Origin of the sequence: Synechococcus sp. CBW1004, from assembly GCF_015840715.1 — a bacterium.
GTDB lineage: Bacteria > Cyanobacteriota > Cyanobacteriia > PCC-6307 > Cyanobiaceae > Cyanobium.
Window position 1 is genome coordinate 225,392 of sequence record NZ_CP060397.1, and the last position, 55,509, is coordinate 280,900.

The 55,509-nt window shown below is 68.2% G+C and carries 55 protein-coding genes and 2 riboswitches (2 of these 57 only partly in view); of the genes, 33 read left to right on the top strand and 22 right to left on the bottom strand.

Annotation, left to right across the window (positions count from 1 at the left end; translation table 11 throughout):
* A protein-coding gene (locus H8F25_RS01015; RefSeq protein WP_197211669.1) for an NAD-dependent epimerase/dehydratase family protein crosses the window boundary here: on the bottom strand, window positions 1–213 show its 5' portion. It extends 705 nt beyond the left edge of the window; 213 of the gene's 918 nt are visible here — the first part of the coding sequence; its start codon is at window positions 211–213; the stop codon falls past the left edge of the window.
* 385 nt (window positions 214–598) lie between these two features.
* On the opposite strand from H8F25_RS01015, the gene H8F25_RS01020 reads away from it, so the two are divergent.
* From H8F25_RS01020 to fumC, 6 genes are all read left to right on the top strand, one after another.
* A complete protein-coding gene (locus H8F25_RS01020) occupies window positions 599–2,716 on the top strand; it encodes a PilZ domain-containing protein (protein ID WP_197211670.1) in 2,118 nt (705 codons plus the stop codon).
* A gap of 68 nt (window positions 2,717–2,784) precedes the next feature.
* Entirely contained in the window at window positions 2,785–3,552 is a 768-nt protein-coding gene (gene hisA / locus H8F25_RS01025; RefSeq protein ID WP_197211671.1) for a 1-(5-phosphoribosyl)-5-[(5-phosphoribosylamino)methylideneamino]imidazole-4-carboxamide isomerase, read from the top strand.
* A 342-nt stretch (window positions 3,553–3,894) separates the two neighbouring features.
* Window positions 3,895–4,260 (top strand): Fur family transcriptional regulator, encoded by a 366-nt coding sequence (locus tag H8F25_RS01030; RefSeq protein WP_197213301.1) that lies wholly within the window; start codon window positions 3,895–3,897, stop codon window positions 4,258–4,260.
* Window positions 4,261–4,366: 106 nt separating this feature from the next.
* Entirely contained in the window at window positions 4,367–6,088 is a 1,722-nt protein-coding gene (locus tag H8F25_RS01035) for a DUF3685 domain-containing protein (RefSeq protein ID WP_231596974.1), read from the top strand.
* 134 nt (window positions 6,089–6,222) lie between these two features.
* Window positions 6,223–6,870: a thylakoid membrane photosystem I accumulation factor gene (locus H8F25_RS01040; RefSeq protein ID WP_197211673.1), complete on the top strand. Its 648-nt coding sequence runs from the start codon at window positions 6,223–6,225 to the stop codon at window positions 6,868–6,870.
* The gene (gene fumC / locus H8F25_RS01045) at window positions 6,867–8,252 is read left to right on the top strand and encodes a class II fumarate hydratase (protein ID WP_197211674.1); all 1,386 of its coding nucleotides are present in this window, start codon (window positions 6,867–6,869) and stop codon (window positions 8,250–8,252) included. The genes H8F25_RS01040 and fumC overlap by 4 nt, the downstream gene beginning before the upstream one ends.
* On the opposite strand, the gene H8F25_RS01050 is transcribed toward fumC, so the two are convergent.
* Together H8F25_RS01050 and H8F25_RS01055 are read right to left on the bottom strand one after the other, a co-directional pair.
* Entirely contained in the window at window positions 8,230–9,873 is a 1,644-nt protein-coding gene (locus tag H8F25_RS01050) for a DUF2079 domain-containing protein (protein WP_197211675.1), read from the bottom strand. The genes fumC and H8F25_RS01050 overlap by 23 nt on opposite strands.
* 391 nt (window positions 9,874–10,264) lie before the next feature.
* Window positions 10,265–11,683 carry a PhoH family protein gene (locus H8F25_RS01055; protein WP_197211676.1) on the bottom strand — a complete coding sequence of 473 codons (1,419 nt, stop codon included), beginning with the start codon at window positions 11,681–11,683 and terminating at the stop codon, window positions 10,265–10,267.
* An 89-nt stretch (window positions 11,684–11,772) separates the two neighbouring features.
* On the opposite strand from H8F25_RS01055, the gene H8F25_RS01060 reads away from it, so the two are divergent.
* The 15 genes from H8F25_RS01060 to fba all read left to right on the top strand — a co-directional run bounded on the left by H8F25_RS01060 (window position 11,773) and on the right by fba (window position 27,047).
* On the top strand, window positions 11,773–12,951 hold the full coding sequence (locus H8F25_RS01060; protein WP_197211677.1) for a F420-0:Gamma-glutamyl ligase: 1,179 nt from the start codon (window positions 11,773–11,775) through the stop codon (window positions 12,949–12,951).
* 53 nt (window positions 12,952–13,004) lie between these two features.
* Entirely contained in the window at window positions 13,005–14,162 is a 1,158-nt protein-coding gene (locus H8F25_RS01065; RefSeq protein ID WP_231596975.1) for a hypothetical protein, read from the top strand.
* Window positions 14,163–14,717, top strand: a complete 555-nt coding sequence (gene ruvX / locus H8F25_RS01070) for a Holliday junction resolvase RuvX (RefSeq protein WP_197211678.1) — start codon at window positions 14,163–14,165, stop codon at window positions 14,715–14,717.
* 21 nt (window positions 14,718–14,738) lie between these two features.
* Window positions 14,739–15,338, top strand: a complete 600-nt coding sequence (locus H8F25_RS01075; RefSeq protein WP_197211679.1) for a DUF3727 domain-containing protein — start codon at window positions 14,739–14,741, stop codon at window positions 15,336–15,338.
* A complete protein-coding gene (locus H8F25_RS01080) occupies window positions 15,338–15,895 on the top strand; it encodes a YqeG family HAD IIIA-type phosphatase (RefSeq protein WP_197211680.1) in 558 nt (185 codons plus the stop codon). Before H8F25_RS01075 ends, H8F25_RS01080 begins: the two co-directional genes overlap by 1 nt.
* Window positions 15,895–17,019, top strand: a complete 1,125-nt coding sequence (gene proB / locus H8F25_RS01085; RefSeq protein ID WP_197211681.1) for a glutamate 5-kinase — start codon at window positions 15,895–15,897, stop codon at window positions 17,017–17,019. The genes H8F25_RS01080 and proB overlap by 1 nt, the downstream gene beginning before the upstream one ends.
* Window positions 17,020–17,054: 35 nt before the next feature.
* Window positions 17,055–18,107: a UDP-3-O-(3-hydroxymyristoyl)glucosamine N-acyltransferase gene (gene lpxD / locus H8F25_RS01090; protein ID WP_197211682.1), complete on the top strand. Its 1,053-nt coding sequence runs from the start codon at window positions 17,055–17,057 to the stop codon at window positions 18,105–18,107.
* 443 nt (window positions 18,108–18,550) lie between these two features.
* Window positions 18,551–19,633 (top strand): 3-isopropylmalate dehydrogenase, encoded by a 1,083-nt coding sequence (gene leuB / locus H8F25_RS01095; protein WP_197211683.1) that lies wholly within the window; start codon window positions 18,551–18,553, stop codon window positions 19,631–19,633.
* Between the two features lie 215 nt (window positions 19,634–19,848).
* The gene (locus tag H8F25_RS01100) at window positions 19,849–20,751 is read left to right on the top strand and encodes a phosphoribulokinase (protein ID WP_197211684.1); all 903 of its coding nucleotides are present in this window, start codon (window positions 19,849–19,851) and stop codon (window positions 20,749–20,751) included.
* Between the two features lie 151 nt (window positions 20,752–20,902).
* A complete protein-coding gene (locus H8F25_RS01105) occupies window positions 20,903–21,190 on the top strand; it encodes a hypothetical protein (RefSeq protein WP_370525781.1) in 288 nt (95 codons plus the stop codon).
* A gap of 330 nt (window positions 21,191–21,520) precedes the next feature.
* Window positions 21,521–22,390 carry an A24 family peptidase gene (locus tag H8F25_RS01110; RefSeq protein ID WP_197211685.1) on the top strand — a complete coding sequence of 290 codons (870 nt, stop codon included), beginning with the start codon at window positions 21,521–21,523 and terminating at the stop codon, window positions 22,388–22,390.
* Window positions 22,391–22,459: 69 nt separating this feature from the next.
* Window positions 22,460–23,350: an acetyl-CoA carboxylase, carboxyltransferase subunit beta gene (gene accD / locus H8F25_RS01115; RefSeq protein ID WP_197213304.1), complete on the top strand. Its 891-nt coding sequence runs from the start codon at window positions 22,460–22,462 to the stop codon at window positions 23,348–23,350.
* A complete protein-coding gene (locus H8F25_RS01120) occupies window positions 23,347–23,826 on the top strand; it encodes a hypothetical protein (protein ID WP_197211686.1) in 480 nt (159 codons plus the stop codon). The genes accD and H8F25_RS01120 overlap by 4 nt, the downstream gene beginning before the upstream one ends.
* A complete protein-coding gene (locus H8F25_RS01125; RefSeq protein ID WP_197211687.1) occupies window positions 23,823–24,899 on the top strand; it encodes a Gfo/Idh/MocA family protein in 1,077 nt (358 codons plus the stop codon). Before H8F25_RS01120 ends, H8F25_RS01125 begins: the two co-directional genes overlap by 4 nt.
* A 475-nt stretch (window positions 24,900–25,374) precedes the next feature.
* Window positions 25,375–25,449, top strand: a riboswitch (Glutamine riboswitch).
* Window positions 25,450–25,973: 524 nt separating this feature from the next.
* Entirely contained in the window at window positions 25,974–27,047 is a 1,074-nt protein-coding gene (gene fba / locus H8F25_RS01130; protein WP_197211688.1) for a class II fructose-bisphosphate aldolase, read from the top strand.
* Between the two features lie 266 nt (window positions 27,048–27,313).
* Here the strand turns inward: fba and H8F25_RS01135 are convergent, their stop codons facing one another.
* Complete coding sequence (locus H8F25_RS01135; protein WP_231596976.1) at window positions 27,314–30,202, bottom strand: UPF0182 family protein; 2,889 nt, start codon at window positions 30,200–30,202, stop codon at window positions 27,314–27,316.
* 152 nt (window positions 30,203–30,354) lie between these two features.
* On the opposite strand from H8F25_RS01135, the gene thrC reads away from it, so the two are divergent.
* The 6 genes from thrC to H8F25_RS01165 all read left to right on the top strand — a co-directional run bounded on the left by thrC (window position 30,355) and on the right by H8F25_RS01165 (window position 34,688).
* Window positions 30,355–31,638 carry a threonine synthase gene (gene thrC / locus H8F25_RS01140; RefSeq protein ID WP_197211690.1) on the top strand — a complete coding sequence of 428 codons (1,284 nt, stop codon included), beginning with the start codon at window positions 30,355–30,357 and terminating at the stop codon, window positions 31,636–31,638.
* Between the two features lie 80 nt (window positions 31,639–31,718).
* Window positions 31,719–31,994 (top strand): MoaD/ThiS family protein, encoded by a 276-nt coding sequence (locus H8F25_RS01145; RefSeq protein ID WP_197211691.1) that lies wholly within the window; start codon window positions 31,719–31,721, stop codon window positions 31,992–31,994.
* A complete protein-coding gene (locus tag H8F25_RS01150; protein WP_197211692.1) occupies window positions 31,987–32,139 on the top strand; it encodes a hypothetical protein in 153 nt (50 codons plus the stop codon). The genes H8F25_RS01145 and H8F25_RS01150 overlap by 8 nt, the downstream gene beginning before the upstream one ends.
* 96 nt (window positions 32,140–32,235) lie before the next feature.
* A complete protein-coding gene (locus tag H8F25_RS01155; RefSeq protein WP_197211693.1) occupies window positions 32,236–33,234 on the top strand; it encodes a cupin domain-containing protein in 999 nt (332 codons plus the stop codon).
* Between the two features lie 45 nt (window positions 33,235–33,279).
* Window positions 33,280–34,023, top strand: coding sequence for a dienelactone hydrolase family protein (locus tag H8F25_RS01160; RefSeq protein ID WP_197211694.1), 744 nt, complete (start codon window positions 33,280–33,282; stop codon window positions 34,021–34,023).
* A complete protein-coding gene (locus H8F25_RS01165; protein ID WP_197211695.1) occupies window positions 34,023–34,688 on the top strand; it encodes a phosphoribosyltransferase in 666 nt (221 codons plus the stop codon). The genes H8F25_RS01160 and H8F25_RS01165 overlap by 1 nt, the downstream gene beginning before the upstream one ends.
* Window positions 34,689–34,703: 15 nt before the next feature.
* Here the strand turns inward: H8F25_RS01165 and H8F25_RS01170 are convergent, their stop codons facing one another.
* The 4 genes from H8F25_RS01170 to H8F25_RS01185 all read right to left on the bottom strand — a co-directional run bounded on the left by H8F25_RS01170 (window position 34,704) and on the right by H8F25_RS01185 (window position 37,685).
* Window positions 34,704–35,429: a potassium channel family protein gene (locus H8F25_RS01170; protein WP_197211696.1), complete on the bottom strand. Its 726-nt coding sequence runs from the start codon at window positions 35,427–35,429 to the stop codon at window positions 34,704–34,706.
* 106 nt (window positions 35,430–35,535) lie between these two features.
* Window positions 35,536–36,456: a CHAD domain-containing protein gene (locus tag H8F25_RS01175; protein ID WP_197211697.1), complete on the bottom strand. Its 921-nt coding sequence runs from the start codon at window positions 36,454–36,456 to the stop codon at window positions 35,536–35,538.
* A gap of 88 nt (window positions 36,457–36,544) precedes the next feature.
* The gene (locus H8F25_RS01180; RefSeq protein WP_197211698.1) at window positions 36,545–37,240 is read right to left on the bottom strand and encodes a Mo-dependent nitrogenase C-terminal domain-containing protein; all 696 of its coding nucleotides are present in this window, start codon (window positions 37,238–37,240) and stop codon (window positions 36,545–36,547) included.
* A gap of 73 nt (window positions 37,241–37,313) precedes the next feature.
* A complete protein-coding gene (locus tag H8F25_RS01185) occupies window positions 37,314–37,685 on the bottom strand; it encodes a hypothetical protein (protein ID WP_197211699.1) in 372 nt (123 codons plus the stop codon).
* 199 nt (window positions 37,686–37,884) lie between these two features.
* Between H8F25_RS01185 and H8F25_RS01190 the strand changes: the two genes are divergently transcribed.
* Complete coding sequence (locus tag H8F25_RS01190; protein WP_197211700.1) at window positions 37,885–38,475, top strand: peroxiredoxin; 591 nt, start codon at window positions 37,885–37,887, stop codon at window positions 38,473–38,475.
* Between the two features lie 246 nt (window positions 38,476–38,721).
* Here H8F25_RS01190 and purQ read toward each other — a convergent pair whose 3' ends face one another.
* Together purQ and purS are read right to left on the bottom strand one after the other, a co-directional pair.
* The gene (gene purQ, locus H8F25_RS01195; RefSeq protein WP_197211701.1) at window positions 38,722–39,375 is read right to left on the bottom strand and encodes a phosphoribosylformylglycinamidine synthase subunit PurQ; all 654 of its coding nucleotides are present in this window, start codon (window positions 39,373–39,375) and stop codon (window positions 38,722–38,724) included.
* Between the two features lie 11 nt (window positions 39,376–39,386).
* On the bottom strand, window positions 39,387–39,644 hold the full coding sequence (gene purS, locus H8F25_RS01200) for a phosphoribosylformylglycinamidine synthase subunit PurS (protein ID WP_197213309.1): 258 nt from the start codon (window positions 39,642–39,644) through the stop codon (window positions 39,387–39,389).
* 264 nt (window positions 39,645–39,908) lie between these two features.
* On the opposite strand from purS, the gene H8F25_RS01205 reads away from it, so the two are divergent.
* Window positions 39,909–40,241 carry a hypothetical protein gene (locus H8F25_RS01205; protein WP_197211702.1) on the top strand — a complete coding sequence of 111 codons (333 nt, stop codon included), beginning with the start codon at window positions 39,909–39,911 and terminating at the stop codon, window positions 40,239–40,241.
* A gap of 225 nt (window positions 40,242–40,466) precedes the next feature.
* Here H8F25_RS01205 and H8F25_RS01210 read toward each other — a convergent pair whose 3' ends face one another.
* From H8F25_RS01210 to H8F25_RS01220, 3 genes are all read right to left on the bottom strand, one after another.
* Entirely contained in the window at window positions 40,467–41,660 is a 1,194-nt protein-coding gene (locus tag H8F25_RS01210) for a GTP-binding protein (protein WP_197211703.1), read from the bottom strand.
* Between the two features lie 3 nt (window positions 41,661–41,663).
* Entirely contained in the window at window positions 41,664–42,314 is a 651-nt protein-coding gene (locus tag H8F25_RS01215; RefSeq protein ID WP_197211704.1) for a HupE/UreJ family protein, read from the bottom strand.
* A gap of 22 nt (window positions 42,315–42,336) precedes the next feature.
* A riboswitch (cobalamin riboswitch) is annotated at window positions 42,337–42,496 on the bottom strand.
* Between the two features lie 24 nt (window positions 42,497–42,520).
* Entirely contained in the window at window positions 42,521–43,057 is a 537-nt protein-coding gene (locus tag H8F25_RS01220; protein WP_197211705.1) for a pentapeptide repeat-containing protein, read from the bottom strand.
* Window positions 43,058–43,094: 37 nt separating this feature from the next.
* On the opposite strand from H8F25_RS01220, the gene upp reads away from it, so the two are divergent.
* The 3 genes from upp to ilvD all read left to right on the top strand — a co-directional run bounded on the left by upp (window position 43,095) and on the right by ilvD (window position 45,941).
* A complete protein-coding gene (upp, locus tag H8F25_RS01225; RefSeq protein ID WP_197211706.1) occupies window positions 43,095–43,760 on the top strand; it encodes a uracil phosphoribosyltransferase in 666 nt (221 codons plus the stop codon).
* A gap of 30 nt (window positions 43,761–43,790) precedes the next feature.
* Window positions 43,791–44,090: a hypothetical protein gene (locus H8F25_RS01230; protein ID WP_197211707.1), complete on the top strand. Its 300-nt coding sequence runs from the start codon at window positions 43,791–43,793 to the stop codon at window positions 44,088–44,090.
* Window positions 44,091–44,267: 177 nt separating this feature from the next.
* The gene (gene ilvD, locus H8F25_RS01235; RefSeq protein ID WP_197211708.1) at window positions 44,268–45,941 is read left to right on the top strand and encodes a dihydroxy-acid dehydratase; all 1,674 of its coding nucleotides are present in this window, start codon (window positions 44,268–44,270) and stop codon (window positions 45,939–45,941) included.
* Between the two features lie 10 nt (window positions 45,942–45,951).
* Here the strand turns inward: ilvD and H8F25_RS01240 are convergent, their stop codons facing one another.
* From H8F25_RS01240 to glpX, 7 genes are all read right to left on the bottom strand, one after another.
* Window positions 45,952–46,416: a hypothetical protein gene (locus H8F25_RS01240; protein WP_370525783.1), complete on the bottom strand. Its 465-nt coding sequence runs from the start codon at window positions 46,414–46,416 to the stop codon at window positions 45,952–45,954.
* Entirely contained in the window at window positions 46,403–46,957 is a 555-nt protein-coding gene (locus H8F25_RS01245) for a CIA30 family protein (RefSeq protein WP_197211709.1), read from the bottom strand. Before H8F25_RS01245 ends, H8F25_RS01240 begins: the two co-directional genes overlap by 14 nt.
* 133 nt (window positions 46,958–47,090) lie before the next feature.
* Window positions 47,091–47,825 carry a 6-phosphogluconolactonase gene (gene pgl, locus H8F25_RS01250; protein WP_197211710.1) on the bottom strand — a complete coding sequence of 245 codons (735 nt, stop codon included), beginning with the start codon at window positions 47,823–47,825 and terminating at the stop codon, window positions 47,091–47,093.
* Window positions 47,825–49,255: an NADP-dependent phosphogluconate dehydrogenase gene (gene gndA, locus H8F25_RS01255; RefSeq protein ID WP_197211711.1), complete on the bottom strand. Its 1,431-nt coding sequence runs from the start codon at window positions 49,253–49,255 to the stop codon at window positions 47,825–47,827. Before gndA ends, pgl begins: the two co-directional genes overlap by 1 nt.
* A 642-nt stretch (window positions 49,256–49,897) precedes the next feature.
* On the bottom strand, window positions 49,898–51,193 hold the full coding sequence (locus tag H8F25_RS01260) for a glucose-1-phosphate adenylyltransferase (protein WP_197211712.1): 1,296 nt from the start codon (window positions 51,191–51,193) through the stop codon (window positions 49,898–49,900).
* 101 nt (window positions 51,194–51,294) lie between these two features.
* Window positions 51,295–52,605, bottom strand: coding sequence for a glutamyl-tRNA reductase (locus H8F25_RS01265; RefSeq protein ID WP_197211713.1), 1,311 nt, complete (start codon window positions 52,603–52,605; stop codon window positions 51,295–51,297).
* A gap of 37 nt (window positions 52,606–52,642) precedes the next feature.
* Window positions 52,643–53,647 (bottom strand): class II fructose-bisphosphatase, encoded by a 1,005-nt coding sequence (gene glpX, locus H8F25_RS01270; RefSeq protein ID WP_197211714.1) that lies wholly within the window; start codon window positions 53,645–53,647, stop codon window positions 52,643–52,645.
* Window positions 53,648–53,833: 186 nt separating this feature from the next.
* Between glpX and rpe the strand changes: the two genes are divergently transcribed.
* A complete protein-coding gene (gene rpe, locus H8F25_RS01275; protein ID WP_197211715.1) occupies window positions 53,834–54,517 on the top strand; it encodes a ribulose-phosphate 3-epimerase in 684 nt (227 codons plus the stop codon).
* A 290-nt stretch (window positions 54,518–54,807) separates the two neighbouring features.
* On the opposite strand, the gene H8F25_RS01280 is transcribed toward rpe, so the two are convergent.
* On the bottom strand, window positions 54,808–55,314 hold the full coding sequence (locus H8F25_RS01280; protein WP_197211716.1) for a cupin domain-containing protein: 507 nt from the start codon (window positions 55,312–55,314) through the stop codon (window positions 54,808–54,810).
* Between the two features lie 161 nt (window positions 55,315–55,475).
* Window positions 55,476–55,509, bottom strand: the final stretch of a protein-coding gene (gene ccsB, locus H8F25_RS01285; protein ID WP_197211717.1) for a c-type cytochrome biogenesis protein CcsB. It continues 878 nt past the right edge of the window; 34 of the gene's 912 nt are visible here — the last part of the coding sequence; its start codon lies beyond the right edge, outside the window; the stop codon is at window positions 55,476–55,478.

Here is a 55,509-nt window from a genome sequence, read left to right on the forward strand (position 1 = left end):
GCGGCCTGAGCTGTCGATGATCACGTCGAAGCGGCGGCCCTGCAGGGTTGCCAGACCCTCATCGGTGGATCGGTCGCCGGCGAGATGCTCCGCTCCCTCGGGCAGGGGCTGACGGCCGCGGGTGAAGAGGGTGAGCCGATGGCCCGCCGCCAGCAGGTGCTCCACCAGCGGCCTGCCCACGAAGCGGGTGCCGCCCATCATCAACACGTCCATCGGCTGGCTCTGCGATCGAGGCCCATTCAAGCCCTGCCCCCAGGCAGCAGGGGCAAGCGCCATGCCCTGTCGCCCCTCGCCGCCGGCCGGCAGGAGGGCTGTGGCCAGGGCAGCAGGAGGCAGACGCCTGCCTTTGTCACCGCGTGGGAAGCCTGATGCGGGCAGCACCCCATCTCCCCGCCGTGCCTCTCCGGGCCCTGCAGGGGGGGCCTGGCCCCGGCAGGGGCCACGGAACCTGGAAGGTGCCGTGAACCTCTGAAGGGGGCCTCTCGAGATGGTGACTACCCTGCAACCAAACCGCGGGGCCCTGATGACTGCCTCCAGTGCGAATCGGACTCCGACCCCGAGGCCACCTCATCGCGCTTCTCACTGGCAGAAGCCGGCAGTGCTTGTTCTGGTTCTGCTGGTGGTCGCAGCGATCGGCGTTCGCCTGGGATCGCCCCGGGCCCTGGCCGATCTGGGCGCAACGCTGATCGGCGATCCCACTCCTGCATCAGCTGACTTCGCCGCCGCGCTGCTGCCGGCCGGTGTCGCGCTGCTGTTCGGGTGGCTGCTGCAGCGGCTGCCGCGCCGCAGCTGGAGCGGGGCCCTGGCGTTGCTGGTGCTGGTGCTGGTCTGCCTGCGCTATCTGCACTGGCGCCTTCACACCCTCGATCAGGGCACGTCTCTGGCCCTGGCAACCGGGGCCCTGATGCTGTTGATCGAGGCCGCCTACCTGCTGCAGCAGGGGTTGTGGCTTCTGCCGGCCCCTCTGTTCGATCCGGCGCGTCGCCGGCGCCAGGCCGATCAGCTGCAGAGCGAGCCGCTGGATCCCACTCCCAGCGTCGAGTTCTGGGTGCGGACGGAAGACCAGGAGGAGCGTCTGGTGCGGCGCGCCCTGATCGCCTGCCGGCATGTCGACCATCCCGACGTGCGGGTCGCGGTGCTCGATACCGCCGCTCGTCCGGAGGTGGAGGAGATCGCCCGCTCCCTGGGGATGCGCTACGTGGCGCTTCCTGCGGAGTGTCGACACGGCCAGGCCTTCGCTCCCCTGCTTGCGGCGGCACTGCCGGATTGTGAGGCCGAGCTAGTGGCGCTGTTCGACTGCCGTTTCATGCCCTTCGCCACCTTCCTGAAGCGAACCCTGGGCTTCTTCGGGGATGAGCGGGTGGTGATGGTGCAGACCCCGCTGACCCACTTCCGCAGTGAGTTCTACAACCGCAATCTCGGCGCCGATCAGGTGATGCCCGGCGAGCGGGATCTGTTTTTCCACTACGGCCAGGTCGTTCTCGATCGCTTCAACAGCGTCCAGGCCTGCGGCGGCAGTTCCGTCGTGCGGCGCTGCACCCTCGCGGCGATGCTCGCCGATCCCGCCGGCGCTGCGCGCGAGAGCACGGCCGTCGCCTCCCTGCAACGCCGCGGTGACAGGGTCGTGTATCTCGACGAGATCCTCAGCATCGGCGAGGCGCCGCACAGTTTCGCGGCCTTCCTGGATCAGCAGCTCGATCAGCGCCGCGATCAGCTGGCGATCATCCGAGCCGGCGGCACCCTGCCCAAGGGCCACCCCTTCTCACCCTGGCCCCTGCTGCATCAGCTGGGCCGCACCCTGGCCCAGCTGGTTCCGTTGCTGCGCATCGCCTTTCTGCTCCTGCCTCTGTTCGCGCTGCTGATGGGCTTCCCGCTGATCCGCGCGAGCTTCCGTGACTACCTGATCTTCGGCGCGCCGATGCTGGTGCTGCTGCACATCATCCCGAGCTGGCTCACGGACCACCACCACTCGCGCTTCTGGGGCGAGGTGCTCGAGGCGCTCACCGCCGTCCCAAGCCTCGGGGTGCTGCTCGGCAGCCATCGGCGTCTGCAGGATCGCCCCAGAGGAGTGCCGGCAGGCCAGGAGTCGACGGTGATGCTGCAGTCGATCAACCTCAACATGGCCTGGCCGTTTCTCCTCATCCTGGTGGAGCTGATCACGGTTCTGTTCCTGCGCTATGCGCTGCCACTCCTGCCGGGATTCGAGAGTCTGCAGAGCCCCGGCTACACCGGGGAGACCCTGTCCCTGCTGTGGAACCTGCACAACGGCTGGGTGATGGTCATCTGCCTGACCTGCGCCATTGATCAGCCCGTCAGGCGGCAGGGTGATCGCATCCCGCTCCGGCGCTCCGGCCGCCTGGAGCTGGGCGGCTTCAGCGGTGGTGGCGTCACCTGCGACCTCTCCGAGACGGGAGCTGCCTTTCAGCTCAATCCCGATGTCCAGCCGCCGGAGGGTGATCATGGCTGGCTGAGTCTCGATGACACGGCTATCCATCTCCCCGTCCGGGTGGTGCGCCGCGATCCGGTTGACCGGAGCCTGCGGATGGCCCTGCGCTACGAGCCCCTCGACGCCGCCACCACGGGATCGCTGCTCCGCTTGCTCTACGGCGGTGATGACATCGCTCTGCCGGTGGCGCACCGGATCGATGCCCTGGATGCTTTCCGCAGTCTCCTCGGTGGCATCTGGGGGGCCAATCCCGTTGTGCGTCGCTACTGAGTCGCCGCGATCGGGTTCCCCTCCCGCTGGCGAGGATGGGGAGATTCCGTCCCATCCTCCCCTCCACCATGGATGTCATCCCCGCGATCGACCTGCTCGATGGCCAGTGCGTGCGCCTGCATCAGGGGGATTACGGACAGGTGACCCGCTTCGGTGAGGATCCGATCGCCCAGGCGCTCAGTTGGCAGGAGCAGGGGGCGCGTCGGCTGCACCTGGTGGATCTCGATGGCGCCCGCAGCGGTCAACCCGTCAATGACGGGGTCGTCAAGGCGATCACCGCCGCACTGGAGATCCCGGTGCAGCTCGGCGGTGGCGTGCGTACGGCGGAACGGGCGGACGAACTGCTGGCCTGTGGACTCGACCGGGTGATCCTGGGCACGGTGGCGGTCGAGCAGCCGCAGCTGGTGCGCGAGCTGGCGACGCGCCATCCCGGCCGGATCGTGGTCGGACTCGATGCCCGCGATGGCAAGGTCGCCACCCGCGGCTGGCTCGAGGAGAGTGCGCTGGAGGCCACGGCGGTTGCGGCTTCCTTCGCCGACTGTCCCCTGGCGGCGCTGATCTGCACCGACATCGCCACCGATGGCACCCTCGCGGGCCCCAACCTGGCCTTCCTGCGGGCCATGGCCGCGGCCTCCCCCCTGCCCGTGATCGCTTCGGGAGGCATCGGCTGCCTGGAGGATCTCCTGGCCCTGCTGCCCCTTCAAGGCCAGGGGGTGAATGGCGTGATCGTCGGCCGCGCGCTGTACGACGGCCGGGTGGATCTGGGCGAAGCCTTGCAGGCGATCGGGCCGGAGCGTCTGCAGGATGTGAATCCCGGCGGTGTTCCCGTGGCCTGAGACACCTCTCGCCACCTCTCCCTGGTCGGGCCCGGCCAGGAAGAGTCGCACTCCTCCGCGCTGCCGGAGGATTCTCGCCTGTTCTGAGCGAATCCCGGCGGGTCACGGCGCACGGTGGGGGCCGCAGCACTGCCCGAGGAACTGCTCTATAACGGATAGATTCCGCCCTGTAAAGGCGTGGTCCTCGCCATCGATCCCGCAAAGGCCTCCGGCAGGTTCCCTGCTTCAGCACCCTCACATCGCCGCGCCCGGGTGGAGGAGGCCTCCGGGCGCCTCGAGGCCAGCGCCCATTCCCTGCCCCGCAGTGTCGAGGATGTCTATCGCCGCTGCCGTGATCTGGGCATGCGCCTGAGCCGGCAGCGGCGCATGGTGCTCGATCTGCTCTGGACGGAGAAGAGTCATCTGAGCGCCCGTGACATCTTCGAGAAGCTCAATGACCTGGGGCGTCATATCGGCCACACCTCGGTCTACCAGAACCTCGAAGCCCTTCAGTCTGCAGGGGTGATCGAGTGCCTGGACCGGGCCAGCGGTCGTCTCTACGGCTACCGCGCCGACCCCCACAGCCACCTCACCTGCAGCGAGACCGGAGCGATCCAGGACCTGGATGTGCAGCTCCCACCCGAACTGCTGCAGCAGATCGAGGCTCACACCGGCTACACGATCGAGTCCTACACCCTGCAGCTCTCCGGACGCCCCAGCCAGCACTGACTCTCAGGCTGCGTTCCCCCCTCCAAGGGCATCTCGGTTTCGATCAAGCGGCGACAGCCTGGACAGGGCTCCTACGATCCGGCTTCAACACGGAAGTGAGCGCCCCGTGGCCCGCCGCCCCCCGCCGCCAACGGTGCCGCTGCTGCTGTTCGCCGAGCCGTTGCAGCAGGCCGGGCTTCGCAGCTGGCTTGAGGCCGGCGACAGCGGCTGGAGGGTGATCAGCGATCCGGCGTCTCTCGATGGAGCGCCGAAGCTCGTGCTCTGGAGCCTCGCGGCCCATCCCGAACCCGAGGCGCTCGAGATCGAGCTGCGCCTGCTTCAGGAGCGCTGGCAGCCGGCCCCGGTGCTGTTGCTGCTGCCCCGTCGCCATGGTTATTCGGGTTCCTTCCTTCTGCGTCTGGGTGTGGCGGGCCTGCTCGAGGATCCCCAGGCCAGCGGCCTGATCGAGGCGGTGCGGGTGCTGCTGGCCGGCGGGCGTGTGCTGGAACTCGCCGATCCCGCGGCGACGACGGGGCCGGAAGTCCCGGCCGGCCCGGTGCTGGGCCTGGGGGGCTGGCTGCTGCTGAGCGGCCTTCAGCAGATTGATGCCGAACTGGGCGTCTGCGCCCGGCTGCTTGATCCGCCGCCTGCGTCGCCGTTCAGCCGGCTGCTGCTTCAGGGCCGCCAGCGGGAGCTGCTCTGCGCCCGACGCCTGCTGCTGTGGCTGTGGGGCCCGCTGCAGATGGCCTGGCCTGAGCCCCCTCTCACTGCCGAGGCCTCTCCAGGTCCAACCGCCGCCAGCGGCTCCGGTCTCCCGTCGATGGCGTCCGGAGCCCTGGCGATCACGCTCCGACAGCGGAACGCCGAGGGTCTGTGGCAGGCACTGCGCCAGCGTCTGGAGCAGCAGGCGTCGCACGCTCCCGACAATCACAGCGGCCAGCTGCTGGCCCTCGAAGGCCTGGCCCCCGAGCGTCGTCGCGATCTGCTGCTTGCCCTGCTCGAGCAGTTCGCTCAGCTGCGCGATCGCCTGCGCCATGCTCTGGCCGAGGCTCCCTCGGATGGCGGCGCTGCGCAGGCCCTGCCTGCCGACCGTCTGCTTCAGGCCTGGCGGACCTTGCAGCCGGATCTGCGTCGCGAGGCCCTGCGCCAGCTCGCCGGCACCTATGTGCAGCTGCCCCGCGACGGCGTGCTCACGCCGGTGGCCGAGCAGTTGCTCGCCGTCAGTGATCTCAGTGAGTCCGAACCGGAACTGCCCGATCCCGAGGCGATGCTGACCGCCCTGGTGCAGGCCACACCGCTGCTGGTGGAAGGCCGCCTGCTGCCTCCCGATGAACCCCAGGCGCTGCTGTATCTCGAGCTGCTGCTGGCCAACTGGCTCGTCCGCAACGCCGAACGCATCAGCGCCGAGGTGCTGGCTGCCAGCGCCGACTGGCCCGAGTTGCGCCGCTATCTGCTGCGGCCCGATCTGCTCTCCACCCGCAACCTCGAACGTCTGCGCAACCAGCTCAACGCCCAGCAGCGCTGGAGCAGCTGGGTGGTCCGGCCGATCCAGATCTATGAGAGCCGCCGTCCCCTCTATCAGCTGCAGGCCGGTGCGATTGCCTGCGTCGATCTCAGCGAACCGCGTGACCGCGAGTTGCGCCAGCTGGGCCCCCTCCAGCAGCTGGTCACCCTGGCCCTCGAGACCCGGGATGCCGTGGCCCCCCAGCTGCAGGCCCTGGTTCGCGGTCTGGGTGATCTGCTGGTGGTGCTGCTCACCCAGGTGGTGGGCCGTGCCATCGGGCTGGTTGGTCGTGGCATCCTGCAGGGCATGGGCCGCGGAGTCGCCCGGGATCGCGCGGCACAATGAGCCCCGAGCTCACGCGAGGCCCCTTGCTCCCAACGCCACCCGAGGCATCCGCTGCAGCGCTCCCCTGGGCTCCTCAGGTCGGCGCCCGACATGAGTGGTTTGCGCTTCGTTTTCCCCTGCTGTCCTGGTCGCTGATGGCCTGGGGCCGCCTCCTCGTCTGCCTGTCCGGCATCCGCAGCGTGGTCACTGGCGCCGCCTCCGCAACCACAGCGCTCCACACCCGCTGGCGGCCTGGACCCGGCGTGCTGGCCGGTGTGCTGCTCGTGCTTCTGCTCGTGCTGCCCGGCGCTTCACCCGCCTGGGCCGGCCTCGATGACGATCGCTATGACGGCAATATCTTCGCCCTGTATGCAGGGAACGGCTCGCTGGTGCCGCCGCGGAGCACCCTCGGTGAGGCCCGTGCCGACGGTCGGGTGGCCGTCGTCATCTACTACCTCGATGACAGCTCGGTCAGCAAGCGCTTCGCGCCGGTCGTCTCCGAGCTTCAGCGCCAGTGGGGCAACAGCATTGAGCTGATCCCTCTTGTCACCGACCCCCTCCAGGACCGCAAGGCCGAGGGACCGGATGATCCCGCCAGCTACTGGACGGGCACCATCCCCCAGGTCGTGGTGTTCGATCGGGCGGGCAAGGTGGCGTTCGATGCCAGCGGGGCTGTCAGCTCGGATGCGATCAACGACGCCGTGAGTCGGGCGACGGGCATTCCCCTGCCTGATGGAGCCAACGCCCTCACCACGGAGAGCTTCAACGAGCTCAATGCCGAAGTTGTTCCAGTTCGTCCATGAGCGCGCCGGCTGAGCGGATCGAAAGCGACGGGATGGGAGAGATCGCCGTTCCCGCCGATCACTACTGGGGGGCCCAGACGCAGCGCTCTCTTCACTACTTCCCCTACGGCCAGGCGATGCCCCTGGCGATCGTGCGCGCCTACGGCCAGCTCAAGGCCGCCTGCGCTGAGGTGAACGTCGCCATGGGCCGTCTCGAATCCGAGCGTGCCGGCTTCATCATCACGGCGGCCGAGGAGGTGGCGTCCGGCGCACTGGATGCTGAATTTCCCCTGCGCGTCTGGCAGACGGGCTCGGGTACCCAGACGAACATGAATGTCAACGAGGTGATCGCCAACCGGGCGATCGAGCTCGCCGGTGGCGTGCCGGGCAGCAAGAGCCCGGTTCATCCCAACGATCACGTCAATCTCAGTCAGTCCAGCAACGACACCTTCCCCACCGCGATGCACATCGCGGTGGCCCTGGAGCTGGACATGCTGCTTCTGCCCGCGATTCGTTCCCTGATCGCCACCCTGCGGCGCCTCAGCGAGGACTTCGCGGCGATCATCAAGATCGGGCGCACCCATCTGCAGGATGCGGTGCCGCTCACCCTCGGCCAGGAGTTCAGCGGCTATGTCGCCCAGCTGGAGCTGGGACTGGGGGCCCTGGTGCCCGGTCTGCCGGCGGTGCTCCAGCTGGCGATCGGTGGCACCGCCGTGGGCACGGGCCTCAACGCCCCGCCGGGTTTCGGCGAAGCGGTGGCGGAGAGGCTGAGCGAGCGCCTCGGCCTGCCGTTCACCAGTGCTTCCAACAAATTCCAGGCCCTGGCCGGCCATGAGCCGCTTGCCGCCGTCCACGGTTCCCTCACGGTGCTGGCGGGCTCGCTGCTCAAGATCGCCAACGACATCCGCTGGCTGGGCAGCGGTCCCCGCTGCGGCCTGGGCGAGCTGGTGCTGCCGGAGAACGAACCGGGGTCGTCGATCATGCCGGGCAAGGTCAATCCCACCCAGTGCGAGGCCGCCACGATGGTGGCGCTGCAGGTGATGGGCAACAACACCGCCGTGCAGATGGCCGCCAGCCAGGGCAATTTCGAGCTCAATGTCTTCAAACCCCTGATTGCCCACAATCTTCTGGAGAGCATCGCGCTGCTCGCCGGGGCCTGCGACGGCCTTCGCCTGCACTGCCTTGAAGGCCTGCAGGCCGACACCGGCCGCATCCAGGCGCTGCTGGATCAGAGCCTGATGCTCGTCACCGCCCTGACGCCCGTGATCGGTTACGACCGTGCCTGCACCATCGCCAAGCACGCCCATCAGCACCGCCTCAGCCTGCGGGAAGCGGCCCTGATGCTCGGCGAGATCAGCGCTGAGGAGTTCGATCGCTGCGTCAGCCCTGATCGGATGCTCTGAGGAGCTGCTCCAGGCCGTCGCGGCTGCCCTCCACGTCGGCGGCGCCGCGCTCCAGGATCACCACACCATCCCGCAGGGCCTGGATGCCGAAGTCGGTTCCCATGGCCTGCAGGCGTTCGCGGCAGAGCTGCAGCACATCGCGGTCCTCCTCGAAGGCCGGTGCGTAGCGCCGCAGACGCTCCAGATCCACGGCGACCCAGTCCACCGGCTGCTCACGGCCCCCGCGGTCGAGATAGGTGATCGACTGGGGGAAGCGCACCAGCACCTCGCGGCGTGCCAGAGGCGGCACCAGATGGGTGCTGGCTGCAACCGGAACCCCTGGTGGGATCACTTGCAGCAGCAGGCGGGACTGTCGGGCCCGCTGCCAGCTTTCCTGCAGCCCGACATGCACCCAGGGGCTGACGCTGTCGGGCACCAGCCAGGAGATCGACCGGTTTGGATTGCTCGTGAGCGTGAAGATCAGTGAGAGGGCCATGCAGCCCATCCACACCCGACGCAGCCGCCGCGACTGGAACAACCCCAGATGCCGCTGCCACCAGAGTGCGGCGCCGGCGTAAAGCCCAGGCACCACCAGATAGGTGTAGCGGATGTTGATCGACAGTGGGTTGTTGCTGCCACGGGCAAGGAGCAGGCCCAGCATCGGCAGGGAGATCAGCAGCCAGGCGTCGATCGACACCAGCGGAACCAACATCAGCGGCAGGGTCAGACCGATCAGATAACGCAGGGTCTGATCGGGGGGATTCACCAGCTCGCGCAGCAGGACAGGCGGCTGGCCGAGTGCCGATCGCAGCACCTCCAGGCTGGACGCCTCCTCCTGGCCTTCGATGTAGTGCCCGAAGTTCTCGACCATGAAGCGTCGTGCATTGTCATCGCTGAACTGCGGCATCCACACATTCATCGCCAGCAGCACTGAGGCCCCTCCCCACAACAGCAGCAGCAGGGCCAGCGGCCATCGCTGCCGTTGACGTACCAGCAGCCACAGGCTCACGCCCATCAGCACCACGCCGGTGTCCTCGCGCACCAGGGGGATCAGCAGCGCCGCCACCGCGATCACGGCGGTTCGGCGGGTCTCCAGGCCCAGCAGCAGCAGGAACACCAGCAACGGCAGCTGGCAGAGGTCGGTGAAATTCCCCCAGGCGGGACCGATCACCGCGTTGGCGGCGAAGAAACTGATGCTGATCAGAGCGGCCGGGCCCGCCGGCAGCCAGTGGCGGGCGAGCCGGTGCAGCGTCAGCCCTGCGGCGGTGACCAGCAGCACCTGGATCACCCCCAGGGCGCCTGAACCCAGCGTTCCGACCAGCGGTGCCCAGAGCAGCAGCAGCGGTGTGAAGTGCTGCCCGAGCCGCTGATACCCCAGGGCCGGGGGCTGGCCGGCATGAATGACGTTGGTCGACAGCTGCGAGGAGAGTGTGCTCTCAAAGGGATGGCCGCGCAGCGTGTTCCAGAGGACCTGGGTGAAGATGCCCTGGTCGTAGGAGGCCGTCAGCGACAGCAGCCGCCATAGCTGGATCGACAGCCCGGTAACGGCGAACAGCAGAGCCGCCAGAGCCACCGCGCGACCGGCTTTCGATGAGAGGCGCGTCAAGGCGAGCCGCGGTGGCGGAAGGGGGGTCGGGCTCATGGTGGGGTCAGGCCGGGAGAGCGCCGCAGCGGAGGCATGCCAGGGACTCTGAGAAGCGGCTTCACATCCGGGGGGATGCCCTTTCGGTCGGGAAGCCGGTGGGAATCAGCGGCTCAAGCGCGGCTTGTTCCGGTGAGGCTGGAAAGCCGGTCCCAGTGGGATCCTGCGGTTTCTGGTCACTCGGCCCGAAGCGTAACGGGCTCGGCTGGTGCTTCCGGGGATCGGCGCGTGAAGGGTCCCCGTTTGCCCGGCGACGCGCTCGGATCCCGCGGGGGAGGGGGGTGCGATGTCCTGAAGGCGCCGGACGGAAACGCGTGCATCGGCACAGGCCTTCGCGGTGATGGCTTGCAGGTTCCGGTGCTCACGAAGCCGGTCCAGGGAACGGAGCGACTCAGAGCAGATTGGCGGCCAGTTCCGCCAGCTCCGAGCGCTCACCGCGGGTCAGGGTGACATGGCCGGCGAGCATCTGCCCCTTGAAGCGCTCCACCAGCCAGGTGAGGCCATTGCTTTCGGCATCGACATAAGGATTGTCGATCTGATAGGGATCACCGGTGAGCACGATCTTGGTGCCCTGTCCTACACGGGTGACGATCGTCTTGACCTCATGGGGGGTGAGGTTCTGCGCTTCATCCACCACCATGTACTGACGAGGGATCGAGCGGCCGCGGATGTAGCTGATCGCCTCGACTTCCAGAAGTCCCATCGCCTTGAGATCCTCCCAGTTGTTGCGGGTGCCCCGTTGGGAGCTGCGGGTGTTCAGCGGTCCTTCGCTGCCTCCGAGCAGGAAATCGAGGTTGTCGATGATCGGCTGCATCCAGGGCCCCATCTTCTCCTCCAGGTCCCCCGGCAGAAAGCCGATGTCCTTGCCCAGAGGAATCACCGGCCGGGTGACCAGCAACCGGTCGTAGAGGCGTTCGTCGGCCACCTGATTGAGGCCCGCAGCCAGGGCCAGCAGGGTCTTGCCGGTGCCCGCCTTGCCGATGAGGGTCACCAGCTGCACGGCCGGATCGAGCAGCAGATCCAGGGCGAAGGTCTGCTCGCGGTTGCGGGGCTGGATGCGCCCCAGCTTGGCCTTGTTCACCCGCTGCAGCGGATGCAGCGACTGGCTGCGTGCGTCGAAGCGGGCCAGCAGCGTGTGGTTCGGCTGGACCTGGTCGACCAGGGTCACCCCTTCATTGGCCACCAGTGCCGGCGCCGCGGCCTCCCCTGCCCCCATGCCGATCACGCCCACATCGGCGGGCAGCGGCGGCAAATCGCTGAGCGGCAGACCGCTGGCCGCCTTGACCCGGTCCATCAGCTCCGCCGGCACCCACAGCTCGCAGAAGCCGGGGTAAAGGTCGTCGATGGCGACCTTGTCGCTGGTGTAGTCCTGGGCCGTCAGACCCACCGCATCGGCCTTGATGCGCAGGTTGGTGTCCTTGGTGACGAGCACCACCGGCGTGCGGCTGCCCATCACCTCCTGCAGCCGCTGTTCCAGGGCCACAGCCAGGATGTTGTTGTCACCGTTGCCGCTGCGGAGTTCCGGCGGCAGCTGGGCGAGGGTTTCGGCCCGGCAGAACACCACCTTCAGGGTTCCGCCGGTGGCCTCGTCGATCGTCACGCCCTCGGCGAGATTGCCCTTGCGGCGCAGATCATCCAGAAGGCGTGAAATCTGACGGGCATTGCGACCCTTTTCGGAGGGATCGCGCTTGAACCGGTCGATCTCCTCCACCACCTCGATCGGCACGACGACATGGTTGTCCTGGAAGCGGGTCAGGGCGGCGGGGTCATGCAGCAGGACGTTGGTGTCGAGAACGAAGGTCTTGCGCATGCCAGTCGCCGTGCCGGTGCCGTGACCTGGAACCTAGGGCCGCTGCAGCCTCTACGCTCCGCCCGTTCGCGCGCCGTAGGTTTCCGGACTTGCCTTTCCTGCTTTCGCTCCTTCCTGTCCTGTTGCTGCTGGCGGGACTCTGCCTGCTGTGGCTGGAGCTGCGCCATCGTCTCAGGCCCGCCTCGCCGCTCCAGCTCAGTGCCGGCCCGCTCCAGGTGAAGCGCAAGGCCATGGGCCTGGAGATCACCGGTACCGTGACCATCCGCAATCCGCATCCGCGCATGGAGGTGTTCGTGCCGGAAGTGCGGGTCGAGCCTGTGCTGCTGGGGAGGGCTGATCTGACGGAGGTGCGCTCCGAGGTGCGCATCACCTCCCTGCACCCCGATGAGGAGGCCCGTCCCGATCACTACTGGGCGGCTTACATCGTCAAGGGGCGCAAGAGCACCGCGGCCCAGATCCAGATCCGCCTGGCCGGACCCGCCGGCAGCGATCTGGAAAGCCTGATCGACACCGTCTGGATCGACCTGCAGTGGGTCAACTACGGCCCCTTCGGTCGTCTCACCCGCCGCGACGGCATTCTGGTCCCTGTCCAGAAGCCGGATCCCGCTGCGGCTCTGACAGCTCCCTGGCGCGAGGGTGAGGGCTGCCGCGTTCTGCCGGTGCGCACCCATCTGCTGGGGGTGCTCGACGATCCCCTGGAGGTTCTGCGTCAGTACTGCGCCGACCTGCTGCAGCCCGGGGATGTGCTCACCATCGGCGAAACCCCTCTGGCCGTGATGCAGGGCCGCTATCACCATCCCGCCACGGTGGAGCCCTCGATGCTGGCGCGTCAGCTCTGCCGTGTCTTCCATCCCACCAGCAGCCTGGCCAGCGCCTGCGGTCTTCAGACCCTGATCGACATCGTCGGACCGGCCCGGGTGCTGTGTGCGTGGGTCGTCGGCAGCGCCCTGAAGCTCGTGGGCATCCGCGGCGGGTTCTATCGCCTTGCCGGCGAACAGGCCCGTCTGATCGATGACATCACCGGCACCACCCCGCCCTACGACCAGACGCTGGTGCTCGGCCCCGCCGATCCGGATGCCTTCTGCCGCGAGATGGCCGTCGCCCTGGGCGTCGGCGTGGCCGTGGTCGATGTCAACGACCTGGGCCGCGTCAAAGTGCTGGCCGCCAGCCGCGACTGTGATCAGGAGCTGCTGCAGCGGGCGTTGCGTCCCAACCCGGCCGGCAACGCCAATGAGCGCACACCGCTGGTGCTGGTGCGCCCGACCTGAGTCCAGCCTTGATGCAGCTCTAGAATCACTGCTGGCAGTCCTGTGCTCAGTCCGTGCCTTCCAGCCTGATCCTCCCCGTGCAGGATCCGTCCATTCAGGATGGTCCCTGTCGCGATGCGCTGGAGCCCGGCCATGCTGCCGTCCAGCCGTCCAGCTCAGCCCCGCTCTGCTCCCCTGCCTATCGGGTGGAGCCTCTGCAGGGCTGGCATCTCCCTCTTCTTGACGATCGCGCCTTCCTGCCGCTTCAGCCGTTGCTGCAGCGCTCCCTGCTTCTGGCCGTTCCGGACAGGCTGCTGACGGCCCTGCGCCGTCGCCAGCCGCTCACCTCCCAGGCTCTGGTGGCCCTGCAGGTGTTGCCGGAAGGACAGCAGCGGATTCTTGGCCTGATCGTCTGCCGCCGCCTCAATCGCAGCGGCAGCAGCTGGCAGGTGGAACACCTCCGCCTGCCGATCCGCTCCTCCACTCCGGCCTCCCCCGGTCGCCGGGAGGTCTCCACCGCCCTTCTGCGCGAGGCCATCCACCGGGCGCGCAGCGCCGCGAGCTGGTTCGCCACGGCGTCGAGTCTTGATCGCGACCGGCTCGCCCTTCTGCGGGAGCAGGGTTTCCAGCCCCAGCGCACCGACCAGCTCTGGCGCTGGCGCCCCGCGGAGGCGGACGCGCCACCCCCTTGGCCAGCCGGTCTGCAGCTGCAGCGATTGCATCGCGGCACCGCCGCGCTGCTCTGGCACCTGGAGCAGGCCACCTGCCCGGCCCAGCTGCGCCAGCTGCTCGATCGCAGTGTCGAGGATCTCCTCGATCAGAGTGGCAACCGCGGTTGGATGCTCGTCGATGCCTCCCGCAACGAAGCGGTCGCCGCCGTGCGCTGGCTCTCCGACCGTCCCGACGGCGGCCTGCGGGTTGAGCTGAGCGTTCATCCGCTCTGGCAACACCTGCTGGGAGCTCCCTGCGAGCGTCTGCTCCACACCTTCGCCGGCAGCGGCAACACCCTGTGGCTCACCGCCGAGGTGGGTGATCGCCCCCGTCATCAATGGTTGCGCGCCCTCGGCGCCGAACCCCAGCAGGAGATGGTGCTAATGGCACGCAGTGTCTGGCGCCGTCAGGGCGCCTCCCCGGCCCGCCTCGGCGTGGCCCGCCTTGGGGCCGTTCTGGAACAGTTTCAGCCCCGTCGCCGGCCGCTGCCCACGCCGGTGGGTGGCCTCTCCCTTCGCTGAGTGGCTGCACCTCCTCCCTGCTCGGCCCTTGCCCTCGACATCGGCCGTCGCCGCATCGGTCTGGCCGGCTGTGATCCTCTTGGCCTGAGCGTCACCCCCCTTCCCGCGCTGCAGCGCACCACCCCTGAAGGCGATCGCGAGCGACTGCTGCCGCTGCTGCGACTGCGACGGGTGCAGGTTCTGGTGTTCGGCCTGCCCCTCGATGACGCGGGCCAGCCCACCGTTCAGGCCCGCCATTGCCGCCGTTATGGCCTGAGGCTGGCGGCGGCCCTGGCGGCGGGGGGCCATCCCCTGCCGGTCGCCTGGGTGAACGAGCACAGCAGCAGCTGGGCGGCCGCAGAGCGCTTCGGCCTGCACGGTGATCGCAGCGGTCGTCTCGACAGCGCCGCCGCCGCCCTGCTCCTCGAGCAATGGTTGCGGGATGGGCCTGAGGCCCGGTGGTTGCGGGATGCTCCTGTGGACCGGGAGCTGTGCGGGGGGGCCGTCGTCGTCGCCGAACCGGTCGCCCCGGCGACCATCCCCGCCGGCCCGGGGGCGGGCTCTGGTTCATCCTGAAGACATCCGCCATCCGCCTGCATGACCGCCGCACCCCAGGACGCTTCGGCACCTGCTGATATGCCCACCCTGGTGGTGCAGGACAGCCAGGGTCGCCAGCTGCTCTGTTTTCTCGAGCAGCTCATCCCGCTTCAGGGCCGTGATTATGCGCTGCTCACTCCGGTTGACACCCCGGTGAGCCTGGTGCGCCTGCCGCAGAGTGAAGCGGAGGAGCCTGAGGAGATCGTCGACTGGAGCGAGCGTGAACCGATCCTCGCGGTGGCGGAGTCGCTGCTGCAGGAACACAACCTGTCGCTGGTGCGCTCCGCTGCCACCCTCACCGTCACCGGCGACTTCGAGGACCCGGGCCTCGAGGAGGAGGACGAGGAGGAGGACGAGATCGAGGAGGGTGAGGCACTGGATGATGAAGAAGCGGGCGACCTCTTCGAATCGCTGCTCGACCGGCCCTTCTATGTGGGTGAGGAGCAGTACGACCTGTTCGTGCCTCTGGATCCGTTCTTCGTGGTAGCGGTCCTCGACGGCAAGCAGGCCCGACTCGTCGAGGGGGAGGATTTTGCCCAGGTGCAGCCCCTGCTGGAGGCGGAACTGGAGCGCCGTGAGCTGGGCGAACTGGGGGACTGATGGCCGCCGCTCCCCACTTCCGCCGACTGCTGACTCCCGACTGGCTGGTGCCCACCACCCTGGCCCAGCTGCCGCTCGATCCGCTCGAGCAGCTGGGCATCCGGGCCCTGGTGCTGGACGTGGACCGCACGATCCTGCCCCGTCGGCAGGCGGAGGTGCCTCCGGCTGCTGAGCAGTGGCTGCGCCATGCCGCCGCCCGGATGCCGATCCATCTGCTCAGCAACAATCCGTCGCGCCGCCGCATCGGTGCGGTGGCCGAAACCCTGGGGGTGCCGTTCACCACCTCCGCCGGCAAGCCGCGGCGCTCGGCCCTGCGCCGCGTGCTCGATGAGCTCTCGATTGCCCCGGCCCATGTGGCCCTGGTGGGCGATCGCATCTTCACCGACGTGCTCGTGGGCAACCGCCTCGGGCTGTTCACGGTGCTGGTGCGGCCGATCGATCCGCTCGGCCAGCCCTGTCGCCACGATCGCTGGCAGATGCTCGAACTGCGCCTGGCCGGCCTGATCGGTGGTGGTTCCGCCGCCGCAGGCCGTCCCGAGCCGGAGGCCAGCCGCTGATGGCCGCCGCCCCAGCCGGGACGCGGCGCGTCATCAAGGTGGGTACCAGCCTGCTGCGGGGCTCTCCGGAGCGGCCCACGGCGGCGGTGATCGCCGACCTGGCCGCCAGTCTCAACCGCCAGCAGCGTCGGGGTGAGCGCATGGTGCTGGTCACCAGCGGCGCCGTCGGCCTGGGCTGTGAGGTGCTCGGCCTGGAGCGGCGCCCCACTGAGCTGGAGGCTCTGCAGGCCGCCGCCGCCGTCGGTCAGGGCCGGCTGATGGCTCTCTATCAGGACGCCTTCGCTGTGCGTGGCCTCGCCGTGGCTCAGGTGCTGCTCACGCGCGGTGATCTGGCCTCCCGTCGCCGTTACCAGCGCGCCTGCCGCACCCTGGAGCAATTGCTGGCCTGGGGTGTGGTGCCCGTGGTCAATGAGAACGACACCCTGGCGACCGATGAGCTGCGCTTCGGCGACAACGACACCCTTTCGGCCCTCGTGGCGGTGGCTGTCGGCGCCGAGGAGCTGATCCTCCTCACGGACGTCGACAGCCTCTATTCCGGCGATCCCCGCACCGACGCCGAGGCCCGTGCCATCCCCGAGGTGCGCGATCTGGCCGAACTCGAGCGGCTCAGCAGCGTTGCCAGCGGTGGCGGCCGCTGGGGCACCGGCGGCATGACCACCAAGCTGCGGGCCGCCCGCATCGCCACCTCCAGCGGCATCCGCGTGCGCCTGGCCGATGGTCGCGATCCGGCCGTGCTTGAGGCGCTGTTCGCCGGCGAGCGGGTGGGCACGCTGTTTCAGCCCAGTGCCAGCCCCCTGCCGGATCGCAAGCGCTGGCTTGCCCATGCCCTGCTGCCCAAGGGAGGCCTGCGCATCGATGCCGGGGCTGAAGCGGCGCTGCTGCAGCGGGGTGCTTCGTTGCTTGCGGTGGGCATCCAGGCGGTTGAGGGGGCGTTCAGCCGTGGTGAGCCGGTGCGGATCCTCTCCCCTGAGGGCCGCGAGCTGGGCCGTGGCCTGTCCAGCCTGAGCAGCGATGAGCTCCATGGGCTTCTGGCCCTGGAGAGCGAGGAGCGTCGCCGCCGCCTGGGAGCCGTGCGCGATGCCGTCGTGCATCGCGACCAGCTGGTGCTGCTGCCCGGGGCCTGAGCCCCGCCTACCATCCGGCCGATCGGGGCCCGGCCATGCGTTTCAGCGAACTGCTCACCCAGCTCAGCGAGGTGAGTGAAGCCACCCCGCGCCAGCTGGCCCACGATCCGGAAGTCGGTGGCGCCGAGTCGATCGAGCGGGCCTCCGGCGGCCAGCTGAGCTTTCTGGAGGCCGGCAGCGCCCTGGCAGCCAGCCTCGCAGCCACCGGGGCCAGCGCCCTGCTGCTGCCCGCCCGCGGTGAGGAGGCTGAGGCCCTGCAGGAGCAGGCCAGTGCCCGGGGGCTGGCCTGGGTGGCTCTGGCGGATCCGCGTCTGGGCTTCGCCGAGGCTCTCGATCAGCTCTATCCGCGGCCCCGGCCCCAGCCGGGCGTCCATGCCACTGCCGTGGTGGACGCCGGAGCCGATGTGGCTCCGGATGTGCATCTGGGGGCCCATGTGGTGGTGGCGACCGGCAGCTCCATTGCCGGCGGCTGCGTGCTCCATCCCGGTGTGGTCATCTACGCCGACGTCGCGATCGGCCCGGACTGCGAGATTCATGCCGGCGCCGTGCTGCATCCCGGCAGCCGCCTGGGCCGGGGATGTGTGGTGCACTCGAATGCCGTCATCGGCAGTGAAGGCTTCGGTTTCGTGCCCACCGCCAGCGGCTGGCGCAAGATGCCCCAGACCGGCCGCGTGGTGCTGGAGGACGGTGTCGAGGTGGGCTGCGGCAGCACCATCGACCGGCCTTCGGTGGGGGAGACGCGCATCGGTGCCGGCACCAAGATCGACAACCTGGTCCACATCGGCCACGGTGTGACCACCGGGAGGGGCTGCGCCCTGGCGGCCCAGGTGGGCATCGCCGGCGGGGCCCGCCTCGGCAACGGCGTGATCCTGGCTGGCCAGGTGGGGCTGGCCAACAAGGCGGTGATGGGGGACCGCTCCATTGCCAGCTCCAAGTCGGGCATCCACGGCGAGGTGGCCCCCGGTGAGGTGGTGAGCGGCTACCCGGCGATCCCCAATCGCCTGTGGTTGCGCTGCTCAGCGGCATTCAGCAAGCTGCCAGATCTTGCAAAAGCGATCCGGGCTCTGGAGAAACGCCAGCAGGGCTGAGGTCGCCGGCGGCTGTCCCATGGCGCCGGACCATGTCGCCGGACCATGGCGACAGCCAGAACCCCGACGCGTCGGCCGCCTGCGGCTGCTTCGGGCAGCGGTTTCGCCGATCGCGTCTGCCACCAGCCGCGGACCCGCTGTCCTGGCTCTCGCCAAGGCCCCTCGGCGAGAGGACTGGCCGCCGCAGATCCGTCCTCAGTCAGCTCCCGATTCCGACAACCGCCTCGACACCCCCGGGGTGACGGCCCCGGTGGATCGAGCCGGGTCTGGGGCATCCGAAGCCGTGTATGGGGGAAAGCCGCAGCAAAGCCGCCCCACACGCCGACCGGCCCCCTCCCAGGGTCGGTCGCCATGCCCCGTGAGGAGCCCGCGGCGCCGATGTACGACAGCCCACCGCCGCGTAGCCTCGCGCCCATCCCCTTTGCGCCTGCGGCGGCCCAGCGATGACCAGCTACCGGATCACCCTGCTCGCCGGTGACGGCATCGGCCCGGAGATCATGGCCGTGGCACGCCGGCTGCTGGATGCGGTGAGCAGTCGCCATGGCTTCACGCTCGCCTACGACGACCAGCCGATGGGCGGGGTGGCCATCGACGTCACGGGCGAGCCGCTGCCCGCCAGCACCCTGGAGGCCTGCCGCGCCTCCGATGCGGTGCTGCTGGCGGCGATCGGCTCGCCCCGGTACGACAGCCTGCCGCGCGAGAAACGGCCTGAGACGGGCCTGCTGGGTCTGCGGGCCGGCCTGGGCCTGTTCGCCAACCTGCGGCCGGTGAAGATCATCCCGGCCCTGATCGATGCCTCGACGCTCAAACGCGACGTGATCGAGGGGGTGGATCTGATGGTGGTGCGTGAACTCACCGGCGGCGTCTATTTCGGCACCCCCAAGGGGCGGGTGGAGGCCGAGGGCCGTGTGCGCGCCTTCAACACGATGGCCTACTTCGATGACGAGATCGATCGCATCGCCCGGGTGGGCTTCGATCTGGCGCGCCAACGCGGCGGTCGCCTGTGCAGCGTCGACAAGGCCAACGTGCTCGATGTCAGCCAGCTCTGGCGTGATCGCGTCGAGGCCCTGCACGCCAGCGACTACCCGGATGTGGAGCTCAGCCACATGTATGTCGATAACGCCGCCATGCAGCTGGTGCGCAACCCGCGTCAGTTCGATGTGCTGCTGACCAGCAACCTGTTCGGCGACATCCTCAGCGATGAGGCGGCGATGCTCAGCGGCTCGATCGGCATGCTTCCCTCCGCCTCCCTCGGCGAGAGCGCCCCGGGCGTGTTCGAGCCGATCCACGGTTCCGCCCCCGACATCGCCGGGCAGGATCGCGCCAACCCCATGGCCATGGTGCTCAGTGCCGCGATGATGCTGCGGGTGGGTCTGAAGCAGGAGGCCGCCGCCGCCGACCTCGAGCAGGCCGTCGACCGGGTGCTGGCTGCCGGCTACCGCACCGGCGATCTGATGGCGCCAGGGTGCACCCAGGTGGGCTGTCAGGTGATGGGCGACCAGCTGCTGGCTGCCCTTCGGGACTGATCCTTCCAGCCGTCCCTGGAGCCGGCCCGCACCAGCGGCAGGGCCGGCCGGCGGCCGAGCCGTGGGGATGCCAGACCCGTTGAGACGGCGATCGTGTCGCTCCGGCCTCCCCGTGGTCAGTGATCCAGACGGCGGCGGAGCCCGCCACCGCGCCCTGGCAGAGGGGCCGGACCGGCGACCTGCCAAACTCCCCCACAGTTCAGCCCCTCCCGCGCATGTCGAAGCGTCATCCGGTCGTCGCCGTCACCGGTTCCTCCGGCGCCGGCACCAGCACCGTCAAGCGGGCCTTCGAGCACATCTTCAAGCGCGAGGGCATCACCCCGGCCGTGGTCGAGGGCGACAGCTACCACCGCTACGAGCGGGGCCCGATGAAGGAGGCCATGGCCGCCGCCCTGGCCAAGGGCGAGAACTTCTCCCACTTCGGCCCCGAGGCCAACCTGTTCGACAAGCTCGACGAGCTGTTCCGCACCTACGGCGAGACCGGCAGCGGCCAGAAGCGCTACTACCTGCACTCCGTCGAGGAGGCCGCCGAGCACAACGCTCGCCTCGGCACCAGCCTTGAGCCCGGCCAGTTCACCCCGTGGGAGACGATCCCCACCGGCACCGACCTGCTCTTCTACGAAGGCCTGCACGGTGGTGTGGTCGGTCAGGGCTATGACCTGCCCAGCCTGGCCGATCTGCTGATCGGCGTCGTGCCGGTCGTGAACCTGGAGTGGATCCAGAAGATCGCCCGCGACAACAAGGAGCGCGGCTACTCCGCCGAAGCCACGGTGGACACGATCCTGCGGCGGATGCCCGACTACATCAACCACATCTGCCCGCAGTTCAGCCGCACGGACATCAACTTCCAGCGGATCCCTACGGTCGACACCTCCAACCCGTTCATGATCCGCGACATCCCGACGCCGGATGAGTCGTTCGTGATCATTCACTTCCGCAAGGGTGCCCGCGAGAAGTGGGGGATTGATTTCACCTATCTGCTCGACATGATCCACGACTCCTTCATGTCCAGCCCCACCTCGATCGTCGTGAACGGCGGCAAGATGGGCTTCGCGATGGAGCTGATTCTCACCCCGATCATCCACCGCATGATCGAAGAGAAGAAGAAGCTCGCCTGAGCCCTTCGCCACTGCTGCAGCGCCATCGCTCGATCGGCGCTGCAGAACTACACTTGCGGCGCCGGAAGCGAGTGGTTCCATCGGCTTCAGCAGCGCCACGGGCAGTCCCTCCTTCGAGATCCGCGGGGCCGGTGGAGACCCCTCCACCTCTTTGCGGCTCGATCGGGTCAACAGCCGTGACCTGTTCGCTCTCGCCCGCAGTGTGTTCTTCCGTCATCTGCAGAGCTGTCCCGAAGGTCCGGATCCGGTGGGTGTGGTCCTCCCCCTCGACACCGATGATCCGGCCAGCGGTAGTCGGGGTCGCGTGGTGTTCGCCCTGCCGGTGCTCCTGCCCGAGGAGCAGTTCATTCCTCTCGACCTCCTGCTGACGCGTTCCCAGCGCGGTGGGCCAGGCCGCCGAGGGCGTCTTCAGATCTCGAGGCCCGGCCGTGGCACCTGAGCGTCCCTGAGATCGCCATCCGAGCCTTCCGCTGTCGTCCCTGGCCTTCAGCCTGAACCGCCAGCCTGAGACGACCGTTCACCGGGGATGCCTCTGAGCAGTGGCCGCTCATCACCTCCAGGCCTCCGCTGACGGGGCCTCCCCCCTGCGGTTGCGGCAGCCGTCGGGTGGCCAAACCGCCTGTTGAGGGGCCACGATGCAGCCGCTGGATTCGGCCGACCGCGGCGCTCCACGCCCGACGGGGTGCCGCGGCATTCGGATCCCCATCGCCGGGCTCCTCGCCTCCGCCCCGGCCCTGACAGCCAGCTCCCCGGGATTCCCAGCCAGCCGATGTCCGCCTTTCCTCTGTCGCTCGGGTCGCCGCTGGAGCCGCTGGTCTGGCCGCCGCTGCCGATTGTGGTGGCGCTGGTGGGGGCCTGTGTGGGCAGCTTCCTCAACGTGGTGGCCTGGCGCCTGCCTCGCCAGGAGTCTCTGGTGATGCCACCCAGCCACTGCCCCCGTTGTGGGACCCGCCTGGCCTGGTTCGAGAACGTTCCCGTGTTCGGCTGGCTGCTGATCCGCGGAAGCTGCCGTCACTGCCATCGCCCGGTGTCGTTCCGCTATCCCCTGGTGGAGCTGCTCTGTGCCGGCCTCTGGGTGGCGGCCCTGCTGGCCCGTCCCACGGCTATGGGCGGCGGTGCGTCGCCCCTGCTTCTGCTGCCGGCGGGGTGGCTGTTGATCAGCTGGCTGATCCCACTGGCGTTGATCGACCTCGATCGGCTCTGGATGCCCGAGCCGATGCTGCGCTGGGGGGTTGTGCTCGGCCTGGCCGTGAGCGCCGCCATCGGCTTCAGCCAGGACGCCGACGTCGGCCGGGCGCTTCTGTTCTCCCATCTGCTCGCCGCCGGAGGGGGGCTGCTGGCCCTTGAGGGGCTCAGCGCTCTGGGCGAGAAACTGATGGGCCGGCCGGCCCTCGGTCTGGGGGACGCCAAGCTCGCAGCCCTGCTGGGGGCCTGGCTGGGCCCGGCGTCGCTGGTTGCCGCAGTGGCTCTGGCGGTGCTGGTCGGCGCCATCGGTGGCCTGATCGGGCGGCTGCTCGGCCTGCTGCAGCGGCACCAGCCCTTCGCCTTCGGCCCCTGCCTGGTGCTCGGAGGCCTGGGCGTGTGGCTGATGGGTCTGCCTTTCTGGCTGCGGCTGGCCGGATTCCCGGCCACTGTCTGAACCCTCAGTCGGATGGTGGCCGCGGTCCGCAGGCCTTAAATGGGCCTGCCACCGGATGCCGCCCTGCCCATGTCGCTGTTCGACTGGTTCGCCGATCGCCACAAGACCGCACCGGCAGTGCGCTCGATGCAGGGCCCTGAGCCCGATGAGGGCGATGGGCTCTGGAGCAAGTGCCCGGAATGCGGCCAGGTCGTCTACCGCAAGGACCTGGTCGCCAATGCCAGTGTCTGCGCCAACTGCGGCCACCACAGCCGCATCGACAGCGCCGAGCGCATCCGGCTGATCGCGGATCCAGGCAGCTTCGAGGCGCTCGACACTGATCTGTCCCCCACGGATCCCCTGGCCTTCAAGGACAGGCGCAGCTATGCGGACAGGATCCGCGACAGCCAGCAGTCCACCGGCCTCCGCGACGCCGTGGTCACCGGTCTGTGCCGCCTGGAGGGTCAGCCGCTGGCCCTGGGGGTGATGGATTTCCGCTTCATGGGCGGTTCGATGGGATCGGTGGTGGGCGAGAAGCTCACCCGCCTGATCGAGGTGGCCACCGAGCGCCGCTTCCCCCTGGTGATCGTGTGCGCCTCCGGTGGCGCGCGCATGCAGGAAGGAATGCTCAGCCTGATGCAGATGGCCAAGATCTCCGGCGCTCTGGAGCGGCACCGCGAGGCCGAGCTCCTCTACATCCCTCTGCTCACCCACCCCACCACCGGTGGCGTGACGGCCAGTTTCGCGATGCTCGGTGACCTGATCCTGGCCGAGCCCAAAGCCCTGATCGGCTTCGCCGGTCGCCGCGTGATCGAGCAGACCCTGCGCGAGAAGCTGCCTGAGGGCTTCCAGACGGCGGAATACCTGCGCGAGCATGGCTTCGTGGATGCGATCGTGCCCCGCACGCAGCTGCGCGCCACCCTCTCCTCACTCCTCGAGCTGCATACACCGGCCTCCCGCCGCGAGGCCCTGGCCCGATGAGGCGACCTCTGAGGGGGCTGTTCCTGCCGGTGCTGCTCGGTCTGCTGCTGCTCTTCCCGCTCCGGGCCTGGGCCGGACCCGTGTCCTGGAAGGAGGTGCCACCCACCGCCGAGGGGCGCCAGTGGTGGGATGAGGGCAGTCTGCGCCGCAATCGATCCGGCCATCTCACCGTGCTCAGCCGCTTTCAGGCCGCACCCGAGGTGGAGGACGCTGCTGCGGCTGCCGATCCCTCGCCCGGCACGGCGGCGCCTGCGGGCTCCCTGCCGGCCGGTCTGGATCAGCGTCCGGCCGCTGCCTCCCGCTCCGCCCCGCCCATCAGCCGCCTCTATGTGATGGAACTCGACTGCGATCAGAGCCTTTACCGCGACATTTCGATCAACGGTCTTCCCCAGTTCGGGGCCCCGTGGCAGCCCACCGGCAGCGATGACCTCACGGCTGAAGTGCTGCGTCAGGCCTGCGCCGCGGAGGCCGCATGAGCCCAGGGCCCCTGCGCGTGGCGATCGCCGGACTCGGCTTCGGCGAGAAGGTGCATCTGCCGGCACTGCACGACTGTCCTCTCACCGAACCGGTGGCCCTCTGGCATCCGCGCCCCGAGCGGCTCGAGGTGGCCTGTCGTGCCAGCGGCCTGCCGGGCAGTGCCGATTTCGAGGCTCTGCTGGCTGATCCGGCGATCGACGCCCTGGTGCTGGCCACTCCACCCAAACCCCGCTTCGACCTGGCTCGTGCCGCCCTGCAGGCGGGCAAGCACCTGCTGCTGGAGAAGCCCGTGGCTCTCGATGCCGCGGCGATCGAGGAGCTGCAGCGCCTGGCCCTGCGTCAGGGGCTGACCGTGGCGGTCGACTTCGAATACAGGGCCGTGCCGCTCTTCCAGCAGCTGGCAGACCTGCTCAGCGAGGGCGTGCTCGGCGAACCCTGGCTGGTGAAGCTCGACTGGCTGATGAGCAGTCGCGCCGACGCCTCCCGCCCCTGGAGCTGGTACTCCCAGGCCGCCGCGGGAGGTGGGGTGCTCGGCGCGCTGGGCACCCATGCGTTCGACACCCTCCATTGGCTGATCGGTCCCAGCCAGGCGGTGCGGGGGCAGCTCAGCACGGCGATCGGCGAGCGCCCGTTGCCTCCTCCCGCCTCCGGCAGCGCGGCCGTCGATGCCGAGGACATCGCCCTGATCCAGATGGAGTTTCTCGATCGCGCCGGTCGGTCGGTGCCCGCCCAGGTGAACCTGGCTTCGGTGACCCGCTGCGGGCGGGGCCATTGGCTCGAGCTCTACGGCAGCGAAGCCACGTTGGTGCTCGGCTCCGGCAACCAGGCTGATTACGTGCACGGCTTCCAGTTGTGGATGGCCCGTCCCGGCGAATCGCTTCGGGCCGTGCCCGCCGATCCCGCCCTGGCGTTTCCCCGCACCTGGGAGGACGGCCGCATCGCTCCCGTCGGCCGCCTGATCGGTTGGTGGGCCGAAGCGATCGCTGAGGGCCGTCCGATGGTGCCAGGCCTCTGCGAGGCGGTGGCCAGTCAGCGGGTGTGCGACCTCGCCCGCCTGGCGGTGCCGGTCTGACCACCCAGTCCGTGCTCACCACGGGGGGCCTCGAACCGCTGAGGGCTTCGCTCTGGAGACCGGTCGCGCTCCGCTGAGCTCTGGCCCTTCTTCGGAACCGCCGCGCCGATGGGGACAGCGGGGATCCTCCGGGTGGGCCGCTGGGCGCCCGCCGCGGTGGATTCTGCACAGAGCCCGGTCATGGGGAAGCCATGTCCGCACGGCTGCAGGACAGGAGGTGACGCCGGCCCTTTGGTGCCATCCCGTTCGGCGACGGACACGGTGAGACGCGGTCGACGCCCTGGTGCATTGGTGCTGCATCGCAGGCTGCTGCCGCAGGCACTGCCGGGATGGGCACCGAGGGCGGCAAGCGGCTTGTGTGCGTGCCCCTCAGGCCGCGCCGGAGACGACGGAGGGCGGTGATCCACATGACCGATCAGTCGATGTGGTATCAGGGCGAACACGAAAGTTCGGTAGCAACCGCTACGGTTTACTGATCGTTGGCCGGTGCGCCCGTGCCGGCGGAAGTAGGTGAAGGCCCCTCTGGGGTCCCTCCCCGAAGCAACGCGCCATCCACCCCTGCTCCGGCAGGACTTTCTCGGAGGCACTTCCATGTCCATCACCACCGCCCGCCAGCTGGCCCGCCAGGCCGAAGAGGCCCGTCGCGCCGCTCGCCAGCACGACTACAGCGTTCAGTCCCTGCGTCGTCAGCGCCTGATCGACTGAGCCTGCCGCCCCCTCGCCTGAGTCGGGGCAGTCGTGTCACCGTGGCGTCCGATCGGACCCCGTTGCTTCGCCCCGCTTCGGCGGGGCTTTTTTCATGGCTGCGCGCTGAAGCAATCCCGGACCGGTTCTCCTGGGGCGATGGCCCACCCGTCCCCTGCGCCCGTGCGAGGGCTCCGTGCCGGGTGCGATCCGTCGTGGCCCTGATCAGCCCTCGTGGTTGATGGGAGGCAGCCGTGGCCTGCGCGCGGGGCATTCCGGCCGCCAAGGCGCCGGCGGAGCATCCCCTAGACTCCGCCCCAGACAGAGACGGGACGATCCCGTCAGCCGTCGACCCTTCCGTTCCCGAATCCACACCCGCGAGGTTTACCCATGGCGCTCGTCCCGCTTCGGCTGCTGCTCGACCACGCCGCTGAGAACGGCTACGGCATCCCTGCTTTCAACGTCAACAACCTGGAGCAGGTGCAGTCGATCATGGAGGCTGCCTATGAAACCGACTCTCCGGTGATTCTGCAGGCCTCCCGCGGCGCCCGCCAGTACGCCGGCGAGAACTTCCTGCGTCACCTGATCCTGGCCGCAGTGGAAACCTACCCGGATATCCCGGTGGTGATGCACCAGGACCACGGCAACAGCCCCGCCACCTGCTTCGGTGCAGCTGCCAACGGCTTTACCTCGGTGATGATGGACGGCTCGCTGATGGCCGATGCCAAGACCCCTGCCAGCTACGAGTACAACGTGGCGGTCACCAAGGAAGTGGTGGATGTGGCCCACGCCATCGGCGTGAGCGTGGAGGGTGAGCTGGGCTGCCTCGGCTCTCTGGAGACCGGCATGGGCGAGGCTGAGGACGGCCACGGCTTCGAGGGCAAGCTCGATCACAGCCAGCTGCTGACCGACCCCGCCGAGGCCGCCGATTTCGTGGCCAAGACCAAGGTCGATGCCCTGGCGATCGCCATCGGCACCAGCCACGGCGCCTACAAGTTCACCCGGAAGCCCACCGGTGAAGTGCTGGCCATCAGCCGCATCGCCGAGATCCACAAGGCCATCCCCAACACCCACCTGGTGATGCATGGCTCCTCCTCGGTGCCCCAGGAGTGGCTGGACATGATCAACAAGTACGGCGGTGCCATCCCCGAGACCTACGGCGTGCCCGTGGAGGAGATCCAGGAAGGCATCCGCAACGGCGTGCGCAAGGTGAACATCGACACCGACAACCGCCTCGCCTTCACCGCCGCGGTGCGTGAAGCCGCCGCCAAGGATCCCGCCAACTTCGATCCCCGCCACTTCAACAAGCCGGCCCGCCAGTACATGAAGCAGGTCTGCCTTGATCGCTACCAGCAATTCTGGTGCGCCGGCAATGCCAGCAAGATCAAGCAGCGCGACATCAACTACTACGCGGGTCTGTACGCCAAGGGCGAACTCGACCCCAAGACCGCCGTCGCCGCCTGAGCACCGGCTCAAGGCTCTGCCTCTGCCTGTTCCCGAACAGAATCATGTCTCTTCAGGGCCCATCAGGGCCCTTTTTTTATGACGACTGTCCAGCGAAGTTCCTGTCTGGGGGACCGATCCACGTCCCCCATGACCTGAGCTCAGGACCGACCAGCCGGGGAGGTGAGGAGTGGCTGCGCTCTTGCAGGCTTCTCTCTCTTCCTCCACGCTTCCGGATCGGCGCCAGCGCGACCGGGTAGAACGTCCGATGCCTTCTGTGCTTCCGCTCAGGGGGCCACTCCCGGGGCGAGTCCGGTGGCTCCGTTGCCCGGGGCCACCGGTTCAGCGATCTCGGAGCGTTTCGGATCGAGCAGCGCCTCGATCGCCTGCCGCAGCGTCGGCTCCATGGCGATGCGGGTGCCATCGCTAACCACCACCCGCGTCAGGGTGGGCAGCCCACCCTTGCGGGCGCGCAGATACACCGGTTCCACGTACAGCAGCGCCCGGCCGACGGGCATCACCAGCAGATTCCCCTGCACCACCTCGGCACCGGAGCGGTTCCAAAGGCCGAACTGCTGGCTGATGCGTGGGTTCTGATTGATCAACGCCGTGATCTGCTCGGGTCCGAGGATGGGCGTCTGGCTCGGGAAGCGCAGCAGCTCCAGCTGCCCGTAGTTGGGGTGATCACTGCGGGCCGCCAGCCAGGCCACCAGGTTGGGCCGCGCCAGGGGGGTGAGCGGTTGCAGCAGAAGGAACTCGGGGGACTGGTCGGGGGAGAGCTGGGCACTGATGTGATACGGCTCCATCGGCACCAGTTCGGAGCCGTAGATCTCCTTGGGGATCTGCCAGACGTCGTCGCCGCTGTAGAAGACCGATGGGTCGGTGACGTGGTAACGGAGCAGCTGTCGGGTCTGCAGCTCGAACTGGGGGATCGGGTAACGGATGTGGGCCCGCAGCGGCTCGGGCATGGTGCTCAGAGGCGCGAACAGTTCGGGGAACAGACGGCGCCAGGCGCTGATCAGGGGATCATCGGGCTCCGAGACATAGAGCGCCACCCGGCCGTTGTAGGCATCCACGACCGCCTTCACCGAGTTGCGCAGGTAGCGCAGATCTTCCCGCCCCGGCACAGGGGCGCTGTAGGGGTAGGACCGGCTCGTCGTGAAGCCGTCGACGATCCAGAACTGATGCTGGCCCGGTGGGAAGGGTCCGGTCTGCCGATCGAGGCGCACCGAGACCAGGTAGGGCTCCGCCTCGAAGCGCACGAACGGCACCAGCCGCCTGACCCGCTCCCGCACCTCCCGGCGCAGCAGCAGCCGGGTGTCCGAGGTGAGTGAGCCCTCCACCAGCAGGCGTGGTTCACCCAGGTAGAGGGCGGCTGCCAGGCGTCCGGCGGCGCTGCCGATGGGGATGCCGGCGGACCCGTCGTAGTGGTTGTAGACGTTCTCGTCGCCGACGGGGTAATTGAATTCGCGCACCTGGGTGGGTGCCAGGGCATAGCTCGCGTCGAGAGAGCCGAAATAGAGGCTGGGTCTGCCGATCGGAATCGCCTGCATCACCTGTTCGCGGCTGATGCCCAGCTCGGGGCTGCCGTTGACGCGGCTGTTGGATCCCAGGTCACTGATGAAATATTCCGGTAGCCCGTCCGGGCCGCTGGTGTTCACCGGGGACACGGTGAACCCCTGTCCGTGCGTGAAGACTAGGTGGCGGTTCAGCCAGGTGCGGGCGGGTGCGGGCAGCCCGGAGCTGTCCATCTCGCGGGCGGTGATGATCACCTGTTGTTGATGGGTCTTGGCGCCGGAGCCCATGCGATACCGGTCCACCGCCGGTTCCGAGAAGCGGTAGAAGACCCGCAGCTGCTGCAGCTGGCGGTTGGTGGCCAGCATCGGCTGGGAGTCCCAGAGACGGATGTTGCGGATCGTGGCCTCGCTGCTGGCCAGGTCCTCGCGCGTGAGCCGCGGGTTGGGATTGACGTTGCGGGTGCGGATCCGATCGAGCTGGAAGGCGGCCCGGGTGGCTTCGATCGAACGGCGCAGATAGGGCGCCTCCCGCTCCAGTTCCCGTGGATTCACCACCAGCAGCTGCATCAGGGGCAGCAGCAGAGCCTCCAGCAGCGACACCAGCAGCATCAGGGCCGCGCTTGCCAGGAACGTCAGCGCCCGCCAGCCCCGCCTGGGCAGAGGCAGCAGCAGCAATGCCGCGGTGATCAGGGCGAGCAGCGCCGCTACCGTGCGCAGCGGCAGGGAGACATGCACATCCACCCAGCCGGCCCCGGGCACGCTGCCGCTGAGGCTCAGCAGCAGCTGGTGGCGGGCCAGCCAGAATCCCCCCGCCGTTCCCAGGGCCAGCAGCCCCAGGGGCGGGCGGAGGGCCAGCAGCTGGCGTTCCCCGAATCCCCCGAACCGACCGTCGCTGAGTTGCGGCGGCCGGGCCAGCTGCCCCCAGAGCGCCGCCGCCAGGTGCAGAAGCAGCAGGGCCAGGCCGACGCTGAGCAGGAGCGCCAGAGCGGGGAAGCGGGCCAGGGCGAAACTGACGTCGGCGCCCAGAAGAGGCTCTCTGACCCCGGCCTTCGGAATCAACAGCGCCAGGGACCACATCCCCCAGCTGCGGGCCAGAACCACGGCGCTGGCGACCGAGCCCAGGGCCGCCAGCAGTCTCGCCGTGCTCAGGGGCCAGCGCAGCAGGGAGATCAGCCCCGCGATGGCCGCTGCGCCGATCGTGATCAGCCCCGGGACGGCGGCCGGTCCGCCGGCCTGCAACGGTTGAGCGGCTGCGAACAGGGGCAGCAGACCGTGCAGACGCCCGGCGTCGAAGGGGTCGCTCAGCAGACGTCGGGCGAGGCTCAGCAACAGCAGCAGGGGAAGCACCTGGCCCAGGGCGAGCAGCAGCAGCGCCGCCGCGTAGGGGAGAGGTTCCAGCGCCAGCCGCCGGTTGCTGCGCGCCGAGGAGAGGCCGCAGTGCCAGAAGTGCCCCAGCCAGCGTTGCAGCGCCACTCCCAGGCCCAGCCCCAGGAGAGCCAGCACGAGCTGCAGCCCGAGGCGGCGCAGAAGCACCAGGCCCCATCCGAACTGGGCAAACCAGCTCCACTCCAGCCAGAGCCGCGCGGCCAGAACCGGCCCGCTCAGCAGGGCGGCCAGGGCGAGAAGTAGGGAAAGCAGCAGCCGGCGGGAGATCGGCACCCGGAACCCTTGACGTGCGTGATCGGAGGCTAAGGAGCAACGCCGCAACCACAAGCGCCGGCGCCTCATCCTTCAATCCCGACTCAGATGGTCGGCTTTATTTCGCTGTCCTCGGCACCGCTGTTAGCCTCGCTTCAATTCCAGTTCCTGCCGTGACCGCCACCCTCTCCCGGTCCACCTTCACGGGGCTCCGCTGCAAGGAATGCGGCCAGCCCTATGAAGCCACGGCGCGCCACGTCTGTGAGGACGTCTGCTTCGGGCCGCTCGAGGTCGTCTACGACTACGACGCGATCCGCTCCCGCGTCAGCCGCGCCACGATCGAGGCCGGGCCCGCCTCGATCTGGCGCTACCGCGACTTCCTGCCGATCGAGGGGGATCCGATCGATGTGGGCACCGGCTTCACTCCCCTGCTGCGGGCCGACCGCCTGGCCCGCCGGCTTGGCCTGAAGTCCCTCTACATCAAGAACGACGGCGTCAACATGCCGACGCTCTCATTCAAGGATCGGGTGGTATCCGTGGCGCTCACCCGCGCCCGTGAGCTGGGCTTCAGCACCGTCAGCTGCGCCTCCACCGGCAACCTGGCCAACTCCACGGCCGCCATCGCCGCCCATGCCGGCCTTGAGTGCTGCGTGTTCATCCCCAGCGACCTGGAGCTGGGCAAGGTGCTTGGCACCCTGATCTACAACCCGACGCTGATGGCGGTGAAGGGCAACTACGACCAGGTGAATCGCCTGTGCTCGGAGGTGGCCAACACCTACGGCTGGGGTTTCGTGAACATCAATCTGCGCCCGTACTACTCCGAAGGTTCGAAAACCCTGGGCTATGAGGTGATCGAACAGCTCGGCTGGCAGCTCCCTGACCATATCGTCGCTCCCCTCGCTTCCGGCTCGCTGTTCACCAAGATCCGCAAGGGTTTCGATGAGTTCATCAAGGTCGGCCTCGTCGATGAGAAGCCCGTGCGCTTCAGCGGTGCCCAGGCCGAGGGCTGCAGCCCCATCGCCCAGGCCTTCGCCGAGGGCCGCGACTTCATTACGCCGGTGAAGCCCAGCACGATCGCCAAGTCCATCGCCATCGGCAATCCGGCTGATGGCCCCTATGCCATCGACATCGCCAACCGCACCGGCGGCAACATCGCCGCCGTCAGCGATCCGGAGATCATCGAGGGCATCAAGCTGCTGGCGGAAACCGAGGGTGTGTTCACCGAAACCGCCGGTGGTACCACGATCGCGGTGCTCAAGAAGCTGGTGGAGCAGGGAAAGATCAATCCCGACGAGACCACCGTCGCCTACATCACCGGCAACGGCCTCAAGACGACCGAGGCCGTCGCCTCCTCAATCGGCGAGCCGCTGCTGATCGAGGCCCAGCTCGACAGCTTCAATGCCGCCTGGGAGCGGGCCCAGGCCCTGCATCGCGCCACCTGGGAGTCCGTGGCCTGAGCCCTGGCGGGTCGGGTTCCGGCCCCTGTGTCGGCACAGCCACCATTCCACCTTTCTCCTCTTTCCTCGATCACAGCCCCATGGCCGTCTCGGTTCTGATCCCCACCCCTCTGCAGAAATTCACCAACGATGAGGCCAGCGCCGATCTCGACGCCGGCAGCGTTGATGCCCTGATCGATGCACTTGAGGCCCGCTATCCCGGCATCAAGGGGCGGCTGTGTGATGAGAGCGGCAAACTGCGTCGCTTTCTGAACGTCTATGTCAACAGCGAAGACATCCGCTTCCTTGACAATCAGGCCACCGCTCTCAAGGACGGCGATGAAGTGAGCATCGTTCCTGCCGTCGCCGGTGGCTGAGGCGATCATCCCCAGCCTCGATCGCGGGCCACAGGTGCTGTTCCGCTTCGATGCGGAATCGGCCGATGTGCTCAGGCTGCCGGATGCCTGGTCGTCAGAGGACTTCGCTCCTGCTCGGCAGTACATCGACAGCCCGACCCTGTAGTCGCTGCAACCCTCCTTTCCGCCACCGTTGCCCAGACTTCCAGCCCCATCCCTCAGCCTCTGGCCATAGGGTGAAGTCACGTCCGGAGAAGTCGAGATGAGCCAGAGCAGCGCCTCCCCTGCCTCCGTCGTTCCTGCCTCCCCCCATGACTGGCGGGCAGCGGTCGAGATCTATGACTATCGCGAGGCGGCCAATCCGATCCGGCCTGGGCTCACCGAACCGATTCCGGATCGGACCTGGCCTCCTTCGCTGCATGCTGAGCCACGCACGGCGATCCTGCCGCTCGACCTCAGTGCTGAGCTCGGCTGCAGCGGGCCTGCCACCAGTCCCGCTCTTGCCGCCCACTTCCTGAGGATCCTTCCCGGCGAGGGGCTCAAGGCGAGCGCTGTCGCCACCAGTTCGCTCTTCTATGTGCTGCGGGGGGCTGGAACCCTTGAGCGCCCCTCCTCTCCCGGCCAGTCGGCCCTGGAGCTCTCCTGGGGGGTGGGAGATCTGTTTGTGCTTCCCAGCGGCGCCGATCCGCTGCTGCAGGCCAGCGCCGACAGCCTTCTCTACTGGGTGCACGATGCTCCCCTGCTCCGCTACCTCGGCGTCGCCCCCGTGAAGCCCCGCTTCCGGGCCAGCCATTACCCCGCCAGCCTGCTGGAGGCGGAGCTCCAACAGCTGCTCGCCGATCCAACCGCTGCCCGCAGCAACCGGCTCAGCATCCTGCTGGCCAGCGCCGACCACCCCGCCAGCCGCACCGTCACCCACACCCTCTGGGCGATGCTCGGTGTCGTGCCTCCCGGCGCCGTCCAGCCTCCTCACCGCCATCAGTCGGTGGCGCTCGATCTGATCATCGACTGCGACCCCGGCTGTTACACGCTGGTGGGCACCGAGCTCAACCCGGATGGCACGATCCGCAATCCGCGTCGGGTCGACTGGCAGCCGGGTGGGACCTTCATCACCCCCCCGGGACACTGGCATGCCCACACCAACGAGAGCGGTCGCATGGCGCGGTTGCTGCCGATTCAGGACGCCGGTCTGAACACCTATCTGCGCAGCCTCGACATCCGCTTCGCCGGCCCTTCCCGAGGCCCGACCTCAGTCGGTTGAAACCCCCTGTGCCGCTTGGTCGGCGCACGGTGCCAGGCTGATGGAATGACCGCTGTACCCCAGCTGATCCTCTCCGGCGGCGTCACGCTGCAGGCTCTCCTGAGCGTGCCACCGTCGCCCCGCGGGTTGGTGTTGTTCGTGCACGGAAGCGGCAGCAGCCGCTTCAGCCCCCGCAACCAGGCAGTGGCCGCCGGGCTCAATCGGGCCGGCCTGGCGACGTTGCTGTTCGATCTGCTCACCTCCGCTGAAGCGGAGCGGGATCGGATCGATGCCTCCCTGCGTTTCCGCATCGATCTGTTCCGCGGCCGGTTGCTCGACAGCCTCAGCTGGCTCGCGGCCCAGCCCGCGCTGGCCCCTCTGTTGCCCGTAGGCCTGTTCGGCGCCAGTTCCGGTGCCGCCGTGGCCCTGCAGGCAGCGGCTGAGCGTCCGGATGCCGTGGCAGCCGTGGTCAGCCGCGGCGGCCGCCCCGATCTGGCCGGCGAGGCCCTGGCGGGTGAGCTCGCCCCCACGCTGTTGATCGTCGGCGGTGAGGACGAGGCGGTGCTGCGGCTGAACCGTGAGGCGGCGACCAGCCTGCATGGCTTCCACCGTCTGGAGGTGGTGCCGGGCGCCAGCCACCTGTTTGAAGAGCCCGGCGCGCTGGAGCTGGTGGCCCGGCTGGCCTGCGACTGGTTTCTGCGCCATCTGCCCTGCTCCGGGCTGGAGGCCGGACCACGGCCGATTCCCTCCGTTCCTCCGGATCCGGGCCCTGCGTGTCCTGATGTCCTCCGATTCCGGGGCACCGACTGATGCACCTCACTCCTCCCCTCTGGCGCGATCGTCTCGAAGCTGGCCTCGCTCTCGGCCGCCAGCTGGCGGGCCGCGGTTCTCTGCCCGAGGATGCGCTGCTGCTGGCGTTGCCCCGCGGTGGGGTGGCGGTGGCCGTGGCGATGGCGGCCGAGCTGCAACGGCCGGTGGCAACCTGGTCCGTGCGCAAGATCGCCGACCCCGCCTGGCCGGAGCTGGCGGTCGGGGCGATCGCCGCCGGTGGGGTGACGGTGTGGCGTGGGGACGGTGGCAGCTCAAGGGAGCAGCAGGCCCGCCGCCAGGGTTGGCTGCAGCAGCAGGAGGCGGAGCTGCGGCGACGCCGGCGCCTCTACGGCGATCCCGCTTCGGCGGATCTGAAGGGCAGAACCCTGATCGTGGTCGATGACGGCATCGCCACCGGCATGACCGTGCAGGCGGCGCTCCTGTCGCTGCGGCAGCTGCAGCCGGCGTCCCTCACCCTGGCGGTGCCGGTCCTGGATCGCAGTGTCATCGCCCGGCTGCGACCCCTGATCGACCGGCTGGAGGCCCTGGCGGTGGTCGACGGCCTGCGGGCCGTGGGCGAGTGGTTCGAGCGCTTCGAGCAGCTGCAGGATCAGGATGTCCTCGCGCTGCTGGCTGCCCAGCCCGTTCCGGGTGCGCGTCGCTGAGCGCAGCAGCGGTGTTCAGGGGCGGCGTGATTCTGCGGCGATCAGGCGGCTGATCAGCAGGCCCATCACCACGGCGACATAGAACGTGCCGAGGGTGGCGATGACAACGCCGAGCATCTGCGCCTGCGGGGTCACCGGCACCACATCGCCGTAGCCCATGGTCGTCAGGCTGACGAAGGCGAAATAGTTGAGGCGAATGAAGCTCAGGGTCCACACCGGTTGGTGCTGGTCCATGGTTCCCTGGCGATGCAGGAGCAGGGAGCCACCGGAATGCTGCAGGTCGCTGAAGCTTCCCGGCTGGATCGTCTCGAGGGTGCTGCAGAGCAGGCCGGCCGTGAGCCCCAGCATCAGGTAGCCGGCGAAGGCGCCGGTGATCACCTGCTGGCCGACCCGCTGCTCCGCCGCCAGGCTGCGCACCAGCCGCAGGCTGCTCCAGACGCTGAACAGCGACCAGAGCAGGATCAGCGGAATGCCGCTGTCGCGGGACTCCACCGGTGTCAGCGACCACAACAGCCCCGCCGCGACGGTGAGAACGCCCAGGCCCCTGTACAGGTGGCGCGTCGGGCTGGCCAGCGATTCACTGGTCTGGGGGCGACCCAGCCCGACGATCATCGTCAGTGCCAGAAGGAGATAGCCCGGTGAGGCCAGGCGGTTCCAGCGCCCCGGCAGTGCCAGTGACGCCATCACCAGCAGGCAGACGACGAACAGCACCCGGTAGAAGCGGTGTTGGGGGTGCGCCATGGAGCGGAAGACAGCTGCGTGGGGCGGTTCCGCAGCCATCGTTGCAGGCCAGGACGGCCTGCCGGACAGCGGGTTCATCCGCGCCAGCGGCCTGGGGAGCGCTTGTTCAGCCCTGGCTTCGGACGCCGCTTGCCTCCTGGGTGCTGGCCTGGGCGTCCGCGAGCCTGACCAGGCTTCGGCGCCGATCCGGCTGCATCAGCTTGCTCCTGAGCTCCAGCCACTGCTGCCAGCGCTCCTGACGCTGCTCCTCCAGCAGCCGCCGGAGGGACGACCATGAGGCGGCATCGTCATCCGGGCTCTGGGGCCCGAGGAGCTGCATCAGCACCTCCAGGTCGTGCAGATCCCCCAGGCAGCTCTGCACGTCGCGCAGATCGCGGATCCACGCTTCCCCGGGTTCCCCAAGCCACCCGCGCAGGGCCTCAAGGCCGTAGCGCACCTCCTTGATGCGCTTGCGCAACTCGTGCAGCTCGGCGTCGCTCGGGTGAGCCGCAAACCAGCCGCCATGCAGGAAGCAGCTGCCGCCGCAGGCCTGCAGCCACTCCGGCAGCCACTCGGCCAGGGACTGCTGGCCAAGACTGGTGTATCGGGGTTCCCGGCACCAGCGCTCCAGCCGGTTCAGCAATCGGTGGGCGCGATCGGAGCTGAGCTCAGCCTGCAATGCCTTCATGGCCTGACGGCGTTGCCGCTTCAGCTGGCGCTGCAGAGGCGCGCAGGCCTTCTGCTCACGGGGATCCAGCCTGGGAAGCAGCTGCCTCTCCAGGTGCTCCTGCAGCACATCGACGTCCCGGCAGCTGCCGGTTGCCCGCGCCAGCGCCGCGATCCGCGCCCGGTTCAGGCGCGGGGGGAGCTGCAGAGCGGGCCCGAACTGGCTCAGATGCGATCGCAACCGCCTGAGACTGACGCGGAACTGATGCAGCGCTTCCGGATCCTCGCCCCGCAGCACCTCGGGCCGGAGCGTCTCGACACGGCTGAGCTGGTGCGCGATCAGCTGCTGCGCCTGCTCCCCCGTCGTGATCGAAGCGGTCATGGCCTCAGCGCCGCGGAACCCTCACGATCGCTCGGCCGGACTGCCACCGGCGTTAAGAACGGGTTGGGAGGCAGCTGGCCTGTTGGTCTCAGTCGACCTCACGGTCAGCGACGGGCTCGCCCGATCGTGTCGGCGGCTCTTCCCCGGCCAGCAGGCAGAGACAGCGGAACCGCAGGGCCATCAGCTGCTCATAGAGCGGATTGATCCGGCACATGGGCGGGATGTGCACGATCTTCCGTCCCAGCACCATCACATCGCGCTCGAACGGGCACTGAGCCGGGATCAGCTTCACCAGCAGCCGTGCCACCGCCGGATCGGCCGGGGCCTGGGCATCAAGCCAGCCCCGCAGCCGTTCCAGGGTCGAGCCGGCCTCGCCACCTGCGGGCTCGTCCTCATGCAGATCGGCGAGCACCGCCTGCCCCACCTGCAGCAGCTCACTCCAGTGACGCAGCAGGGTCAGCTCCTCGTCGCCGAGCCTGCCGTCGGCGAGGGCCACCACCACCGCGCTGCGCAGGAACTGTTCGGCCTCCGGCGTGCCCCGACCGAGCCGGTGCTGCAGGGCGCCATCCCCGGGGTGATGCAGGGCTTCGAGCGATTCGCCCGGCAGTTCCTGGGCCAGGGCCTCCTCCAGCAGCCGGCGCTCCTCGGGTGCGAATCGGCCGTCTGCCAGGGCCAGCTGGTGCAGGGCGGCCAGCCACAGATGGCGGCGGGCCAGAAGCTCGCTGTCGCCGCATGGCGAAAGCTGGGGCTCCGTGGCCTCGGTGAGCCCAGAGGTCGGCTCCATGGCAGCAGGGACCAGCGTCCTCCCCACCTTCAAGGCGGCCCGCCGAGACGTCAAGGTCGATGGGTGCGCAGCCTCAGCGCAGATCGATGGCGTTGAGACGGGCGCGGAAGCCGGCGGATCCGCGATCCTCCATCTCGGGAGCCTCGCTGAACAGGGAGGATGGGGCGCCCGGCAGGCCGGGGAACGCTGCTGGAGCCGGCAGGTCCTCGGCCTCGAGAACCCGGACCTCGACGGCCTGGGCGGCACGCCGGCTGCGGCTGATCCCGGCCTGAGCCCTGGCCTCGATGGCCCGGATCAGGCTGCGGCTGCGGTTCACGGCCCCGACGGTCTCACCTTCGCCGGGGCGGATCAGGGGGCGTTCGCGGATTTCGCCGCGAAGCTGGTTTAGCAGGCGGAAGTGACCTGTGGTGTTGTACTTGCGCAGGACGACCGGATCCCAGCCCATCGGGCGTCATCAGAATGGTTGTTGCCATAAGCCTAGTCGGCGAGGGATCCGCCACCCCGCAGGCTAATCCGTGATAGCTTGTAACCCAAGCAACTGGTAGTCGGTACGATTTCGGGCTAGCGCCCCGCCGGTGGGTGTCTGGCTGTGGTCAGCCTGTGCCTGCCGGTTGTGGTCTTCATCCTTCTCGTTCCCGCTCCCCATGTCCAGGCTCGTCGGTCTTCCGGCTCCCGACTTCACCGCCACCGCCGTGGTCGATCAGGAGTTCAAGGAGATCAAGCTCTCCGATTACCGCGGCAAGTACGTGGTGCTGTTCTTCTACCCGCTGGACTTCACCTTCGTCTGCCCGACCGAGATCACCGCATTCAGCGATCGCTACGCCGACTTCACCTCACGCAACACCGAGATTCTCGGCGTGTCCGTCGACAGCCAGTTCAGCCACCTGGCCTGGGTGCAGACCGACCGCAAGAACGGCGGCCTCGGCGATATCGCCTACCCCCTGGTCGCTGACCTGAAGAAGGAGATCGCCCGCGCCTACGCCGTGCTCGACGAGGAGGAGGGTATCGCTCTGCGTGGTCTGTTCATCATCGACCCCGATGGTGTGATCATGCACAGCACGATCAACAATCTGCCGGTGGGCCGCAGTGTCGATGAGACTCTGCGTGTCCTTCAGGCCTTCCAGTACGTGCAGTCCCATCCCGATGAGGTCTGCCCCGCCAACTGGCAGCCCGGTGAGAAGACGATGAATCCCGATCCGGTCAAGAGCAAGGACTTTTTCGCCGCCGTCAACTGAGAGAGTCGCTCAGGCTGCCCGTCAGCTCTGGGTTCTCCGTGATTCATGTTTCGAACCCCTGGCCCTTTTCGGCCAGGGGTTCTTTTGTTGCAGCCTCCTGAAATCACGGCGTCTGGATGGCCTGAGCTGAGGCCGAGGCGATCCGGAGATCCGATCGGCTTCAACCCGATCCGCCTCCGGGAGAACAAAGAGCAGATTCGTCCAGCGTCCTGAACCTGGGGTCCTCAGCAGGTGGTTCAGCTGGACTCAGGCACCGATGGCGGCCAGCAGCCGCTGCCCGTCGAGCCCACCGGTGGCCGGATCGCAGGCCCGCTCCGGGTGGGGCATCAGGCCGAGCACGTTGCCGGCGGCATTGGTCAGTCCCGCCACATCCCCGACCGATCCATTGGGGTTCCTGGCATAACGCAGCACCACCTGACCCTGCTGCTCCAGCCGGTCCAGCTCCTCGGGCTCCACCTGATACCGGCCCTCTCCGTGGGCGATCGGCAGGGTGATGCGCTCTTCCTGTGCATAGTTCTGCAACCAGCGGCAACTGCCGGGATTCACGACCAGTTCCGCCGGCTCGCAGAGGAAATGCAGGCTGCGGTTGCGGGTGAGCGCCCCCGGCAGCAGACCCATCTCGGTGAGCACCTGGAAACCGTTGCAGATGCCGAGCACGGGTCCCCCTGCTGCCGCGAAGTTTCGCAGCTCCTCGAGCACGGGCGCGAAGCGGGCGATGGCGCCGCAGCGCAGGTAGTCGCCGTAGCTGAAGCCACCGGGAAGAACGACGGCCTCCAGGCCGCTGAGATCGCGTTCCTCATGCCAGAGAAAACGGGTGGGGCGCCCCAGACAGCCCTCGAGGGCCCAGCGCATGTCCCGGTCGCAGTTGGAGCCCGGGAACACCACGATGCCGATGGTCATCGTTCCTCTCCTCAGCCGGCGTCGGCGAGATCGAGGCTCCAGTCCTCGATCACCGGGTTGGCCAGCAGGCGGTCGCTGAGCAGCTCCAGGCGCTGGCGCGCCGCGGCCTGATCAGGGGCCTCGATCGAGACCTCGATCGCCTTGCCGATGCGCAGTCGCTGGATTCCCTCAACGCCGAGCCGCGACGCGGCGGCACGGGTGGCCTCACCGGCTGGGTCGAGCACGGATGGGCGCAGGGACACCTGAACGCGGGCATGGAAGAGCGGCACCGGCAACACTGGCGTTTGTTAAATCTTCGCAGCCCGTCCGTCGCGCTCCTTCCGCTCTGGTCAGGGTGGAGACAGAGCCACCTCGCACCTGCCCTCCGGGGTCTGGTGCGCCATCCCGCGCGGAGCACCGTGTCCGCCCCATCAGCAGCCATCCCTGGGCATCCGGGCTTCACCTGGATGCAGCGATTCCGGCCTTCGGGCGCGCTCACACCGGTGCTGACAGCCCGCAGCAGGCTGCCATCGCTTCGTTCGCGCTCTGGATCCGTGCTGTGGCTGTTGGTTGCTCTGGTGCTCTGCGGGGTGCTCGTGGAGGGTGCCGCGGCTCCTCTGGCCAGCGCTCAGGGACAGGTGGCGGCACTGGAGTGCCGGCTGGGCGGCGGTCCCTGGCAGCCCTGCCGCATGGAGGTGGAGGACATCGGTCTGCACTGGGTGCTGCGCGTCGGCGAGCAACGCATCGACTTTCGCCACAGTGGCGATGGAGCCGTGCGCATGCAGAAGGGAGGTGGCCCCTGGCAGCCGGTCACGGCCACCTGGCAACCGGATACCAGTCTCTGCTGGGATGGCGTCTGCGCCAGGGGTGACATTCCTCTGGACTGAGCCGTTCCGCGTTCCTCCTCCATCCGAGCCAGCGAACGCGGCTCGGCTCCCATCGCGGTGATGGACCATGGGCGCATGCAGCAGCAAGCGGCCTGGCTCAGCGGCCTGAAGGCTGGGGTTTGTCAGGGCTGTTGCCTTCCCGTCGCGGGGCGATGGCGCCGGGAGAGGGGGGTGGAGTGTGGAGAGCCCTGGCTCGGTGACCGTCCGGTTCAGATCGCACGCCGCTCAGGAGGCCGGAGCTGCGCTCGCCGCCAGCGGTGCCGGCAGGTCGGCGAAACAATCGTGTATCGCCCTCTCCTGGCTGGCGGGAATGAGCAGCACCAGCTCCAGGCCTGCCTCCGTGGAGGTCGGCGTCGCCTCGCTTTCGTACCAGCACTCCAGGCGGGGCCCCACCGCCTGGATCTGAAGGGGCAGGGCCTTGCCCGACTGCCTCAGGCGGCCCTTGAGCCGCAGCACCGGCTGCTCGCGGATCAGTCGCGCCAGCCACGCCTCCAGGTCCTGCCGCTGCCAGTCACCCTGTCGCCGCAGCACCACCGAGGCGATGTCGGCATGGCTGTGGTCGTGATGGTCGTGATCGTGATGCCCGTCCTGATGCCTGTCCTGATGGTGGTGGTTGTCCTTGTCCCCATGGACGTGAAGGGTGACCGCCGCGTGGGGCCCATGGTCGTGGTCGTTGTTCCGACTGTGGGGCTGGCTTCGGAGATGGTCGCCGCTCTGGTCGGGGCCTGATTCCGGCCCGTCCAGCACCAGCGCAGGATCGATCCGGCCCCGGGTCATCGGCAGTACTCCCGTTCCCGGTCGTGCTCCGGCCCGGATCCGTTCGATCACCCCTGCGGCCGCCTCGGCCGTCAGACGGTCGGCCCGGCTGACCAGGACCAGATCAGCCGCCTGCAGCTGATCGTCGAACAGTTCCTCGAGGGCGGTGAGGTGATCCATGCTGGGGTCAGCACGTCGCTGGGCTTCCACCGCTTCGCTGTCTCCGACAAAGTGGCCTGCCGCCAGGGCCTCGCCATCGACCACCGTCACCACGGCCTGCACGCGCACGCGCGGCCGGATCGCCGGCCAGCCGAAGGCCGACACCAGGGGCGCCGGAAGGGCCAGGCCGCTGGTTTCCACGACGATGCCGTCGAGTTGATCAGAGCGCTCCAGCAGGTGCTCCATGGTCGGCAGGAAGTCGTCCTGCACGGTGCAGCAGAGGCAGCCGTTGGTGAGCTCCACCAGGCGGCTGTCCCGTTCCTCTTCGGGGCAGAAGCCGCAGGCGGCGATCAGATCGCCGTCGATGCCGACATCACCGAATTCGTTGACGATGACGGCCAGGCGCTGGCCGCTCTCCAGCAGAAGGTGGCGCAGCAGCGTGGTCTTGCCGGCGCCCAGGAAACCCGTCACGACGGTGACGGGCAGACGGGTTGGTGAGGACATGCTTCAAGCCACCAGGGCAGACCAGCTCCAGGCGCCGCCGATGCCGATCAGGGCCGAGGCGAGCATCTGGTGGTGACGAGGTGTGAGGCGATCGCTCAGCGAACGCAGGACGGTCAGTGACAGAAGCAGCAGGGCGCCCTGGCTGAGCAGCAGGCCCACCAGGTAGGCGCTCAATGGGGCGGTATTCCAACCCAGGACCGAAGCGCTCAGCACGTAGCCATGCAGGGCGAAGGCGGGCAGCAGCACCGGAGCCGGCAGGCGACCGAACAGCACCAGGCCCACCACCACCAGGCTCAGCGACACCAGAACCTCACTGCCTGGCAGGCCGGGAAGCAGCAGACCGGCCGCACTGCCGAGGAGCCCGGTGGCCAGCAGGCCCAGCATCCAGATGCGCCGGCGTTGCAGTCCCACCAGGGCCAGGGCCAGAAGGAACAGCAGGTGGTCGGGGCCGATCACCGGATGGAGCAGGCCACTGATCAGGCCGCTCATCGGAGTCGGCCTGAGATGCAGCAGATCCATCATGTGATGCGCCTGGGCGGCTGGAGTCAGCAGCAACAGGGCCACGAGAACCCCGGGCAGGGCCAGCACAGCCGTGATCAGTCGGGAGGGACGGCGGTGCAGAGGCCCGGGCCCGGTCGGCGAGGAGATTGTCATCGAAACAGCCGGTCCGCGCCGGTGTGGAGAGAAGGGGGTCGGCGGGCGTTCTGACTGGGCCCGATCGGGCCTTCACAGCTGCGGGACAGTGCCGGTCTTGGCGTTCTGAGGACGCCTCACCGGGCTTTCCCCGTTTCCTCCGCAGGCTGCTCCCCTGCGGAACCGATCCTGGTGGACTCTATGGGAGGGGAGTCGTCCGCGCCTGATCAGCGGCACTCGAGGCTGTCGCGGGTGGCGATGCCGGTGCGGGAATTGATGCCGCCGGCTCGGGCGCAGAGTGCCTTGCGCTCGGGCAGATCGAGGACGGCGTCACTGAAGTCGGCCCCTTCGATCGAAGCCTCGCGGAAGTGGCTCTGCATCAGCATCCCGTTGCGGAGCACCGCATCGCTCAGATCGGCCCCGTCGAAGCGGCTGGCGTAGGCCACCACGTCCTCCAGGTCCGCGCCGCTGAGGTTGGCCTTCTGCAGGTTGCTGTTATTGAACACAGCGCCGCGCAGGTCGGAGCCCGAGAGGTCGAAGCCCTCCAGATCGGCTTTGAGAAATTCCTGCTGCTGCAGGTTGCGGCCGTGCATATCGGGTTGCAGATCCTGCAGCGAGCGTTGACCGCGCAGCTCCGGAGCCGTGATCGCCAGGGCCGGCGGTCCTCCCAAACCGAGAGGGATCAGGAGCAGGGCCAGTGCCAGCGCCAACCTGGGGAGCAGGACTCCGAGGGCACGGCGCAGGTGGATCGGAGCGGACCCCATGGGCTCACAATGTCGATGACGACAAGTTATGGCAGGCATGAGCATGTCTCTGCGGGTGGTGGTGCCCCCCCACCCCCTGATCGGCCACTGGCTCACCCTGCTGCGCGATCGCAACACCCCCTCACCCCTGTTCGCCACATCCCTGGCGGAACTGGGCCGCTGGCTCACCTATGAGGCGCTGCGCGACTGGCTGCCGGAACGGTCAGTGGCGATCGAGACGCCGTTGTCTGCCACGGAAGGCCGCGTCATCGATCCCACCATCCCGCTGCTGGCGGTGCCGGTGCTGCGGGAGGGGCTGGGCCTGTGGCAGGGCGCCCAGGGGGTGCTGCCCAACGCCTCAGTGGCCCATGTGGGACTGACTGCGGGCGACTCTGGTGCACCATCCCGCTGGTACCTCGACAGTCTGCCGAAGGCCATCGGCGAGCGGGTGGGTGTGCTGGTGTTCCTGCCGGTGCTGGCCAGTGGAGCCACCCTGCTGAGCCTGTTGGAGCGGCTCGATTCCCTCAGGGTGCGGGGGCCCCGGCTGAGGGTGATCACCTCCCTGGCGGCGGCGCCAGGCCTGAAAGCTGTGGGAGAGCGCTTCGGCGATCTCACCGTCTACTGCGCCTGCATCGATCCGGAACTCACGGACGAGGGGCTTCTCAGGCCGGGTTGTGGCGACATTGCCGCCAGGCTTTATGGAAGCGTCGAGGCCTCTGCCTAGGCTGATGTTCCGCCCTGATCACCCTGGCCGATGGCTCCCTCGCGCGACCACTCCACCGGCGGCAGCACCGTGATGGCCTCTGCCCTCGCCGGGGCCGTGGTCGGAGCCGCGGGGCTGGCCTGGTGGCTGCTCTCCACCGCTGAGAGGCGACGGCAGGCCCGCCATCACCTGCAGCAACTTCGCCAGGCCGGTCTTCCAGGCCTCAGAACTGCCTCCCAGGCTCAGACGCTGCCCGCCGGTGATGCCCAGCTGCACGACCGTGTGCAGCAGCTGAACGCTGCCATCGATGAGGTGCGCCGCCAGCTGGAGCAGCTGCAGACCCAGCCCTGAGCGTTCCCGCCAGCGACCGCTGCGCTCGTGGCGATGCACGTGCGGCATCTCCGCACTGTTCCTCGGCTGCGGTGTCAGAACTGTGAAGGGCGTCCGCGAGGGGCCTGGCCGCTCCAACGGCTGTCCAGCCCGAACAGTGCACCGGTAGGTTGCAGGCAACGCTCCCTCGCCGCAGCCATGCTCCGCTCCGCCGCCATCACCCAGGGCATCCAGCGCTCCCCCAACCGCGCCATGCTGCGGGCCGTGGGCTTCGGCGACGGCGATTTCAGCAAGCCGATCATCGGCGTCGCCAATGGCTACAGCACCATCACTCCGTGCAACCTCGGGCTCAACGATCTGGCCCGCCGGGCTGAGAAGGCGGCCCTCGATGCCGGTGCGATGCCGCAGATGTTCGGCACGATCACCGTGAGTGACGGCATCTCGATGGGGACCGAAGGGATGAAGTATTCCCTCGTCAGCCGTGAGGTGATCGCCGATTCGATCGAGACGGCCTGCAACGCGCAGAGCATGGATGCGCTGCTGGCGATCGGTGGCTGCGACAAGAACATGCCCGGCGCCATGCTGGCGATGGCCCGCATGAACATTCCCTCGATCTTCGTGTACGGCGGCACGATCAAACCCGGCAAACTCGGGGCCTGCGATCTCACCGTGGTCAGCGCCTTCGAGGCGGTGGGTCAGTTCAGCGGTGGCCGCATCGATGAGCAGGAGCTCACCGCCATTGAGAAGAATGCCTGCCCCGGCGCCGGCAGCTGCGGTGGCATGTTCACCGCCAACACGATGAGCGCCGCCTTCGAGGTGCTGGGACTGAGCCTGCCTTACAGCTCCACGATGGCCGCTGAGGATGCCGAGAAGGCTGACAGCGCCGCCCGCAGCGCCGAGGTGTTGGTGGAGGCGATCGCCAAGAACATCCTGCCCCGCGATCTGATGACCCGCGAGGCCTTTGAGAACGCCATCGCTGTGATCATGGCGGTGGGCGGCTCCACCAATTCGGTGCTGCATCTGCTGGCCGTGGCCCGCACCGCCGGCGTGCCGCTGAGCATCGACGACTTCGAGATGATCCGTCAGCGGGTGCCGGTGATCTGCGATCTCAAGCCGAGCGGCCGATACGTCACCGTCGATCTGCATCAGGCCGGTGGCATCCCCCAGGTGATGAAGCTGCTGCTCGACGCCGGCCTGCTGCACGGCGACTGCAAGACGATCGAAGGGAAGACCCTGCGCGAGGTGCTGGCCGATGTGCCCAGTGAGCCGCCCGCCGGTCAGGACGTGATCCGGCCGCTGAGCAATCCGCTCTATGCCAAGGGCCATCTGGCGATCCTCAAGGGGAACCTGGCCGAGGAGGGCGCCGTCGCCAAGATCAGCGGTGTCAAGAATCCGGTGATCACAGGCCCGGCGCGGGTGTTCGAGAGCGAGGAGACCTGCCTGGCGGCCATCCTCGACAAGCAGATCAACCCCGGTGATGTGGTTGTGGTGCGCCAGGAGGGCCCGGTCGGCGGCCCTGGAATGCGCGAGATGCTCAGTCCCACCGCCGCGATCGTGGGCCAGGGGCTTCTGGATTCGGTGGCCCTGATCACCGATGGACGCTTCTCCGGCGGCTCCTTCGGCCTTGTGGTGGGTCATGTGGCTCCCGAGGCCGCCGTGGGTGGCACCATCGGCCTGGTGCAGGAGGGCGACAGCATCACCGTCGACGCCAACCAGCTGCTGATCCAGCTGAACGTGGATGAGGCTGAGCTGGCGAAGCGCCGCGCCGCCTGGGTGAAGCCCGAGCCCCGCTATCGCACCGGCGTGCTGGGCAAGTACGCACGCCTTGTGAGCAGCAGCAGCCTGGGGGCGGTGACCGATCCGGTCGAGTGAGCTGACTGCCTCAGGCGTTGATCAGCAGGGCCCGCAGCCGCCTGGCCAGGGCTTCCACCGGTGCACCGTCTGTCGGCGGTGCGCAGCGGGATCCGGCCGCATCCATCCACACCGGATGGCCGCCTTGCCAGAGCATCGGCCGCTGCTCGTCCTGGCACCAGGCCAGGGTGAGATTGAGGTCGGCCCCGCTGGGGTAGATCTCCAGCTCCAGATCCTGTTCGGGGAGGCGTTCGCCTTCGGCGGTGCGTGCCTCCAGCCGCAGAGACACGTCCAGAGTCTCTCCGTCGCCGCCCGCTGGCTCGCTCACGGGCACCACGCCATGGCGCAGGGGCTTGCGGCACAGATCGGCCGCTGCTGCCACCAGCCGGATCAGATCGGTGTTGGCACCGTCGTCATCGCGATGGGCGCTCCGGGCTGCGGGGTCGTTCGGCCCATGGGGCTCCGGCCGGGAGAAGTCGGACTCAGGCGACGGCATGGATCGATTCGATCACCAGATGCAGGGGGCCGGCGCGGAAGCCTGGATTGGCGCCGCCGTCGTCCCCGAAACGGGAGTGCAGCAGTTGCAGGCGGGTGATGCGCGAGGCATCGAAGCGCAGAGGCAGGCCCAGCGGCAGCTTCTCGATCGGCTGGGCGCGCAGCGACGGTGTGAGCTGATCGAAGTCGATACGGACCCTGCTGAAGCCTTCGGGCTCCGTGCCGAATTCACGCACCCAGCGCAGCCCACCCGGGATGAGCTCGGTGAGGCCCGCGGCACCGTCGGCGCAGGCCACCGCCAGCTTGAAGCGCCGGCCCTCTCCGGCCAGCACCAGCTCGAGGCCGCGGAAGGCCGACAGATCCAGCGGTGGCGAGAACAGGGGCGAGCGCACGCTGACGAAGCCGCCGCCCTCGGCGACCACCTGGGCGTCGAAGTCGAGGCCGTAGGAGCCGCAGCGGCAGCTGCCGCTGCTGCGGCCGCCCATGATCGTGTCATTGAGGGCATGCCAGCCGCTGAAACCCTCGCCCGAAACCACTCGCATCGCGCCCCATCCTCCATAGCCTTCCAGCTTGGCGGGTCCTGAGGGACTGCGGTGTTGCCTGACACGCCGATCGATCGCTCCTGCATGGGCCGGATGGCGCGAGTCGACCGGCCAGCCAGGGGCCTGCGCGGGGTCAGCCCGGCATCTGCAGGCCGGGTTGGAGCCCCTCGGCGGCGGCGGCGTCCGCGAGGATCACCACCTCACCGGCGGGCTGCACCAGCCGGGCCGGCGTCCGCTCGGCGGGTTCCGAGGGATCGAGGAGCCGACGCAGAGCCTGCTGCTTGCCGGCTCCACTCACCAGGAAGATCACCTGCCTGGCTGCGGACAGCACCGGGGACGTCAGGGTGATGCGCGGTAATCCCTTTCCTTCCGACACCGTGGCCCAGCGGTCCGTCACCGTCGTGGCTTCAGTGCCGGGGAACAGCGAGGCGGTGTGGCCGTCATCCCCGAGACCCAGCAGGACAAGATCGAGCCGTGGAGGGCGGCCGGCGCACAGTTCGGCGACGAGGTCTGCGTACAGAGCGGCATCGGCGGCGGGGGCGTCGGAATCGGTGGGGACCGGATGGAACCGCGCGTGCAGTGCCGGAGCCTGGGCCAGCAGGGTCCGGCGGAGCATCAGAGCATTGCTCGCGGGATCCTCGGCATCCACCCAGCGCTCGTCACCAAGCAGGACGTCCACCCGCTCCCAGGGCAGGTGTTCGTTGCCGAGCCGTTCGTAGGCAGGCTTCGGCGTTTCGCCGCCGGCCAGGGCGATCTGGGCGCGGTCCCGTTCCGCCAGCGCCAGATCGATGCCGGAGGCGATCCGTTCGGCGCACTGGCGGGCCAGGTCCTCCGGACCGCTGGCCATGATCAGCCGGTAGCGCGTCATCACAGCCACTCCGTGTGGAAGCTGCCGGCACGGTCCACACGCTCGTAGGTGTGGGAGCCGAAGCAGTCGCGCATCGCCTGCACCAGGTTCTGCGGCAGACGGCCAGTGCCGTAGCTGCTGATGTAATCGAGGCTGCTGCTCAGGCAGGGCACCGGGATGCCGGCGAGGGCGGCGCCGGCCACTACCTGGCGCAGAGCCGGCAGACGCCGGTTGATCTGTTCGGCGAACCAGGGGTCGACCATCAGGTTGGGCAGGCCGGCGTTGGCGTTGTAGGCGTCCTGAATGCGTTGCAGCAGCCGTGCGCGGATGATGCAGCCCCCCTTCCAGATGCGGCCGATCTCGGGGAAGTTGAGCTTGTAGTCGTGCAGGGTGGAGGCCTCCTGAAGCAGGGCCATGCCCTGGGCGTAGCTGGCGATGCAGGCCAGGATCGTGGCGTCGCGCAGCGGTGCCATGCCACTGGCGGGATCGCCCAGATCGAAGCTGCGGGTGGGCAGCTGGGCCGGCCGCGCCGCCGGCAGGATCGACTCGGCTGCGATCCGTTCGCTGCGCAGGGAGCTGAGCACGCGGGCGTTGAGGGCGGCGTAGATGGTGGGCACCGGCACACCCATCTCCAGGGCGCTGATCACGGTCCACAGACCGGTGCCCTTCTGGCCGGCGGCATCGACGATCTTCTCCACCAGATCGCCACCGTCCTCCGGATCGCGGGTGCGCAGGCAGACCTCGGTGATCTCGACCAGGAAGGAGGAGAGCTCCTCGAGCTGGTTCCAGCCATCCAGCACATCCGCCATGGCTGTGCCGTCCATGCCGGCGACCCGCTTCATCAGGTCATAGGCCTCGGCCAGGATCTGCTCGATGCCGTACTCGATGCCGTTGTGGACGGTCTTGACGAAGTGGCCGGCGCCCCCAGGACCGATGTAGGTGACGCAGGCCCCGTCGCTCACCTTGGCGGCCATGGCGGTGAGCAGGCTCTCGATGGCGTCGTAGGCGGCGCGGGTGCCGCCGGGCATCATGCTCGGGCCCTCCAGAGCCCCCTTGGCGCCGCCGGAGACGCCCATGCCGATGAAGCCGAAGCGCTGCGATTCCAGCTGGGCGACGCGCCGTTCGGTGTCGGTGTAGAGGGAATTGCCGCCGTCGATCAGCAGATCCCCCTCCTCCAGCAGCGGCGAGAGGGTGCTGATCATGTCGTCGACCGGCTGGCCGGCCTTGACCATCACCAGGATGCGTCTGGGACGCTCGAGGGCCGCGACGAATTCAGGCAGCGTTTCGGCACCGATGATGTCCTTGCCCGCCCCGCGACCGGCGAGAAACTCCTGCGTCTTGGCGTAGGTGCGGTTGTAGACGACGCTGGAGAAGCCGTTGCGCTCCGCGTTGAGGACGAGGTTCTCGCCCATCACGCCGAGCCCGATCAGACCGAAGTGAGCCTTGCCCATGGGGAGGGGGTGGGGGTTCTGGCGGCAGTCTGGCCAATGGGCATGAACGGCACAGCCCACCGGTCAGAAGTTGTCAGGATGCGCTGGCGCTGGCGCTCTGTCTCCGGTTTCGCAGCGCCGTTGCAATCCAGGGGCTGCCTCGTTGTCCCGCACGTCCATCGCTGCCGTGCCCTGTCCCGGGGCGATGCCAAAGCCAGGCGACCGGCGGGTGAGACCCCCCGGATGCCCCCGGGGTTGATGGTTCACACCTCAGCGGTGGCGGCCAGCTTCTGGGCGTGCAGTCCGTTCCGAGGGGGACGTGGCGAGTCGCGGCCGCGAGCCGGGCTGACCGACTGGCCGTTCTGACGTGCTGCCTGTCCAGCCACCGTTGTCTGGACAGGCCCGCAGGTTGGGAGGTCGGCCTTGGCGGACCGGAAGGCAGGCCTGTGAGCTGCCATCAATCGGTCGCCCCCGGTCATGGGCTGGCAGGGGGGAGCGGGGAGTGACGGACTTGCGCCGCTGGAATGCCCACGACCCTGATGGAGCGGGGCGCATGCCCTGGAGTCAGCAGGGCAATGCTGCAGGGGGAAACCAAGACCTCCATCAGAAGGGCTGTGGTGCCAGGTGGTTCCTATGGAACGCATGAAGGTCCTGTCGTGAGATTCAGATCACCGTGCCATCGGCGATCGTGCCGTTCTTGACGATCACCACGATGCCATTGCGGATGTAGAAATTGAGCTCCGGCCGATCGGCCTCCTCGACGCGATCCTTGTTGACGATCGTGACGTTTTCACCGATGCGCACGTTCTTGTCAAGGATCGCCCGCTTCACGGTGGTGCCTCGGCCCACGCCAATGGGAATGCCCCCGCGCTGGCGCAGCAGCGCACGCTCCTCCATTGATTCGAAGTAATCGGCTCCCATCACGAGAGTGTCCTGCAGGACCACCTCATCTTCGACGCGCGTCCGCACACCAAGGACGCAATGGTGAATGCTGCAGGCCTTGAGCAGGGATCCCTCACCGATGATCGACTCGGTGACCTGGGCATCCTGCATCTTGCTGGGGGGAAGATAGCGGGGACGGGTGTAGATCGGGAATTTCTCGTCGTAGAAGGAGAAGGCCGGATTGGGTTGTTCTGTGAGTGCCAGGTTGGCCTCATAGAAAGCCCCGATCGTGCCGATATCCTCCCAGTAGTCATCGAAAAGGTAGCTCTGCAGGTTGTCGCCTCGGTGCAACGCCTCGGGGATGATCTCCTTGCCGAAATCGGTGGCGGATGGGTGCTTCGCCAACAGATCGAACAGCGTTGCACGGCTGAAGACGTAGATCCCCATCGAGGCCAGATAGGGCCGCTTGACAGCTTCTTCCGGCGTCAGGCCGAGCCTTGCGGTATCCACCTGCATCGCTTCGAGATCGGCTCCTTTGGGCTTCTCGCGGAATTCGCGGATGCGTCCATCCGGGGTTGTTCGCATCAGTCCGAAGCCTTCTGCCTGGGCGGCATCGACAGGCAGGGCGCCGACACTCAGGTGGGCACCGGTGTCGATGTGGTGCTGCACGAAGGCGCTGTAGTCCATCCGGTAGAGCTGATCACCGGACAGAATCAGATAATGGTCAACGTCCCATTCCTGGAACAGCCACTGGTATTTGCGAACAGCATCTGCAGTGCCCTCAAACCAACTGGGGCTGTCGGGGGTCTGCTGGGCGGCAAGCACCTCGACAAAACCCTGGCCGAAGCCGGCCGAGAGGTCGTAGGTCATCGTCAGGTGACGATTGAGTGAGGCGCTGTTGAACTGCGTCAGGACGTAGATCTTGTTGATCTCGGAGTTGATGCAGTTGCTGATGGGAATATCAATCAGACGATACTTGCCGGCCAGGGGGACTGCCGGTTTGGCCCGCATCTTGGTGAGGGGATAGAGGCGGGTTCCTGCGCCCCCTCCGAGAATGATCGCCAGAACACGCTTCATCGAACCAGGGACCCCTTATCTCACCGCGCTGACCGTACAGGAAGGCGGGGCATCGGCGCGAGTGCCCCGTACACTTCGAAGCACGCTCCCTGTGGAGTGTCTCAGGCTTCGCCGCCGGCTTCGTTGAGCTCGAACAGCTCCTCCATGACCTTCATCGCCAGGTGGCGTTGCTGGCGCGGCTGAGGCGCCCGCAGACGCGTCACCGGTGTGTGCAGGATCTTGTTGATGATCCCCTTGCTGAGGGCTTCCACCACCTTGCGCTCCCGGGCCGACAGGTCGGGGCCCATGCGACTGAGGGCCTTCTGCAGTTCCTGCTCGCGGATGTCCTCGAGGTGATGGCGCAGCCGGTTGACGAGTGGCACGGCCTCAAGACCATCCCACCACTCGAGAAACTGACGGGCTTCCTCGGCCAGCAGGCCCTCGGCCTCCTGGGCGATCTCTCGCCGTGATTCCTGATTGCGTGCCACCACCTCCTGCAGGTCGTCCACGTCGAACGCATCGACGCCCTGCAGTTCACCTGCATCGGGGCTGATGTTCCGAGGCACGCCGATGTCGATGAGCATCAGGCTCGAGCGCCGATTCAGGGCAGCCAGGCGGTCAGCGGTGATGATCGGCTCCTCGGCGCCGGTGCTGGTGAACACCAATGAGCAGGTGCTCAGGCAGTGGTCGAGGTCGCTGAGTGGGCGGCACTGCACCGGCAGCGCGGGAAAATCAGCCGCCAGGGCCTCGGCGCGCTGCACGGTGCGGTTCAGGAGCACGGCACCCCGGCAGCCCTTGGCCTGCAGGTGTTGCAGCAGCAGCCGGGCCATGCGACCGGCGCCCACCACCGCCACCTGCTCATGATCGAGGGGCACCAGCTCGTCGATCCCGCGACTCTGGCCGACCTTCAGCTGAGCGAGCTCGACCGCCGCCGAGCTGATCGACACGGCGCCCGTGCCGAGATTGGTTTCGGTGCGCACCCGTTTGCCGGTGCTCACCGCCTGGGTGAGCAGGCGGTTAAGGATCGGGCCGATGGAGCGGTGCTCCTGGCCCAGCCGCACCATCTTCTTCACCTGGGAGAGAATCTGCCCCTCGCCCAGCACCAGGCTGTCCAGACCGGCGGCCACCCGCAGCAGATGGGCCACCGCCTCTTCGTGATGGAAGGTGAAGAGGTGGGGGCTGAGGTCGTCGACGCTGAGCCCCGACACCTGGCTCAGGAAGTCGCCCACGGCGGAAATGCCCAGCTCCGGATGACGGAGCAGGGCATAGATCTCAAGGCGGTTGCAGGTGCTGAGGATTGAGGCCTCCAGCACCTGTTCATCGGACCGGAGTCGCTGGAGAGAGCTCTCCATCGTCTGCTCGGGGATGCTGAGCCGCTCTCGGATCTCCACCGGAGCCGTGCGATGGCTGAGACCGACGACGGCGATGTGCATGGAGAGGGGGATACGGGACCTGGGGGTCGAGGAGGGCTCAGTGCAGCGCGATCGACTGGGCGCCATCCTTGATGTGCACGGTGGTGGTGAACCGGGCCGTGTTGTCCAGGGTGCTGATCACCAGGGAACTGGTGCGGGTGCAGTCCTTCTCGAACTTGACGCCGTCGAACAGCAGGCCATCGGTGATGCCGCTGCCCGCGAAGATCACGTTCTCGCCGGAGGCCAGCTCGTGGGCCTCGTACACCTTGTCGGGATCGCTGATGCCCATTTCGGCCAGGCGGGCCAGGTTGCCCTCCTTGGTCAGGTCCGCCCACTCGGAGGTCTGGGCCACGGCGGGGTCATAGACCAGCTGACCCTGGAAGTGACCGCCGAGGGCGCGCAGGGCTGCGGCGGAGATGACGCCTTCGGGGGCGGCGCCGATCCCCATCAGGCAATGGGTGCCGGTGCCGGCGAAACCGCAGGCGATGGCGGCCTGCACGTCACCGTCGGAGATCGGCTGGACGCGGGCACCGGTGGCGCGGATCTCCTTGATCAGATCCTTGTGGCGAGCACGGTCCATGACGACGATCACGAGCTCATCCTTGGGCACGCCCAGGCACTGGCTGAGGATCTCGATGTTCTCGGTGGCCGACTTGCGGATGTCCACCTTGCCCTTGGCGGCCGGGGGAGCGGCCAGTTTCTTCATGTAGAAGTCGGGCGCGTTGAACAGACCGCCCCGATCGGAAGCAGCGAGCACCGCCATGGAGCCGCGCTGGCTGTTCGCGCAAAGGTTGGTGCCCTCGCAGGGATCCACGGCGAAGTCCACGCCCGGGCCGACACCGCTGCCCACCTCTTCTCCTATGTAGAGCATCGGAGCCTCATCGCGCTCGCCCTCGCCGATCACGATGCGACCCTGCATGGGAATGGTGCCCATGCGCTTGCGCATGGCCTCCACAGCCGCGGCGTCAGCTTCGTTCTTGAGCCCCATGCCGGTCAGCCGGGCGGAGGCGATGGCGGCCTGTTCGACGACCTCGAGAATTTCCTGGATGAGGGAGCGATCCACGGCAGTCCGGCGGGGGATGGGGGGAGAACTTCCGGCGGAGGTGCCTGACGTGCCTGCATGGCAGGCCCTTGAGGGCCGCAGGCACCAGCAACAGCAGGCCCTCTCGGGCTGGAAGCCGGGCAATCGTATCAGCGCGGGGAGGTCGGCTCCTTACAATCCAGGCCCCCTGCGCCCCGGCGGACAACCATGAGCAACAAACCCCTGGTGGTATCCCCCTCCATCCTGTCCGCTGATTTCTCGCGGCTCGGCGACGACGTGCGCGCCGTCGATCAGGCCGGCGCCGACTGGATCCACGTCGATGTCATGGATGGCCGCTTCGTGCCCAACATCACCATCGGTCCGCTGATCGTCGAGGCCCTGCGCCCCGTGACGACCAAGCCTCTCGACGTCCACCTGATGATCGTCGAGCCTGAGAAATATGTGCCCGAGTTCGCCAGGGCCGGCGCCGACATCATCTCGGTGCAGGTCGAGGCCTGCCCGCACCTCCACCGCAACCTCGCCCAGATCAAGGAGCTGGGCAAGCAGGCCGGTGCCGTCCTCAACCCCAGCACCCCGATCGATACGCTTGAGTATTGCCTCGAGCTCTGCGATCTGGTGCTGATCATGAGTGTGAACCCCGGCTTCGGCGGCCAGAGCTTCATCGAGAATCAGGTGCAGAAGATCCGCGATCTGCGTCGCCTCTGCGATGAGAAGGGCCTGGATCCCTGGATCGAGGTTGACGGCGGCATCAAGCCTGCCAACGCCTGGCAGGTGATCGAAGCCGGCGCCAATGCGATCGTCAGCGGTTCCGGTGTCTTCGGTGCCTCGGATTATGCCGAGGCGATCCAGGGCATCCGCACCAGCCGCCGCCCTCAGCCCGCGCTGGTCTGAATCCCGCCATCGCCATCCCTGCTCGAATCCGGTTCCAGAGCCCCTCTCGCTCGCAAGGCGGAGGGGCTTTTCAGCCGGTTTCTGTGGAGATGTCGGCAGCCGAATCCTGGTGCATCCGAGTGTTCGCGTTCAGGAATGGGAGCAGGGAAGGATCAGATGTTCCAGATAGAGACCTTCTGACCCGACGGAATGGGCGGGACCATCAAGCGGATCCGGCTTTCCCGGACACTCAGAACTGCATCAGCCGCACAGCCGGCTTGCTCACCGCACGGGATGCAACAGGCACCTCCTCACCGAGGATCCCGTTTGCTGTGGATCCAGGGCCAGGGAGTGTTCAGCGGCACGATGTCGACCACCAGGACCCTGGCAGGAACATGGCCCGCATTGCGCCACCAGTGCGTGACCCCGCTCGCTTCGAAAGCTACCTCTCCGGGACCGACCACGAGAGGGGAGAAGCCTGGATGTCGCCGCTCGGTCATCTGCCCCTCGAGAATGTATGCCACCCCGGGGCGTTGGTCATGGCGGTGCAGGGCGATGGTGCCACCTGGGGCAATGATCAGCTCCCGCACCCGCAGTTCCCGGCCACGCAGCCCGCTGAACTCCTGCTCGAGAGGCTGGCCTCCCAGCTGTTTCACGGCCAGCACCCCCTGGGTGACGGCTGATCCAGGGGCGGGCACCAGGTTTTCGTGCTCCGGAACCACGGTGGTCCGCGGATGGCCAAGGGATGGAGCGACGTTCAGGAGCGAGGACGTGGCCACCAGCACAGGGATGACGGCGAGAGCGGCATGGCTGATCATCGGCATCTGCCTGAACGAACAGCATCTCATCCCATCCTGGTTGAGACAAGGAGCCGGACCACACCCCCAACACACGGCCCGGCTCGATCAAACGATCAGCGAGTGGTGAACCCGGGTCACTGAGGCTGGCGCCACAGTAAGCACTCCGTTCAATCAGGGGACTAGCTCCCGAAGAACCACCCGTAGGAATGGAGA

What these genes read in the sequence shown, in the direction of transcription:
- H8F25_RS01075 (WP_197211679.1), top strand. Translation starts at nt 14,739, where the DNA reads ATGACCGCCGCACCCCAGGACGCTTCGGCACCTGCTGATATGCCCACC.
- H8F25_RS01165 (WP_197211695.1), top strand. Translation starts at nt 34,023, where the DNA reads ATGCACCTCACTCCTCCCCTCTGGCGCGATCGTCTCGAAGCTGGCCTC.
- fba (WP_197211688.1), top strand. Translation starts at nt 25,974, where the DNA reads ATGGCGCTCGTCCCGCTTCGGCTGCTGCTCGACCACGCCGCTGAGAAC.
- fumC (WP_197211674.1), top strand. Translation starts at nt 6,867, where the DNA reads ATGAGCGCGCCGGCTGAGCGGATCGAAAGCGACGGGATGGGAGAGATC.
- H8F25_RS01260 (WP_197211712.1), bottom strand. Translation starts at nt 51,193, where the DNA reads ATGAAGCGTGTTCTGGCGATCATTCTCGGAGGGGGCGCAGGAACCCGC.
- rpe (WP_197211715.1), top strand. Translation starts at nt 53,834, where the DNA reads ATGAGCAACAAACCCCTGGTGGTATCCCCCTCCATCCTGTCCGCTGAT.
- upp (WP_197211706.1), top strand. Translation starts at nt 43,095, where the DNA reads ATGAGCATGTCTCTGCGGGTGGTGGTGCCCCCCCACCCCCTGATCGGC.
- lpxD (WP_197211682.1), top strand. Translation starts at nt 17,055, where the DNA reads ATGCGTTTCAGCGAACTGCTCACCCAGCTCAGCGAGGTGAGTGAAGCC.
- H8F25_RS01180 (WP_197211698.1), bottom strand. Translation starts at nt 37,240, where the DNA reads ATGGAGCCGACCTCTGGGCTCACCGAGGCCACGGAGCCCCAGCTTTCG.
- H8F25_RS01110 (WP_197211685.1), top strand. Translation starts at nt 21,521, where the DNA reads ATGTCCGCCTTTCCTCTGTCGCTCGGGTCGCCGCTGGAGCCGCTGGTC.
- H8F25_RS01240 (WP_370525783.1), bottom strand. Translation starts at nt 46,416, where the DNA reads ATGCCGTCGCCTGAGTCCGACTTCTCCCGGCCGGAGCCCCATGGGCCG.
- H8F25_RS01120 (WP_197211686.1), top strand. Translation starts at nt 23,347, where the DNA reads ATGAGGCGACCTCTGAGGGGGCTGTTCCTGCCGGTGCTGCTCGGTCTG.
- leuB (WP_197211683.1), top strand. Translation starts at nt 18,551, where the DNA reads ATGACCAGCTACCGGATCACCCTGCTCGCCGGTGACGGCATCGGCCCG.
- H8F25_RS01215 (WP_197211704.1), bottom strand. Translation starts at nt 42,314, where the DNA reads ATGACAATCTCCTCGCCGACCGGGCCCGGGCCTCTGCACCGCCGTCCC.
- ilvD (WP_197211708.1), top strand. Translation starts at nt 44,268, where the DNA reads ATGCTCCGCTCCGCCGCCATCACCCAGGGCATCCAGCGCTCCCCCAAC.
- H8F25_RS01190 (WP_197211700.1), top strand. Translation starts at nt 37,885, where the DNA reads ATGTCCAGGCTCGTCGGTCTTCCGGCTCCCGACTTCACCGCCACCGCC.
- hisA (WP_197211671.1), top strand. Translation starts at nt 2,785, where the DNA reads ATGGATGTCATCCCCGCGATCGACCTGCTCGATGGCCAGTGCGTGCGC.
- H8F25_RS01170 (WP_197211696.1), bottom strand. Translation starts at nt 35,429, where the DNA reads ATGGCGCACCCCCAACACCGCTTCTACCGGGTGCTGTTCGTCGTCTGC.
- H8F25_RS01125 (WP_197211687.1), top strand. Translation starts at nt 23,823, where the DNA reads ATGAGCCCAGGGCCCCTGCGCGTGGCGATCGCCGGACTCGGCTTCGGC.
- H8F25_RS01265 (WP_197211713.1), bottom strand. Translation starts at nt 52,605, where the DNA reads ATGCACATCGCCGTCGTCGGTCTCAGCCATCGCACGGCTCCGGTGGAG.
- H8F25_RS01175 (WP_197211697.1), bottom strand. Translation starts at nt 36,456, where the DNA reads ATGACCGCTTCGATCACGACGGGGGAGCAGGCGCAGCAGCTGATCGCG.
- H8F25_RS01220 (WP_197211705.1), bottom strand. Translation starts at nt 43,057, where the DNA reads ATGGGGTCCGCTCCGATCCACCTGCGCCGTGCCCTCGGAGTCCTGCTC.
- H8F25_RS01185 (WP_197211699.1), bottom strand. Translation starts at nt 37,685, where the DNA reads ATGGGCTGGGATCCGGTCGTCCTGCGCAAGTACAACACCACAGGTCAC.
- H8F25_RS01155 (WP_197211693.1), top strand. Translation starts at nt 32,236, where the DNA reads ATGAGCCAGAGCAGCGCCTCCCCTGCCTCCGTCGTTCCTGCCTCCCCC.
- H8F25_RS01160 (WP_197211694.1), top strand. Translation starts at nt 33,280, where the DNA reads ATGACCGCTGTACCCCAGCTGATCCTCTCCGGCGGCGTCACGCTGCAG.
- H8F25_RS01040 (WP_197211673.1), top strand. Translation starts at nt 6,223, where the DNA reads ATGGCCTGGGGCCGCCTCCTCGTCTGCCTGTCCGGCATCCGCAGCGTG.
- purQ (WP_197211701.1), bottom strand. Translation starts at nt 39,375, where the DNA reads ATGACCATCGGCATCGTGGTGTTCCCGGGCTCCAACTGCGACCGGGAC.
- H8F25_RS01100 (WP_197211684.1), top strand. Translation starts at nt 19,849, where the DNA reads ATGTCGAAGCGTCATCCGGTCGTCGCCGTCACCGGTTCCTCCGGCGCC.
- H8F25_RS01055 (WP_197211676.1), bottom strand. Translation starts at nt 11,683, where the DNA reads ATGCGCAAGACCTTCGTTCTCGACACCAACGTCCTGCTGCATGACCCC.
- H8F25_RS01145 (WP_197211691.1), top strand. Translation starts at nt 31,719, where the DNA reads ATGGCCGTCTCGGTTCTGATCCCCACCCCTCTGCAGAAATTCACCAAC.
- proB (WP_197211681.1), top strand. Translation starts at nt 15,895, where the DNA reads ATGGCCGCCGCCCCAGCCGGGACGCGGCGCGTCATCAAGGTGGGTACC.
- H8F25_RS01210 (WP_197211703.1), bottom strand. Translation starts at nt 41,660, where the DNA reads ATGTCCTCACCAACCCGTCTGCCCGTCACCGTCGTGACGGGTTTCCTG.
- H8F25_RS01080 (WP_197211680.1), top strand. Translation starts at nt 15,338, where the DNA reads ATGGCCGCCGCTCCCCACTTCCGCCGACTGCTGACTCCCGACTGGCTG.
- gndA (WP_197211711.1), bottom strand. Translation starts at nt 49,255, where the DNA reads ATGGGCAAGGCTCACTTCGGTCTGATCGGGCTCGGCGTGATGGGCGAG.
- H8F25_RS01245 (WP_197211709.1), bottom strand. Translation starts at nt 46,957, where the DNA reads ATGCGAGTGGTTTCGGGCGAGGGTTTCAGCGGCTGGCATGCCCTCAAT.
- H8F25_RS01030 (WP_197213301.1), top strand. Translation starts at nt 3,895, where the DNA reads ATGCGCCTGAGCCGGCAGCGGCGCATGGTGCTCGATCTGCTCTGGACG.
- H8F25_RS01230 (WP_197211707.1), top strand. Translation starts at nt 43,791, where the DNA reads ATGGCTCCCTCGCGCGACCACTCCACCGGCGGCAGCACCGTGATGGCC.
- pgl (WP_197211710.1), bottom strand. Translation starts at nt 47,825, where the DNA reads ATGACGCGCTACCGGCTGATCATGGCCAGCGGTCCGGAGGACCTGGCC.
- H8F25_RS01050 (WP_197211675.1), bottom strand. Translation starts at nt 9,873, where the DNA reads ATGAGCCCGACCCCCCTTCCGCCACCGCGGCTCGCCTTGACGCGCCTC.
- H8F25_RS01280 (WP_197211716.1), bottom strand. Translation starts at nt 55,314, where the DNA reads ATGATCAGCCATGCCGCTCTCGCCGTCATCCCTGTGCTGGTGGCCACG.
- accD (WP_197213304.1), top strand. Translation starts at nt 22,460, where the DNA reads ATGTCGCTGTTCGACTGGTTCGCCGATCGCCACAAGACCGCACCGGCA.